This is a genomic window from Pseudothioclava alba, from assembly GCF_033100795.1.
Lineage (GTDB): Bacteria > Pseudomonadota > Alphaproteobacteria > Rhodobacterales > Rhodobacteraceae > Pseudothioclava.
In genome coordinates, this window is the sequence record NZ_JAWLVI010000005.1 from 111,053 (window position 1) to 166,179 (window position 55,127).

Sequence of the window (55,127 nt, forward strand, 5' to 3'; positions counted from 1 at the left end):
CATCCGGAGGTGCTGAAAGCGCGCGTTATTGCGACCCGTCAGGGCGAGATGGACGCGATGACCATCCGTATCGAGACCGAGGCGGCTGATGCCGAGCGTTTCGCAGGCGGGGTAGTCGCCGCGCTCAAGCTCAAGGGGCAGATCGAACTGGTCGCGCCGGGGGCACTGCCCAATGACGGTGTGGTGATCGAGGATCAGCGCAAATACGACTGATCCCGCGCTAACGAATTGAACGCGGCGGGTCGTGGTCTACACGACCCGCCGTTTTTCATTTCTGGAGCACATATTCCCCCGGTGCGGCACAAAGTGCGGGGTAGCGCGCGCCGCCGGTCTTGGGCGCCTTCACCTGCGCGCCCGAGTGCGCGGCCAGCCAGTTGCCCCATTCGGGCCACCACGACCCCTCTTTACGCGGGTGGCTTTCGAACCAGTGGTCCGGGTCCATATAGCGCGCGCCAGCGGGCCGGTGGCCGATGCGGTAATGGCGGTGCCCGTGGCCGGGTTCTGACACGATACCTCCGTTATGGCCGCCCTTGGTCAGCACGAAATGCAGGTCGCCATCGGTGAAGAGCTTGGTCTTATAGACCGAGTGCCACGGCGCAATATGGTCGCTTTCCGTGCCGACAAGGAACATCGGCACCTTGATGTCTTTCATCGCAATCACACGTCCCTCGACCGAGAACCGCCCTGCGGTCAGCCGGTTTTCAAGGAACAACGCGCGCAGGTATTCGGAATGCATCCGTGCGGGCATCCGTGTTGCGTCCGCATTCCACACACCCATATCCGAGGGCATCTCTTCCAGCCCCATCAGATAGCGCCGCACGGCGCGGGTCCAGACAAGGTCTTCGGCGCGGATGGCCCGGAACGCGCCTGCCATCTGGCCTTGCTCCAGATAGCCCTTGTCCCACATCATATCGGTCAGGAAGGCCACCTGGCTTTCATCGACAAAGAGCAAAATCTCGCCTGCTTCGGTGAAATCGGTCTGCGCGGCCAGCAGAGTAACCGAGGCGAGGCGCTCGTCCCCCTCGCGGGCCATCGTGGCGGCGGCGATGGACAGGATCGTGCCGCCAAGGCAATAGCCGACGGTGTGGACCTTCTGATCGGGGATGATGGCGGTGACGGCGTCCAGTGCCTCCATCACGCCGCGTTTGCGGTAATCCTCCAGCGAGGCTTCGGCATGTTCGGCCCCCGGATTACACCACGAAATCGCGAATACCGTATGCCCCTGACCCACGAGCCAGTTAATCAGCGAGTTCCGGGGCGAGAGATCAAGGATGTAATATTTCATGATCCATGCGGGCACGATCAGCACCGGCTCGGGATGGACGGTCTCGGTCTGCGGCGCGTATTGGATCAGCTCGAACAGATCGTTGCGATAGACAACCTTGCCCGGAGTGCAGGCGATGTCCTTGCCGACCTCGAACCCTTCGGGCGCGGGGGGCGGCTCTTGCGCGGCAATTTCCAGAATGTCGTGGAACATCAACGCCGTGCCATCCGCCAGCGCTTGCCCGTTGGTGGCCTTCAGACGCTCCATGATTTCGGGGTTGGTGGTGGGGAAGTTCGACGGCGAGATCGTATCCAGCGCCTGACGCGCCATGAAATGCACCCGCGCGGCGTTGTGCTGATCGACGCCGGGCAGATCTGTCGTCGCGGCCTCCCACCAGTCGAGCGTTGCCAGAAACGCCTGTGACCAAAGGTTGAACGGTGCTTTCGCCCAATCGGGATGAGTGAAGCGGTGGTCATAAGCCGGAGCCTTGAAGGGCGGGGGCGCATCTTGCTGCATCGCATAGGACCAGACCTTCGCCGTGTTCCCCGCCGCCCGTTCGGCCAGTTCAAGCTGACGCCCCGGGGCGCGCATCAGGTGCAGCGCCCAATCCGCCATCGCCGCCGATGTCGCATGAGGAGAAATGCCGCCGGTCAGCCGCCCCAAGGCGGCGCGCAGGGCGCGATCAATGTTGTGGTGCGGGTGTTCGTTCGTCATGCGGAGCCTCGCATCTGTTTCCTGCGCGCAGTCTATTCCACGCAGTATAACAAGGCTTTGACGCAGGTCAGAATTTTTCTGCAATGCAGAAAAAAGAAAGGCCGCCGGAGGGAACCCTCGGCGGCCTGTTCATCTGCGGCTCTGTCGCCTCAGCCCTGACGGGCTTTGAAGCGCTTCTGCGTCTTGTTGATCACGTAGACGCGGCCTTTACGGCGCACGATCTGGCAATCGCGGTGACGCTGCTTGAGCGAGCGGAGCGAGTTACGGACCTTCATCGGTCTTCTCCTATTCGCGGCGCGCGTGCGCCTTGAAAAACAATGCCCCCGGCCAATATCGGGGGCGGTGAACGAATGGTGGGCGGTACTGGGATCGAACCAGTGGCCACTACGATGTCAACGTAGTGCTCTACCGCTGAGCTAACCGCCCACGCTGCCGTCTGATTCTGCTTGGAACCCTGGAGTTTGCCGCAAAATCGTTTCGGTCCGGCGGTCTATAAAAGGAACCGGCGCGGCTTTCAAGAGGGTTTTGGCGGGAAAAATAATGTGTAAGCTCAAGATCGGAGAATGGAACCGACGATGCCTGCAAAACTAGCCGCCCAATTGCCGTATACGCTGCGTTTGCCCCACCGGCAAAGCACTTCGGCGGTGTTTGCCTCGCCGCATTCTGGAGACTTTTATCCAGCCGACTTTGTCGCACAGGCGGTTTTGCCGCTGGACGTGCTGCGGTCCTCGGAAGATGCCTTTGTCGACCGATTCCTTGCGGTGGAGGGGGCGCCGGTCCTGACAGCGCGCTACCCGCGTGCTTTTGTCGATCTGAACCGGTCTGCCGATGATCTTGACCCGGCGGTGATCGCGGGGGCGGTGGGGCGAGCGAATGCGCGGATTGCGGCGGGGCTCGGGGTGATTCCGCGTGTGGTGTCGGGCGGGCGGGCGATCTATCGCGGAAAGCTATCGCAGGCCGAGGCGGCGGGGCGTCTGGCGACGGTCTGGCACCCCTATCACGCCTGCCTGCGTGCGCTGCTCGACGAAACCCGCGCGGCCTTCGGCGAGGCGATTCTGTTTGATTTCCATTCGATGCCAAGCGAAGCGATCGAGATAACAGGGCCGCTGCGCCCGGAGATCGTGATCGGTGACAGATATGGCGCCTCTGCCTCGGCCCGTGTGATTGGTGCGGCGTTGGCTGCTTTCGAGGCCGAGGGCTTTCGCGTCGCGCGCAATGCGCCCTTCGCGGGCGCCTATATCGCGCAGACCTACGGGCAGCCCGATCAGGGGGTCCATGTGCTCCAGATCGAGATCGACCGCGCACTTTATATGGACCAGCGCACGATCCGGCCCTTGCCGGAGTTCGATGCCTTTGCGCAACGGATCGCGGCGGTGATTGCCGGCCTTGCAGATATTGGCCGCAAACCTGCGCGGCTTGCGGCCGAATAGGGGCGATCAGGCCGCCTCGCTTACCCATTTGTTCAGGCCGCGAACCAGATGTTCGGACTGCGGGGTGAATTCGGCGTCGATAAGTTGTGCCGCTTTGGCGACATTCCCGCCTTCGACCTGCTGCATGATGCTTCCGGCGCATTGATGGAATTCCCGGTGCAGGCGGGTGATGACACGGTATTGCACCGTTTGCCCGTAGTTGGCTTTCTGCTCGGGCGCGTGCAGCCAGCGACCGAAGTCACAGCAATCGTCGCGCATGGCTTCGGCCGCAGGAATGATCGCCTTGCCAAGCGTGACCGAGGTCTTCAGCTTGAGCTTCCAGGCTCCGTGTTTGCCGATTGCGTCACGCAAGGCGCGGGCGAGTAAAGGGTCCGACATAAGAATCTCCAACGTTTAAAACGCGGCGGTGTTACGCCCGAAAATCTGAAGAAAGTCCTAACGCCGATGCTTGCCGGAGACATCAAATCCGCGCCCGCTTCGAATGGCCGTATCCCCGAATTTTGCGCGAATTTTGTCCACCGCGCGTTCGGCGCTCGCGCGTTGGGCTGCGTGCGGGTCCAGAAGATCGCCTGTCGGATCATGTCCGTCTGCAAGCGAGAGATCGGAAAAGCCGATCCCGATCAGCCGGTAGGGGCCATCCTCGTTCAGCCGCTCAAACAGCGCCTCGCCCGTGCGAAACAGCGTGTCGGCCAGTTGGCTTGGCTCATCAAGGCGGGTTTGCCGCGTCAGCGCTGAAAAATCCTTGCGTCGTAGCTTAAGCGTAACCGTTCGCCCCGCCAGCCCCTTGGCCTTCATCCGCGTTGCGGTCTTCTCGGCCATGTGCCACAGATGCGCCATCAGCACCGCGCGGTCAGAAATATCGGTGTCAAAGGTGGTTTCGTTCGACACCGATTTCATCGGCTCGTTCGGGATGACGCGGCGCTGGTCGGTGCCATGGGCAAGCTGCCACAGGCGTAGCCCCGAGGCGCCAAAGCGGCGCATCATTTCATCCTGACCCGCGCGGCGGATGTCGGCCAAGGTGCGCAGCCCCGCGCGACCAAGGCTGGCGCGCGTCGCCGCGCCCACGCCCCATAAAATCGAGACCGGTTTGTCGCGCAGGAAGTCGTCGGTATCGCCGCGCCCGATCACCGAAAACCCGCGCGGCTTATCAAGGTCTGACGCGATCTTGGCCAGAAACTTGTTATGCGACAACCCGACCGAGGCGGTGACGCCGATCTCTTGCTCGATCTCGCGCGCAAGCCGGGCCATCAGAACCGCAGGCGGGGCATGATGCAGCCGCGCGGTCCCGCCCAGATCAAGAAACGCCTCGTCCAGCGAGAGAGGCTCGATCAACGGTGTCAGCGCCTCCATCTTCGCGCGGATCTGGCGCGATACCTCGGCGTAATAGGGCAGGCGCGGCGGGATCACGACGGCATCGGGGCAGAGTTTCATCGCCTGATACATCGGCATCGCCGAGCGCACGCCGGAAATCCGCGCGATATAGCAACACGTCGTCACAACCCCGCGTTTGCCGCCACCGACGATCAGGGGCTTTGAGGCCAAAGTCGGATCGTCGCGCTTCTCGACCGAGGCATAGAAGCTGTCGCAGTCGATATGGGCGATGGGCAGATCAAACAGTTCGGGATGCGCCAGAATACGGGTGCGCCCGCAGCGCGGGCAGCGCGCGGGGGCGGTGTCGAACTGGGTCAGGCAATCGCGGCAAAGGGCTGGCATGTTTGGCTCCGCCAGTAACTTACGCGCAATTCGCGCCACTGGCGAGAGGGGCGGGGCTTTCCAATCGGTCGTCATGCGGGCATTATCCGAGGCAACAAAAGGAGCAGGGCGATGGGTGTCATTCCGTTAATTATCATCGGTATCGCGGCGGGGTTTATGGCAACGCGGCTGATGCGGGTCGATGCGGATATTCCCACGACACTGGCGATTGGGATTGCGGGCGCGCTGATCGGCGGGTTCACCTTGCGCGCGCTGATCGCGATGGCGGGGATATTCGCGGGGCTGGTCGGCGCGGTCCTTGGCGCAATGGCGCTGATCTGGCTGTGGCAGACCTACGGGCCGAAAAGGTAATCCCCGATGCTGCCGATTTTCAGCTTTGCCACGATGGCGACCACGCGGCTTGTGACCTATGCGTTTATGCTCTCGCTCTGGCTGATTTCGCGCCCCGGTGGATGGGCCGTTCTGGCGGTTCTGGTGCTTTTGGGGGTGAAACTGCTGCACTGGACCCCTGCCTGATCTGTTTTGTGGGCAGGTTTGCCCCTATATTGGACGCGGTAATTATCAAGGATATTGCGTATGATCGGTGACTTTATTGGCGGAAACGCCATTCTTCTGGCGCTTGCAGGGTTCATTATCCTGTCGATCTTTCTGGGCGTGCGGATCGTTCCGCAGTCCGAAAAGCATGTGGTCGAGCGGTTTGGCCGCCTGCGTGCCGTGCTTGGGCCGGGGATCAACTTTATCGTGCCGTTTCTCGATGTGGTGCGGCACAAAATCTCGATCCTGGAGCGCCAGCTTCCCAATGCGCTGCAAGATGCGATCACCGCCGACAACGTGTTGGTGAAGGTCGAAACCTCGGTTTTCTATCGCATCATCGAGCCGGAAAAGACGGTCTATCGTATCCGCGATGTGGATGCTGCGATCGCAACGACCGTTGCGGGGATCGTGCGTTCGGAAATCGGCGTGATGGAGCTGGACGAGGTGCAGTCGAACCGCGCGCAGCTTATCTCGAAGGTGCGCGAGCAGGTTGCCGCGATGGTGGACGACTGGGGGATCGAAGTCACGCGGGCCGAGATTTTGGACGTTAACCTTGATGAGGCGACGCGGGCCGCAATGCTGCAGCAGTTGAATGCGGAACGGGCGCGCCGTGCGCAGGTGACCGAGGCCGAGGGCAAGAAGCGCGCGGTCGAGCTTGCGGCGGATGCCGAACTTTACGCAGCCGAACAGCAGGCCAAGGCGAAGCGCATCATGGCCGAGGCCGAGGCTTTCTCGACCAATGTCATTGCCGAGGCGATTGCGAAGAACGGGCTTGAGGCGGCGCAATACCAGATCGCGCTGCGTCAGGTAGAGGCGCTCTCCGAGGTCGGAAAAGGCGACGGCAAGCAGACGATCCTTCTGCCCGCTTCCGCGCTTGAGGCGTTCTCGGATGCGTTTGCGATGCTGCGGGGGATCGGCAAATGACGGCGCTTTGGCAAGAGGCCTGGGCCTGGGTTGTCGCGGGGCTGGTTCTTGGTGCGCTTGAGATGTTCGCGCCCGGTTTCATCCTGCTTGGCTTTGCCATCGGCGCGGGTGTTGTCGGTGTGCTGATCTGGGCGGGCGTTCTGGGGGCTTCGTTGCCGCCGATGCTGCTCTGTCTGGCGGTCGTTGCGCTGGTCGCGTGGCTGGTGATGCGCAAGGTCTCGGGTGTCCGGCAGGGTCAGGCAAAGATCTGGGACACCGACATCAACGAGAACTGAAAAAGGCGCGGGACCACCCCCGCGCCTTTTCATTCAGATGTCGCGGATTTCGCGCAAGATGGCCTGCGCGGCTGCGCGCGGGTCATCGGCCTGCCAGATCGGGCGGCCAACGACCAGATGGTCGGCGCCAGCGGTCAGCGCCGAGGCGGGCGTTTCGACCCGCTTCTGGTCGCCAAGCGCGGCCCCCGTGGGGCGCACGCCGGGCGTCACGATCAGCTTACCTGCGGATTCTGGAAGCGCGCGGATCATCGCGGCCTCACGCGGGCTGGCGATCACGCCGTCGGCGCCAGCGGCAAAGGCGCGGCCTGCGCGTTCCTGCACGAGGTCCGCAATGTCGCCCTCTTTGATCAGCGCGCCATTCAGGTCTTCGCGGTCCAGCGAGGTCAGGATCGTCACCGCCAGAATTTTCAGGTCTTTGCCCGCCGCACCCTCTTTTGCGGCTTTCACCACATAGGGGTCGCCGTGGACGGTCAGGAAATCGAGGTCGAACTGCGCAATCCCGCGCACGGCCTTTTCAACGGTCGCGCCGATGTCAAAGAACTTCATATCCAGAAAGATGCGCTTGCCGTGCTCTTGCTTGAGCTCGTTCGCCAGCGCCAGCCCGCCGCCGGTCAGCATCCCAAGGCCGATCTTGTAGAACGAGACCGCATCGCCCAGCTTTTCCGTCAGCTCCAGCGCGGCCAGCGCATTGGGGACATCAAGGGCAACAATCAGGCGGTCGTCGGCGGTAAGAACTTCGCTCATCGGGGGCTCCTTTCGCGTTTTCCCCCGTTTGCGCGCGCATCGCCCGCGCGTCAAGGGGCGGGCGGTTTACCTTGTGGCGAAAATCCGGTGCGGCGCGCGTCGCAGCCCCTTGAAGGGGCGGGGGCTGTCTCCCATCTTGGTATCGAGACCCGGCCAGAGGCGTGCCTAATCAGGGCGCTTCGATTTTCCGGGGGCTTTGGAAAAGGAGTATGCCGATGAACATGGAAAAGTTCACGGAGCGGTCGCGCGGGTTCATTCAGGCGGCGCAGACCATCGCGATGCGCGAAGGCCACCAGCAGGTTGTGCCCGAGCATCTTTTGAAAGCATTGATGGATGACGATCAGGGGCTTGCGTCCAATCTGATCCAGCGCGCGGGCGGCGAGGCCAAGCGCGTGACCGAGGCAGTCGATCTGGCGGTCAACAAACTGCCCAAAGTCTCGGGCGGAGCGGGGCAGGTCTATGTCGATCAAAGCCTCGTGCGTGTGCTCGACGAGGCCGAGAAGATCGCCAAGAAAGCAGGCGACAGCTTTGTGCCGGTCGAGCGTATTTTGATGGCGCTGACGGTGGTGAACACGCGCGCCAAGGATGCCTTGGATGCGGGCGCGGTGACGGCGCAAAAGCTCAATACCGCGATCAATGATCTGCGCAAGGGCCGCACGGCGGATAGTGCCTCGGCCGAAGAGGGCTATGAGGCGCTCAAGAAATATGCGCGCGACCTGACCGAGGCTGCCGAAGAGGGCAAGATTGACCCGATCATCGGGCGGGACGACGAAATTCGCCGCACGATGCAGGTGCTGTCGCGCCGGACCAAGAACAACCCCGTTCTGATCGGGGAGCCGGGTGTCGGTAAGACTGCAATCGCCGAAGGGTTGGCGCTGCGCATCATCAACGGCGATGTGCCCGAGAGCCTGCGGAACAAAAAACTCCTCGCGCTGGATATGGGCGCGCTGATCGCTGGTGCGAAATACCGCGGCGAGTTTGAAGAACGCCTGAAGTCGATCCTCAAGGAGATCGAGGCGGCAGCGGGAGAGATCATCCTGTTCATCGACGAGATGCACACGCTGGTCGGCGCGGGAAAATCCGATGGCGCGATGGACGCGGCCAACCTGATCAAACCTGCCTTGGCGCGGGGCGAATTGCACTGCGTCGGCGCCACGACGCTGGATGAATACCGCAAATATGTCGAGAAAGATGCGGCCCTTGCGCGGCGCTTCCAGCCCGTGATGGTCGAAGAGCCGACGGTCGAGGATACGATCTCGATCCTGCGCGGCATCAAGGAGAAATACGAGCTTCACCACGGGGTTCGCATTTCCGATAGCGCGCTGGTGGCGGCGGCGACCCTGTCGCACCGCTATATCACCGACCGTTTCCTGCCCGACAAGGCGATCGACCTTGTCGACGAGGCGGCGTCGCGTCTGCGGATGGAAGTGGACAGCAAACCCGAAGAGCTGGATGCGCTGGATCGCCAGATCCTGCAAATGCAGATCGAGGCAGAGGCGCTGAAGAAAGAGGACGATGCGGCCTCGGTCGACCGGCTTGAGAAGCTGGAGAAAGAGCTGTCGGATCTGCAAGAGCGTGCCTCTGAGCTGACCGCGAAATGGGAAGCTGAGCGCGACAAGCTGAACTCGGCGCGTGACCTGAAAGAGAAGCTCGACAAGGCGCGGGCGGAACTGGAACAGGCCAAACGCGAAGGCAACCTCGCCCGTGCGGGGGAGCTGAGCTATGGCATCATCCCGCAGATCGAAAAGCAGCTCTCAACGGCGGAAACAGCCGAAGAGGATGTGCTGGTCGAAGAGGCCGTCCGCCCCGAGCAGATCGCAGAAGTTGTCGAACGCTGGACCGGCATCCCGACCTCGAAGATGCTTGAAGGCGAGCGCGAAAAACTGCTGCGGATGGAGGATGAGCTCCACAAGCGGGTGATCGGGCAGGACGATGCGATCCATGCGGTTGCGAATGCCGTGCGCCGTGCGCGTGCGGGCCTGAACGACGAAAATCGTCCGCTTGGGTCGTTCCTGTTCCTCGGGCCGACGGGTGTGGGGAAAACCGAACTGACCAAGGCCGTTGCGAACTACCTGTTCGACGACGATCAGGCGATGGTGCGCATTGATATGTCCGAGTTCATGGAGAAGCATTCGGTCTCGCGTTTGATTGGCGCGCCGCCCGGATATGTGGGCTATGACGAGGGCGGTGTCCTGACAGAGGCCGTGCGTCGGCGCCCCTATCAGGTGGTGCTGTTCGACGAGGTCGAAAAGGCGCACCCGGATGTGTTCAACGTGCTGTTGCAGGTGCTGGATGATGGTGTTCTGACCGACGGTCAGGGGCGCACGGTCGATTTCAAGCAAACGCTGATCGTGCTGACCTCGAACCTCGGGTCTCAGGCGCTGAGCCAGTTGCCCGAAGGCGCGGATGGATCTGAGGCGCGAGCCGAGGTGGAAGAGGCCGTGCGACATCACTTCCGCCCCGAGTTCCTGAACCGTCTGGATGACCGGATTATCTTCCACCGGCTCAAGCGCGATGACATGGACGGGATCGTCTCGATCCAGTTGGCGCGGCTCGAGAAACGTCTGGCGGCGCGCAAGATCACGCTGGAACTGGATGAGGCGGCGCGGATGTGGCTGGCCGATGAGGGCTATGACCCTGTGTTCGGCGCGCGGCCCCTCAAACGCGTGATCCAGCGCCATCTGCAAGACCCGCTGGCCGAGTTGATCCTTGGCGGCGAGGTCAAGGATGGCGACACGGTGAGCGTCACCGCAAGCGACGCGGGGCTGGTTGTGGGGGGTAAGGTTTCGGCCTCGACCCGCGAGAAGCCTGCGGCGGCGCCTGTCCACTAAGGGCGGGTCCGATTTAAGAAATGACGGCGCGGGCCAGATAGGTCTGCGCCGGTTTCATTCAGACGCTGGGGATGGCGCCCCCGTCCACGCGCACCATGCTGCCCGTTACATACGAGGCCCGCGCGCTGGCAAGGAAAGTCACGACATCGGCGTATTCCTGCGGGTCGCCCATGCGGCCCATCGGAATCGCGGCAAGGCTGTCGGCCTGCACCTCTTCGAGGCTGCGGCCCTCGCGTTCGGCCCGTTTGCTGTCAAGGAACCCGATCCGCGCTGTCTCGATCCGGCCGGGGATGACGATATTCACGGTGATCCCGTCCTTGGCGACCTCGCTGGCCAGCGTTTTCGACCAGCCCACCAGCGCGCCGCGCAGCGCGTTCGACAGGCCAAGGTTCGGGATCGGCGCGACAACGCCTGACGAGGTCGAGGTCACGATCCGGCCCCAGCCTTTGCGGCGCATTGCGGGCAAGACCCGATCCGCGATGGCATAGACCGAAAGCACCATGCTTTCGAACTGGCTGCGCCACAGGTCTGGCTCGCGTCCGGCGGCGGTGCCAGGCGGCGGGCCTCCGGTGTTTGCGATCAGGATGTCGATCTCGCCAAGGGTTTCCTCGACCCTGACGATGTTTGGCTCGATCTGGTCGGGATGGCCCAGATCCCATGCCAGCGCAATTGCGGTCCCTCCGGCGGCGGTAATCTCGGCGGCCACGCGATCTGCGGCCTCTGCGCCACGGTTGGCAACGGCGACCTTCACCCCTTCAGCCGCCAGCGCGCGGGCGATCGCGCTGCCCAATCCGCCGCCTGCGCCAAGCACCAGCGCGGTCTTTCCCTGTATCCCAAGATCCATGTCGTCCCCCTTTTCTCCGGTCCCGATGCTTGGCAAGAGGCACCGGACTGTCCAGCCCTGTCCGTTGTAACGGCGCAAGCGCCCTTCTCGCAATGCGCCTTGTTTTTATGGTGGCTGGCGGAACTCTGCCATGGCGCTGGCGGAAGCTTGCGACGAAACTGGGTCGCCGCCGCCAAAAGCAATTGATCGAAAGGGCCAGATCTTCACCCTAGCGCCAGTCCCGCGAGGAGCGGGAGAACACAAGGGAGGAAACGATGTTCCACAACATCAAGCTCGGCGCGGTCGTCGCCGGGGCCATCGCGCTTTCGGCACCCGTCGCGCAGGCCAGCGAATTCATCAACGTGCTCACCGGCGGCACTTCGGGCGTGTATTATCCGCTTGGCGTGGCTTTGTCGGATATATACGCCAAGGGTATCGACGGCGCGCGTACGCAGGTGCAATCGACCAAGGCGTCGGTGGAAAACCTGAACCTGCTACAGCAGGGCAAGGGCGAGCTGGCCTTTGCGCTGGGCGATTCCGTGAAATACGCATGGGAAGGCAATGCCGAGGTCGGCTTCAAGGCGCCTCTGGGCAAGCTGCGCGCGATTGCGGCAATCTATCCGAACGTGATCCAGATCGCGGCCTTGGAAGAGACCGGCGCGAAGACCATCACGGACCTGAAGGGCAAGAGCCTCTCGGTCGGTGCGGCGAAATCCGGCACCGAGCTGAACGCCCGCGCGATCTTTGGCGCGGCGGGGATGAGCTATGACGATCTGGGCAAGCTCGAATACCTGCCGTTTGCGGAATCGGTCGAGCTTATGAAAAACCGCCAGCTTGATGCGACGCTGCAATCGTCGGGTCTGGGGAATGCGGCGCTGAAGGATCTGTCCTCGTCGCAGGCGATCAACTTTGTCTCGGTTCCCGCCGAGGTCGCGGACTCGCTTGGCGCGCCCTATATCGCCAGCGCCATTCCGGCAGGCACCTATGAGGGGCAGACCGAGGACGTTCCGACCGTCGCCGTGGTGAACTTCCTTGTCACGCATGAGGATGTGTCGGACGAGGTGGCCTATCAGATGACCAAACTCCTGTTTGAAAATCTCGATACGCTGAAAGCGGCCCATTCGGCGGCTGGCGCGATTTCGCTGGAGAATGCGGTCAAGGGCTCGCCCATCCCGCTGCATCCGGGTGCCGAGCGTTACTACAAAGAGCAAGGCCTGCTCTAAGCACGCTTGCAAATCAGATGGCGGTCCGGTGCGCCGGGCCGTCTTGCGTATCAGGGAGGGATAGATGGAACAGGACAAGCACGTTCTGCCCGACGAGGAACTGGGTCTGCACGATCCGCTGGCAGAGAATTTTCCGCATAACACCGAAGGGCGCCTGCTGTTCTGGCTGGCTGTGGCTTTCGCGCTGTTCCAGATCGCGATCGCGGCGCATGTGATCGACCTTGCAAGCCAGATCGTGCGCGCGGTCCATGTGGGCTTCCTGATGGCGCTGGGCTTTCCGCTTTTGGCGATCGCCAAGCATAAGGGCACGGTGCTGCGCGGGCTGGCCTATGTGCTGGCGGCGGCGGGCATTGCGGTCGCGGCCTATCAGACCGTTGAATACACTGATCTGTTGATGCGCGCGGGCGACCCGCTGGCGCGCGATATTGTCATGGGTGTCGTGGCGCTGGTCACGATCTTTACGGCTGCGTGGATGCTGATGGGGCCGGCACTGCCGATCATTTCGGGGGTGTTTTTGTCCTATGCACTGTGGGGCGAGCATCTGCCCGCGCCGCTGGACCATCGCGGCTATGACCTGTCGCAGGTGATCGAGCACCTGACCTATGGCACCGAGGGGATTTACGGCATCCCGACCTATGTCTCGGCGTCCTATATTTTTCTGTTCATCCTGTTCGGCGCATTCCTTGAAAAGGCCGGGATGATCAAGCTGTTCACCGATGTTTCGCTTGGCCTTGTCGGGCATAAGATGGGCGGCGCGGCAAAGGTGTCGGTGCTGTCCTCGGGGCTGATGGGCACGATCTCGGGGTCGGGGGTTGCGAACGTCGTGACCACGGGGCAGTTCACCATTCCCCTGATGAAAAGCTTTGGATACCGTTCGGCATTCGCGGGCGGGGTCGAGGCGACGGCCTCGATGGGCGGGCAGATCATGCCGCCCGTCATGGGCGCGGTGGCCTTCGTCATGGCCGAGACCCTGGGCGTGGAATATGTCGAGGTGGTCAAGGCCGCGCTGATCCCGGCGATCCTGTATTTTCTGGGCGTCTTCTGGATGGTCCACCTTGAGGCTGGCAAGCGCAACCTGCGTGGCTTGTCGCGCGACGAACTGCCCTCGGCCAAGGCGGCGCTGAAAGAGGGCTGGTATCTGATCCTGCCTCTGGCCGTTCTGGTCTACCTCTTGTTCTCGGGCTACACGCCCTTGTTCGCGGGGACGGTTGGGTTGGCGCTGACGGGGCTTTTGATCCTTGGCGGATCGGTCGCGCTTGGCCTGCCGCAAGGTGTTCTGCGGGTGATCTTCTGGGTGTTCCTTGGGTTGATTGCGGCGGCGTTTTTCAAGTTCGGGCTGAATATCGTGCTGATCGCGCTTGCGGCGCTGATTGCGGTGAATGTGTTTTCCAAAGGCGGGCGCGAGACCCTGGCGCTGTGCCGTGACAGCCTTGCCGAAGGGGCGAAAACCGCGCTGCCCGTGGGCATCGCCTGCGCGCTGGTGGGCGTGATTATCGGCGTGATGACGCTTACGGGGGCGGCAAATACATTCGGGCAATATATCGTCGGTGTGGGCGAAAGCAGCCTGTTCCTGTCGCTGGTTCTGACGATGATTACCTGCATCGTGCTGGGGATGGGGATACCGACGATCCCGAACTACATCATCACCTCGTCGATTGCGGGGCCGGCGCTGCTGGCGCTTGGGGTGCCGCTGCTCGTCAGCCATATGTTCGTGTTCTACTTCGGCATTCTGGCAGATCTGACGCCGCCCGTGGCGCTGGCCTGTTTTGCCGCCGCGCCGATTGCACGCGAGTCCGGCCTTCGGATCAGTTTCGAGGCGGTGAAGGTGGCGGCTGCGGGCTTTGTGGTGCCCTTCATGGCCGTCTATACGCCCGCGCTGATGCTGCAAGACGGGGGCGCGCTGGCAGAGAGCATCGGTTATGCCCCGGCCGTGGCCTATGTTGTGCTGAAGGCGGTGCTGGCGCTTGCCCTTTGGGGGGCGGCGGTGATCGGCTGGCTGGGCCGTCCGCTGGCGCTGTGGGAACGGGGCGTAGCGATGGTTGGCGCGTTCTCGCTGGTGGCAGCCTATGCCGTGACCGACGAGATCGGCTTTGCGCTGGCGGCGGTCTTTGGCGCGCTGTTGTGGCTGCGTCGCGCGCAAGGGGCCACAGCATGAGCGCCTGCCTTCTGGCGGGGGCGCTGGCCGTGGCGCTTGGGACGGACGGGGCGTTTTCGCTGGAGTGGACGCATTCGGTCGAAAAAGAGGGTTGGCACGAAGATTGGCAGCTGCGCGACGGGCAGTTCCATCTGACGCGCGCGGCGGTCAAAGGCTCGGGCGCGGGGATGGAGCCGGGGCCGGATGGCTGGTTCGAGGATGGCTGGTGGGTCTGGTCCCCCGACGCGCCGCCTGTGCCGCAACTGGTGCTGGCCGCCTCGGGGGAGACGCCCTCGGGTTGGGAGCTTTGTGCCGATGGGCGCTGCATCCCCCTTGGCGTCGAGGCCGAAGAGCCGATAGTCTTGCGCCCATGCGGTGACTAAGGGGCAGGGGAGGGCCGTCATGATCTGGCCACGGCGATGGGTCAAAAGCCCGCCTGCGCTGGCAACCGTTGCAGCGGTGTGCCTTGTGGCCATGCTGGCGGGTGCCTTGGCATGGCGTGCCTCGCTGCGCGAGATCGACGCGCGGATTGACCAGACGCTGATCCTGACGCTGCGCGCCCTTGAAACCGAGATCGACCGCTTCCGCTACCTGCCCCGCGTGGCGGGCGAGGATGCGCGTATTCGGGCGGCGATCCTGCGCCCCGATGACGGGGCGGTTGTCGATGCGGCGAACCGCTATCTCCGGACGGTCACGGCACATGCGGGCGCCAGCCACCTCTATCTGATGGATGCCGACGGGCGCACGCTGGCCGCGTCGAACTGGGATCTGCCCGAAAGCTTTGTCGGCAATAATTACGCCTTCCGCCCCTATTTCCGGCAAGCGCTCGCAGATGGGGAGGGCGCCTTCTATGCGATTGGCGTGACCACGAAAACGCCGGGCTATTTTCTGTCCGCGCGGATTGATCTGCCCGGCGGTGAAAAGGGGGTCGTCGTGGTCAAGGTCGATCTGGTGCCGCTGCAGCAGGCGTGGGTCGCGGCGGGACAGGCGACGGCGCTGGCCGATGTGGACGGGGTCGTGTTCCTGTCGGGCGTGTCGGACTGGATGTATCGCCCGCTGCGCGTGCTTGGGGCCGACGCCTTGCAACGGCTGGCCGCGCAGCGCACCTATCTGAACGAGGATATGGCGCGCGCCGAGCCGGTGTTTTCAGGTGCGGGCGCGTGGATGTTCGATGGCGCGGGGCAGCGGATGCGCTCGGGTCTCGTGCCGTTTGAAAAGGAATGGCACCTCATCGCCGCCGCCCCCGTGCAGCCCGCGATCTATGCCGCGCTTGGCTGGGGCGCGGGCGCGGCTTTGGCCTGGGCGCTTGGGATCGGGTTGATCAAGATCCAGCGCCAGCGCCGCCAGCTGGTGCAATTGCGCCTGCGTCAGTCCGAAACGCTTGAGCGCAAGGTGGCCGAGCGGACGGTGCGGCTTGCGCGCGAGATCGAGGCGCGCCGCCAGACCGAAAAAGAACTGCGCGCGGCGCAGGAAACCCTGATCCATTCGGAAAAAATGGCGGCGCTTGGCCGGATGTCGGCGGCAATTGTGCACGAGATCAGCCAGCCGCTGGCTGCGATGGAGGCAACACTGGCAGCGGCGGGCATGTCTTTGCCCTCAGCGCCTGCGAAAACCGCCAGCCGGATCGAGACTGCGCGCAACCTGATCCGGCGGATGCAGCGCACGACCAAGCACCTGAAAACCTTTTCGCGCAAGGAAAGCGCGGTGATGGCTCCAATCGCGGTTGAGCCGGTCATTGAAAGCGCACTGGAACTGGTCGGGCCACGAGCCAAGGCCGTCGGGGTCACGCCCGAGTTTGCGCGGGCCGATGGGCTGCCGATGGTGCGCGCGGGGCAGGTTCGTCTTGAACAGGTGCTGGTCAATCTGCTGCTCAATGCGCTCGATGCGGTAGAGGGGCGCGCAGGGGCGGCCATACGCGTCGTCGTGGCTCATGGTGCAGGTGATCTGCGGATCGAGGTTCATGACACCGGCCCCGGCATCGCTCCCGAAGATATTGACCGTGTGACCGAGCCGTTCTTTTCGACCAAGACCAACAGCGAAGGGTTGGGGCTGGGGCTTGCGATTTCACAGGCGATCCTGTCTGAATTCGGCGGGCGGCTCGAGATCGCCTCGGAGCCGGAACGCGGCACGATAATGACGGCGATCCTGCCTGCGGTTGCCGAAAGCGAGGGCATGGAATGACGGCGCTGATCCATATTGCCGAAGATGATGCCGACCACCGCGCGGCTCTGTGTGACCTCTTGGATGCGGGTGGCTATCAGGTCGAGGGGTTTGCGCTGGCCGAGGCCGCGCTTGCCGCGCAAACCGTGCCGGACCTGCTGATTACCGATCTGCGGATGCCCGGCATGGACGGGTTCGCGCTTTTGGCGGCGCTCAAAGAGCGCGCGCCGGATCTGCCGGTGATCCTGATTACGGGGCATGGCGATGTGCCCCATGCGGTGCGCGCGATGCGCCTTGGGGCCGAGGATTTTCTGGAGAAACCCTATGATGCCGCGCATCTTCTGGCGGTGGTCGAACGGGCCATGCGCGCGGGTGCCACGCGCCGGGAGGTCGGGCGTCTGCAAGCCGAGATCCAGCGGCGTGACGGGGGGCAGATACTGGGCCGCTCGGCCGCGATCGAGGCTTTGCGGGGCCGGATTTCCGCACTTGGGCCGCTGGACCTTGACCTGATCGTGACGGGCGAGACCGGCACGGGCAAAGAGCTTGTCGCCCGCGCACTCCATGCCGCCAGCCCGCGCGCAGGCGGGCCGTTTATCGCGATCAACTGCGCGGCCCTGCCCGAGGCGATGTTCGAGATCGAGGTCTTCGGCCATGTCGCGGGCGCGTTTCCGGGGGCGCTGGACAAGCCGGGCAAACTTGAGACCGCCTCGGGTGGCACGTTGGTTCTGGATGAGGTCGAGGCGATGCCGAAGTCGATCCAGCCGAAACTCCTGCGCGCGCTGCAAGAGCGTCAGGTCGAACGGCTGGGCGAGAACCGTTTGCGCCCTCTGGACCTGCGGGTCATCGCGTTGGCCAAGACCGATCTGCGCCCGCTGACGCTGGACGCGAGCTTTCGCCCCGATCTGTTCTATCGCCTTGCGGGCGCCGAGATCACGCTCGATCCGCTGCGCACCTTGGGCGAGGACATCCCGCTTCTGTTCAGCCATTTCGCCGAACTTGCCGCGCGCCGCTACGGGCGCCAGCTTGCGCCTGTCAGCTATGGCTTCCGGCAGCAGTTGATGCGCCGCCCTTGGGCCGGAAATGTGCGCGAGTTGCAGGCTCTGGCCGAGAGATTCGCGCTTGGCTTGGAGCTGCCCGAGACCGAAACCCAGCCGGTCAGCGAGCCGCAGGATCTGGCCGATAAGGTCGCTGCCTATGAGGCGCGTGAAATCCGGGCGACGCTGGAGCGCTGCAAGGGGAACACCGAACGCGCGGCGCGGATGCTGGGTGTTGCGCGGCGCACGCTGAACGACAAGATGCGCCGCTACGGGCTGTAGCGTTAAGGCTTGCCAGAGCGATGGCGCAGCGCTAGCCTTCGAAATGAACGGTCGTTCAGTTGCAAGGGAGGCGGCATGTTGAACCGACACGCGGGCTATGCGCAAACCTATGACCGATTTGTCTGGGAGATCCCGCAATTCTACAATATCGGCGCAGATATTTGCGACCGGCCCGCCGCGCAAAATGGCGCTGCGCTGGCGATCATCGACATCGCCGAGGATGGCTCGGCGCGCGAGTATAGCTTTGCGGATCTGCGGCGGGGGTCGAACCGGCTGGCGAACGCGCTGGCGCGGATTTCGCAGGCGGGCGACAGGATCGGAGTTCTTTTGCCCCAGTCGGTCGAGACGGCGCTTTCCCATATCGCAATCACCAAATCGGGGCGGATTGCATTACCGTTGTTCACTCTGTTCGGTCCCGAGGCGCTGCTGCACCGCCTGCGCGATTCCGGCGCTTCGGTGGTGATTACGAACGCGGACGGGGTGCGCAAGCTGGCGGAAATTCGGGCGGAATTGCCCGAACTGCGACAGGTGGTTTGTGTTGGCGCGGGGGCTGATGGCGCGCTTGGCTTCGATGCGATTTGCGATGCGGAAAGCGAGGATTTTACGCCAGTGAACAGCCGCGCCGAGGATCCGGCGGTGCTGATCTATACCTCGGGCACGACGGGAAATCCGAAGGGCGCGCTTCATGCGCATCGGGTGCTTTTGGGGCATTTGCCCGGTGTCGAGATGAGCCATGACTTCTTTCCGCAACCCGGCGACCGTATCTGGACGCCGGCGGACTGGGCCTGGATCGGCGGCCTGCTGGATGTGCTGATGCCCGCGCTTCATCACGGGGTGACGGTTGTCGCCTGCCGGTTTCGCAAATTCACTGCCGAGGCCGCGTTCGACCTGATGCGGCGCTACCAGGTGCGCAACGCGTTTCTGCCGCCGACCGCGCTTAAGATGATGCGGCTCTGGCCCGAGGCGGAGGCACAGAACCTGAAGCTGCGCTCGGTTGCCAGTGGCGGCGAGACCCTTGGCAAAGAGTTGATCGACTGGGGGCAACGCGTTTTCGGGGTGACGATCAACGAGTTCTACGGCCAGACCGAGTGCAATATGATTGTTTCGTCCTGCGGCGTGCTGGAACCTGCCGAACCGGGCGTGATGGGCTTTGCCGTGCCCGGCCACCGGGTCGAGGTTCTGGATGAAGATACGGGCGCAATTTGCCCCGTGGGCGAGGAAGGCAGCATTGCCGTTCTTGCGCCCGATCCGGTGATGTTTCTGGGCTACTGGAACCGCCCCGAGGCGACGGAGGAGAAATTTCTGACAGTCGGTGGCGCGAAATGGCTGCTGACGGGCGACAAGGGGCGGCGCACGACCTCGGGGCGGATCGCCTTTGTCGGGCGCGACGACGATGTCATCAGCTCGGCCGGTTATCGCATTGGCCCCGCCGAGATTGAGGATTGCCTGCTGACCCATCCGGCAGTTCTGCTGGCGGGCGTGGTGGGCAAACCCGACCCGCTGCGGGGCTCGGTCGTGGCGGCCTATATCAAGCTGGCAGAGGGCTATGTGGAAAGCGCCGATTTGGCCGAGGCGATTGCGCTGCACGTCAAGGATCGGCTGGCAGCTTATGAATTTCCGCGCGTTGTGCGGTTTGTCGAAGACATGCCGATGACCACGACGGGTAAGATCATCCGCGCCCAGTTGCGCGCACTGGCAGAGAAGGAAGCGGCAGATGAGCAGCCCTGAATGTGTCACGGTAGAGGTGGAAAACGGGGTCGCGCGGGTCACGCTGAACCGCCCCGAAAGCCGTAACGCCATCGACCCCGAGATGACGGCGGCCCTGCGTGCGGCCTTTGACCGGATCGAGGCGGACCCCGAGGTGCGCGTCTCGGTGCTGGCGGGGGCGGGGCCGGTGTTCTGCGCGGGGATGAACCTCAAAAGTTTTCTGGGCGGAGAGGCCGAAGCGATCCTCTATGGCGAGGGGGGCTTTGCGGGCTTTGTTCGCCGCGCGCGTCGAAAGCCGGTGATCGCCGCCGTAACCGGGGCGGCCCTTGCGGGCGGGTTCGAGATTATGCTCTCCTGCGATATGGTCATTGCGGGCGAAGGGGCGGTCTTTGGCCTGCCCGAGGCCAGGCTGGGCCTGGTTGCGGGCGGAGGCGGTGCGATCCGCCTGTCGCAGCGGGTGCCGCGGGTGCTGGCAAACGAGATGCTGCTGACCGCGAAAACCTATAGTGCCGCCGAAATGGAGCGTTGGGGTTTGTTGAACCGCGTGGTGCCGGACACCGAGGTGCACGCAATGGCACTTGATCTGGCGCTGACGGTAGCGGCGAATGCGCCGCTCAGCGTTTCGGAAAGCCTTGCGCTGTCGGATCTTGCGGTTTCGGAGCAGGAAAAGGCGCTCTGGCAGGCCAATGACGCGAGCCTCAAACGCCTGTCGGACAGCGCCGATGTGACCGAAGGCGTGCGCGCGTTCTTTGAAAAGCGCGTGCCGCGCTGGACGGGGCAGTAACGCGCTACTGCGGCAGGCCGGTAATCCGCGCGATACATTCGGCGGTGTTGCGGGCGTCCAGCTTTTGCTGGAGGCGTGCGCGGTGGGCCTCGACCGTGCGGTGCGAAATGTCCAGCAGGCGCGCGATTTCTTTGCTGGTCAGCCCCTCGGTCATATACATCGCGATCTGCCGTTCGCGCGTGGTGAGCGCCACGATCGGGCGCAGGCCGGAAATATCGGCAAAGCTCCAGATTGCGCGCTCGAACGGGTTGTCAGGCGTCAGCGACTGGCCCCGGACGCGGCACCAGAAATGCGCGCCGTTGCGGCGCTTCATGATCCGCTCGTCGACGTAGAAATTCTCGCGCCGCATTCGTTCCTGACCGATCACGCCGATCCGGTCGAATTCCTCGTGGCTGGGATACAACAGCAGGAGTGATTGCCCCTCCAGCTTGTCGCGGGGATAGCCGAAGATCTGGCTCATCTGAGCATTCGCACGCCGGACCACCCGCCGATGCGTCAGCACAAGGCCAACGGGCGAAAACTCGAATGCGGTCAGGGCGTCTTTGTCTTCGGCCATAGCGTAGTTCCACGAATAGAGGGGTGCGCGGCGCGATCCTATAACGGGACCGAAGCTGGAGGGAAGCATCGTGCTTCCTTCCGCGCGCGTAACGAGGATACCCACAGATGAACCCTGCTGAATGGCTTTTGCGCACGGCGCGTCTTTCGCCGGATCGACCGGCGCTGTTTTCGGGCGAAACGGTTGTCGCCAGCTACGGCGCCTTTGCCGAGCGGGCAGGCGCGCTGGCCGCGCGACTGGCCGAGGCCGGTGTCGCGCCCGGCGACCGGGTCGCGGTTTTTGCCAGGAACTGCCCTGAATACCTGATCGCGCTTTATGGCATCTGGCATCTGGGCGCGGTGGCTGTGCCGATCAACGCCAAACTTCACCCGCGCGAGGCTGCGTGGATCATCGGGGATTCAGACGCGCATGTCTGTTTTATCTCCGCTGATATGGCCGGGGAAATGGCTTCGGCGCTGGAGGGGGCGCCCTGCGCGCTGTGGCCGCTTGGCGACCTGCCGCAAACGGGCGCGGCCGCGCGGCCCTATCCGACCCTTCCGAGCGACGAGATATGGCTGTTCTACACCTCGGGCACCACGGGTCGGCCCAAGGGCGTGATGCTGACCGCGCTGAACCTGACCCTGATGACGCTTGGCTATCTGGCCGATGTGGACGAGGTCTCGGCCGAGGATGCTATCCTTTATGCCGCGCCGATGTCGCACGGGGCGGGGCTGTATAATTTTGTCCATGTGATGCGTGGCGCGCGCCATGTCGTGCCGCTATCCGGAGGCTTCGAGGCGGAGGAGGTGCTCGATCTGGGCGAGAGCGTCGGGAATATCTCGATGTTTGCGGCGCCGACGATGGTGCGCAGGCTGGTGGATGCCGCGCGCGGGCGCGCCGCTTTTGAGGGCATCAAGACGGTGATTTATGGCGGCGGCCCGATGTATCTGGCCGATATTGTCGAGGCAGTCGAGGTGATGGGGCCGCGCTTTGTGCAGATCTACGGGCAGGGCGAATGCCCGATGGCGATTACGTCGCTCAGTCGGGCCGAGGTGGCGGATCGCGCCTCGCCCAACTGGAAGGCGCGGCTTGGGTCTGTTGGCAGGGCGCAATCGGGGGTGCGGCTGCGGATCGCACGGGCCGATGGCAGCGAGGCTGCGGTGGGCGAGATCGGCGAAGTTCTGGTGCAGGGCGCACCGGTGATGGCGGGCTATTGGACGGGCCATTCAAACGGTGCCGAAAGCACCGCCAAGGCGATCCGTGAAGGATGGCTGTGGACCGGTGATATGGGGGCGCTGGATGCGGATGGCTATCTGACGCTGCATGACCGGTCAAAGGATGTGATTATCTCGGGCGGGTCGAACATCTACCCGCGCGAGGTCGAAGAGGTTCTGCTGACCCATCCGGCGGTGCATGAGGTGTCGGTCATCGGCAGGCCCGATGCGGAATGGGGCGAGGATGTCGTGGCCTTCATCTGCCTGCGCGCCGGAGCAGACGTGACCGAGGCCGAGCTGGATGCGCTGTGTCTGGCCAATATTGCCCGCTTCAAGCGGCCGAAAGGCTATTACTTCGTGCCCGATCTGCCCAAGAATAATTACGGCAAGGTGCTGAAAGGCGCGCTGCGCGAGCAACTCAGGGAGATGACAAAATGACCATGCTGGCAGGAAAATGCGCTCTTGTGACGGGATCGGTTCAGGGAATCGGTCTGGAGATCGCGCGGGCTTTGGCGCAAGAGGGGGCGGCGATCGCGGTGCATGGGCTGGCGGATGCGGATCAGGCCAAGGCCGCCTGTGCAGAGCTTGTCGCCGCAGGCGCGCCAGATGCGCGGTATTTCGACCATGATCTGTCCGATCCCGAAGCCGCAGGGGCGCTTGTCCGCGATGCGCTGGCATGGCGAGAGATTGATATTCTGGTAAACAACGCGGGCATCCAGCAAACCGCCCCGATCAAGGATATGCCGCTCGAAACCTTCCAGCGCATTCTGACGATCAACCTGACGGCGGCCTTCGCGACGATGCAGGCGGCGCTTCCGGCGATGGCGGCGCGCGGATACGGGCGGGTCATCAATATCGCCTCGGTTCACGGGCTGGTGGCCTCGGCCAACAAGGCGCCCTATGTCGCGTCGAAATTCGGCCTCGTGGGGATGTCGCGGGTGGCGGCGCTGGAATATGCGGCTGCGGGCAGCCGTGAAAGCGGAGGCGTGACGGTGAACTGCATTTGTCCGGGCTGGACCGAAACCGCGATCATTGAACCGCAAATCCTTGAACGCGCGGCCCTGCATGGCGGTGATCGCGCGGCGGGTGTGGCCGATCTTTTATCAGAAAAGCAGCCATCTCGGCGGACGTCGGTCGCGGCAGAAATTGGCGCGCTGGCGCTTTGGCTGTGCAATCCGATTGCGCATAACCTGACGGGCGTGGCTATTCCTGTTGATGGCGGCTGGACGGCGCAATAGTCCTCCCTGCGTCATGTCGCCCGAGGCAGGGGACGATTTGGCGCGGATTTATGTCGTTTCCGGCCCGTCAGGCAAATTCTGGATGGTTAGGGTCTGTGCAGGAGGACCTTAGATGCTCACTGATATCGAAATCGCCCGCGCCGCCCACAAACGGCCTATCCCTGAAATCGGCGCCAAGCTTGGCATTCCCGAAGATGCGCTGATTCCCTATGGCCGCGACAAGGCCAAGCTTGACAGCGCATTCATCAAGACGCTGTCGGACCGCGAAGACGGCAAGCTGATCCTGGTGACCGCGATCAACCCGACGCCCGCGGGCGAGGGCAAGACGACCACGACGGTTGGCCTTGGCGACGCGCTGCAGCGCATCGGCAAGAAAACCGCGATCTGTATCCGTGAAGCGAGCCTTGGTCCGAACTTCGGCATGAAGGGTGGCGCTGCTGGCGGTGGCTATGCCCAGATCGTGCCGATGGAAGAAATGAACCTCCACTTCACCGGCGATTTCCACGCGATCACCGCTGCGCACAACCTGCTGTCCGCGATGATCGACAACCACATCTACTGGGGCAACACGCTCCAGATCGACGAGCGTCGTGTGGTGTGGAAGCGCGTGATGGACATGAACGACCGCGCGCTGCGTGACATCGTTGTCTCGCTTGGGGGTGTGTCGAACGGCTTCCCGCGCCAGACCGGCTTTGACATCACCGTCGCCTCCGAAGTCATGGCGTGCCTGTGCCTTGCGAACGACCTGAAAGACCTTGAAGAGCGTCTGGGTCGCATCGTTGTGGCCTATCGCCGTGACAAGACCCCGATCACCTGCCGCGAAATCGGTGCCGATGGCGCAATGGTCGTGCTGCTGAAAGATGCGATGCAGCCGAACCTCGTGCAGACGCTCGAACACACGCCCGCATTCGTCCACGGCGGTCCGTTCGCGAACATCGCACACGGCTGTAACTCGGTCGTGGCGACGCAAAGCGCGCTGAAACTGGCTGATTACGTTGTGACCGAAGCAGGTTTCGGGGCTGATCTTGGCGCCGAGAAGTTCTTTGACATCAAGTGTCGCAAGGCTGGCCTCAAGCCCGCCGCAGCCGTCATCGTTGCCACCGTGCGCGCGATGAAGATGAACGGCGGTCTGACCAAAGACCAGCTTGGCTCGGAGAACATCGAAGCGGTCAAGAAGGGCTGCTCGAACCTTGGTCGCCACATCGCGAACACCAAGTCGTTCGGCGTTCCGGTCGTGGTCGCGCTGAACCACTTCGTCACCGATACCGAGGCAGAGATTGCAGCGGTGCGCGCCTATGCCGCAGAGCAGGGCGTCGAGGTGATCGTCGCGAAGCACTGGGCCGATGGTGGCGCAGGGGCCGAAGATCTGGCGAAGAAGGTTGTCGCACTGGCCGAGGGTGGCTCGATGTTCGCGCCGCTTTATGCCGACGAAATGAGCCTCTTCGACAAGATCGACACGGTTGCCCGCCGCATCTACCACGCAGGCGAAGTGATCGCGGACAAGAAAATCCGTGACCAACTGCGCGAGTGGGAAGAGGCCGGCTATGGCAACCTGCCGGTTTGCATGGCGAAAACGCAGTATTCGTTCTCGACCGACCCGCTTCTGCGCGGTGCGCCCACGGGCCACACCCTGCCGATCCGTGAAGTTCGCCTTTCGGCGGGCGCCGGATTCATCGTGGTTATCTGCGGTGAGATCATGACCATGCCGGGGCTTCCGCGGGTTCCGGCTGCGGCCTCGATCCGTCTGAACGACGCGGGCGAGGTCCAGGGTCTGTTCTAAGCTCCATGCCTTGTTCCCAGAGCGATAAACTGCGATACGGTCGCGGACCAAGCTTTGGGGACGGGCAATGAAAGAGCCGAAAAACTTTGCGTCGATGGCCGAACTCCGGGTGGGCATCGACGCCTTGGATGAACAGCTTGTGGAACTGCTTGCCTACCGCACGCAACTGATCGCGCGTGCGGCAGAGCTGAAGCAGGTTGAGCATATGCCCGCGCGTATCCATTGGCGTGTGGAGGATGTCGTTTCAAAGGTGAAGGCCAAGGCCGAGATCTCCGGTATGGATGTGGATCTGGCCGAACGCCTCTGGCGCGAGATGATTGACCATTTCATCGCGCAAGAAGAACAGGTTCTGGGAAAAGAGGACTAAGCATGAGTGCGAAGATCATCGACGGGAAAGCCTTTGCCGCCACGGTGCGCGAGAAAGTCGCGGGCCATGTCGCGAAGCTGAAGGAAGAGCACAACATCACCCCCGGTCTGGCCGTGGTGCTGGTGGGCGAAGATCCGGCCTCCGAGGTCTATGTCCGCAACAAGGGCAAGCAGACCGTAGAGGCAGGGATGAACTCGTTCGAGCACAAGCTGCCCGCCGAGACGTCCGAGGCCGACCTGCTGGCGCTGATCGACCGGCTGAACAACGATCCGGCGGTGCATGGTATTCTGGTCCAGCTTCCGCTGCCGGGGCATCTGGACTCGGATCTGGTGATCAATTCGATCGAACCGTCGAAGGACGTGGACGGGTTCCATATCTCGAACGTGGGCCTTCTGGGCACTGGCCAGAAGTCGATGGTTCCCTGCACGCCGCTTGGCTGCCTGATGATGCTGCGCGACCACCTTGGCAACCTGTCCGGCCTGAACGCGGTCGTCGTCGGGCGCTCGAACATCGTGGGTAAGCCGATGGCGCAGCTTCTGCTGGGCGATAGCTGCACGGTGACAATTGCACATTCGCGCACCAAGGATCTGCCCGAGGTCTGCCGCCGCGCCGATATTCTGGTGGCTGCCGTTGGCCGTCCCGAGATGATCCCGGGTGACTGGGTGAAGCCGGGCGCAACCGTGATCGACGTCGGCATCAACCGCATCGAACGCGATGGCAAGAACAAGCTGGTAGGCGATGTCGAGTTTGCCTCTGCCGCTGAAGTCGCTGGCGCGATTACCCCTGTGCCCGGTGGCGTTGGCCCGATGACGATCGCTTGCCTTCTGGCGAATACCGTCACCGCCTGCTGCCGCGCGCATGGCCTGAGCGAGCCGGACGGCCTGACCGCCTGACTATTGAAATGAATAGGAATTCTGGATACCTGTTGCTCGTGTGAGTAGCAGGTATCTGAATGTCTCGTTTTTTTCGGCTCTATGTCGATGCAGTGTTTGTCTGGCCAGTCTGGATCGTTTGGGGCCTGACCTCAACACTGGCGGTGATCGCTGACCCGTTCGACAAGCCCATCCAGTTTACATCTTCCGAGCGTCTGGTGTTTTGGCCGACGGTCGTTACGCTTGCCATCATCGTTGGAATCGCGGGGCGCGTTATCGTGCGCGAATACGTCTACCCGCGCGCCTCCATCACGCAGGTGGTATTGATCGCGATCTATGCCTGCTCAACCCTGACGCCGCTTATCGTGCTTGTGCTGGCGGTTCTGATGCCGGGGTTCATGCCCACAAACCATGATGTGGCAAAGCTCGTGTTCTATGTGTTCGCGGTTTCTATCGTGACCTCGATCCTCAGGCGTATGGCAACCGGAGAGGCGTTTTGGCGGCGGCAAGTGTCCAGCCGGGAACCGCCACGGATTTTCGATCGGCTCGACCCGCCTGAGCGCGGATCGTTGTTCCGGATGCAGGTGCGCGATCACTATGTGGATGTGATCACCTGTCAGGGCCGTAAAAGCGTTTTGATCCGGTTTTCGGATGCGATTGCAGAGGTCGAAACGGTGCCGGGGTGCCGTGTTCATCGCTCGCATTGGGTTGCTGCGCATGCCGTGACAGGCTCGCGCAGCGAGAAAAACAAATGCTGGGTGATCACCGCAGACGGGGCCGAAATTCCGGTATCCCGGACCTATCGGGCCGAGGCAGAGGCCGCAGGGATTTTGTCGGCCACCGGTGCCTAGTGTTCGATGTGCTCTTCGCGCACGAACATATTGGCCCATGCCCGATCAACCAGTTCCGGGGTCATCTGATAGGGGATACCTTCGAAATCGCAGATCGACATCATCTGGTCGATCAGGAAGACCGGCTGATAGTTGGCGTAGATGTTGTCGATGGTGGGGTATTTCACCTTCAGCAGATGGATCAGCGCCTTCTCGTTCAGCGGCATGCCCTTCTTCTTCGCGACCATCGAGAAGATCTTCAAGAAGTCCTTCTGGTCCGGCCCGTCGATCTTGATCTTGAAGAAGATACGGCGCAGAGCCGCTTTGTCGAAAATTTCGTTCGGGTGGAAGTTGGTCGAGAAGATAACCAGCGTGTCGAAGGGCACCTCGAATTTCTCGCCCGATTGCAGCGACAGAATATCGCGGCTTTCCTCGAGCGGAACGATCCAGCGGTTCACAAGCTTTTGCGGCGGTTCGGCCTGACGGCCAAGGTCGTCCACGATGAACACCCCGCCCGAAGATTTCAGCTGTAACGGCGCAGTATAGGTGCGCGCGGTCGCGTTATATTTCAGGTCCAGCATGTCGAGCGAGAGTTCGCCGCCCGTGATTACCGTCGGGCGCTCGCAATAGACATAGCGGGTGTCAAAGCGGGTGCCGGTCTTGCGCAGGCTCGTAGGGTCTTCGTCCGGCACAGGCACGGCAGTGTGCACGATCGGGTCGAAGACGGTAATCACCTGCCCCGAATATTCGATCGCGCGCGGAATATAGATCGTGTCGCCAAGGGCGTCGCGGATACCATTCGAGATCGAGGATTTCCCGTTGCCGGGCGGGCCATACATCAGGATCGAGCGCCCCGACGAGACCGCCGGACCAAGCTGGTCGATCAGCGTGGGCGGCAGGATCAGATGCCCCATCGCGCCCAGAAGTTGCTGACGCGTCAGTTGGATATTGCGGATCGACTGGCGTTTGATCTGTTCACGATAAACAATCAGCGGCACCGGCATCGCGCCATAATATTCCGATTGCGACAGCGCATCGAGGGCGCGTGCCTTGCCCGCATCTGACAGGCGGTATCCCAGCTCGCCCGAGGCATTGGCGTGCATCGTGCCCATCACCTCGATCAGTTGCAGGCCGCGCGCCTCGTCCACCAGTTCCTGAATAAGCGTGACCGGAAGGCAGATGATCTTTGCCAGTTGCGAGAGCTTTTCCTGATTGGTGCGGAACATCGTCTTCAGAAGGATGTCGCGCATCGTCACATGCGTGAGGCCAACCTCTTCCAGCGTGCGCGGCTGGGGCGGTGCAATGACGCTGGGTGTCATCATATTCATCGGGCTGTCCTATCTGCTCTGTGCCGTTTCCCCGGCATTTCCTTTGATGTGCCATGCCTCTGGCGTATTTCCGGAATATCCGGTTCCATAGCCGCACACTGCAGGGCTATTGTGGCCAAAAGTTGGAATTTTCACGGGAACAGTTTGATGGCGGGTATGAGTGGGGCAGGGCCGGAGCCGAAGCGGTTGATCGCAGGTATGATGATCTGGCTCGGCGTTCTGGCGATTTTGCCGCTGATGGGCGGGGCGTTCATCGTTGAAAAACACGAGGGCGACACGCTGCATCTGGCCGATCTGGTGCTGCGGATGGCCGAGCAGGGGCAGATGCCGCACTCCGACTTTATGACGCCGCTCGGGATTTTGTCGATCTGGCCGATTGTGCTGATGGTCAAGGCTGGGATGGGGCTTGGCACGGCCTTTCTTGCGGCGCAGACCCTTCTTGCGGTTTTGCTGTTCGCGCCTGTTGTCTATGTAGCCAGCACGCGGTTTCGCGCGACCCTTGGCTGGGTCTATGCCGCCTATACGCTGGCGCTCTGTCTGGCGCTTGTGCATGGCGAGGGGAATGCCGCGCTGTCGATGTCGATGCATTATAACCGGTGGGCATGGGCGCTGGCCTATCTGGTGATCCCGCTGGCGATGCTGGAACCTAAAAACGGCCGCCAACCGGTGCTGGACGGGGTGATCCTCGGGGTAGCGCTGGCGGTGCTGGGGCTGGTGAAGGCAACCTATGTCGCGGCTTTCCTGCCGGTGGTCGTGGTGGCGCTGATGGCGCGGCGCGACTGGGTGGCGCTTGGCGTCGGGCTATTGTCGGGGCTGGCGGTTGTCGGAGCGGTGACTGCGGTTCTGGGGGTGGGCTTCTGGCTTGCCTATCTGGGGGACCTGCTGGCCGTGGCAAGCTCGGAAACGCGCGCGGCGCCGGGGCTGCCGCTGGTGGGTATTCTGGTCGCGCCCGATCATATTCTGGGAACTTTCGTTCTGATTATGACAGTGATCTTGCTGCGCCAGTCTGGGCGGATGGTCGAGGGGCTCGTGCTTCTGGTGCTGGTTCCGGGCTTTATCTATGTGACCTATCAGAACTACGGAAACGATCCGCAATGGCTGGTGCTGCTGGCGCTTCTGGCGCTTGATCTGCGTCCCGATAACGCCAGCACCAATGTGTTCGGATGGCGGCTGAACTCGGCGCTTCTGGTGTCCGGCGCGCTGGCGTTTGCTCTGGCTGCGGCCTCGGCGATCAATGTCGTCTGGAGCCCCTTGCGCATGTATCTGGCAGATAGTGCGGAGTTACGCCCGATGCTGGCCTCGCGCCCTGCGCATAGCGATCTGCTGGTCACTCCGGCACGGGTGGCGCGCGTGGTGATCCGTGAGGCCGGAGAGGAGCGGTTCCCTGTCTATGCGGGTAAATATGTAGACGACGCTCAGGAGCCACAGTTTTTGAATGGCGAGGCTCTGCCCGAATGTGAAATGTCGACGGGGCATAACACATGGTTCGAAACCACCGCCTCCGCGTTGACCGAGGCGGGCTATGCGGGCTCGGGCGTGCTGATAGCGGACCTGTCTACCGCGCTCTGGCTCTATGGGGATTTCAAGCCGATCAAAGGGGCCGCGCCGTGGTATTATGGCGGCACACCGGGGCTTGAGGCCGCCGATCATGTGCTGGTGCCGCTCTGCCCCGCGAACATGGCGCAACGCCGCGTGATGCTGGCGGCGATTGAAAAAGCGGGTTGGAAGCTTGAGGAAGAGATGCGCACCGGAACATTCGTGCTGCTCCGGCCCTCAAAATGACAAAGGGGCCAGTGGCCCCCTTGCTCAATCCGCCATCGCGATAATCAGCAGATAGGTCCAAAGCGTTCCGACGAGGGCAAGGCCCATCGGGAAATCGGCGCGTGTCCACGAGACCCAGTCAGGCGCCATCGTGCGCACCGCCGGAATGCGGCGCAATATCCGGTGGGCGGCAAACGCCCCCAGCAGGAATGCCGATAGCAGCATAATCATCAACTGGATATGGCCGGGGCCGGTAGCAAAGAAGGGCGCGGCAGCGGCGGCGAATTTTGCGTCGCCCGCCCCGAAATGCGCGATCAGGTTCAGCACAAAACCGATTGCCAGAACCACCGCGAAGTGGCTCCAGCGCCAGGCGTAAACATCAAGCGGCAAGAGGAACGGACCGGCAACCGCAAAGACCACCAGCAGCGCCACCACCGCCGAGTTGCGGATCTTCATGTATTTCAGGTCGGTGAAAACCACCCAAGCACAGATCGGCGTGATCAGAACCAGAAATACAAGCGCCGAAACCGGCATTGTCAAACCAAGCAACTTACCTACCCTTTGGCTACATTCGCATCCAGCGCGGCCAGGGCGCGCGCGGCTTCCTCGAAGTGCTGCGGATGCGTATCGACCGCTTCCTGCAACAGCCCCTTGCCGATCGCAACATCGCCCTGCTTGATCGCCGAAAGAGCTGCCGTATACAGCAGTTGCGCTTTCTCGGTCTGGGTCATGTCGACGACAGGCAGGTCATATTTGCGCTGGCTCGCACGCGCCAGAACAAGGTTGTTCTTGGTGGTGAAACGCGTCGGATCATAGGTCAGGGCTTCAGCAAACATCCGTTCCGCCGCTTTGGCGTCGCCGCGGGTCAGCTTGGAGTAGCCCCAGTTGTTATAAACCGGTCCGGGCTGCGTCGTCAGGCCAACGGCTGTTTCATAGAAGCTGTCGGATTTCTTCCACTGCTTCTTGGAATCCGCGACCATTGCTTCAAGCTTGTAACGCTCGAAGGTTTCGTAGGTGGGGGGCACGGTTGCAAGGGTCGCTTGTGCATCATCCCATTTGTTCGCACGGATCTGCGCTTGCGCCAGAAGCACCTTGTCCTCGTCGGTCGCGCCTTCCATCGTCACGACGTGCTGCCAGACCTTGATCGCCGCATCGGGATGGTTGGCCCGCACCAGAGACTTGGCCAGCCCGCGCTGCAGGTCGATCCGGTCGGGGTTTTCTTTCGTGCTGCGCTTGAAATAGGCGACGGCTTCGTTCGGGTCGCTCGCGGTGAGCATGATGTCCGAAAGGTTGCTTTCATCAATTGCGTTCACGCTTTTGAGGGCGCGCGACACATCCGCATCCTTGTTGCCCATGCAGCCCGACAGGGCGAGGGCGCAGCCTGCAAGGGCCGCAATCATTACTGGGTGGCGCATTTTGCGTCCTTTTTGCTCTGCCTCATTGCTTGGTCAGAAGGAGGTATTCACCTTGCCCCCGCCTGACCAGCGAGAAAGTCTTGTCTGCTGGCTCAACATAACCCGGATCGGCCTTTTTTGATAGCGCAATCCGCAGGTTTTCACGGATCGAGTCCGATTGGCCACTGTCAAGCGCATAGGCGGTCTGGAAAACGCGTGACGCTTCGGCGGCATTACCCTTTTCCATCAGCACAACGCCAAGGTTGTTCCATGCGGGGACAAACTTCGGATCGGCCTCGATCGCGCGGCGAAGGATGTGTTCTGCCTGCCCGAGACGCCCTAGCTTCAGATTGGCCGAACCAATGGCAGAAAGCACGTCGACAGTCGCGCCTTGTTCCGAGGCCGCACGGTAATAGGCCTTCAGGGCCAGCTCGTATTCACTTGCCGCCATAAGCCTGTGCCCGACAGTCAACCCGTCGACCGCATCGCCCTCGGCAGCCATGCCGGGCGCATAGGGACTGCCATCCGATGCGGAAAGGCTGCCTGTGGTGCAGGCAGCCTGAAGGCTTAACGCAAGGGCGGCCACGACTGGCACGCAATACCGATACATCATCAGAACCTGTCCGGTCGGTTTGGGTCGTTAGCGACCGATCGACTTGAAGTTCTCCATCATATCATAGACCGAAGGTCCGACAAGGATGATGAGGAGCGGCGGAACCGTGAACATCATCGTCCCCAGCGTCATCTTCGTCGGGATCTTGTTGGCGGCCTCTTCCGCGCGCAGCACGCGCTTGTCGCGCATATCGGCGGCATAAAGGCGCAGCGCCTCGGCGATCGAGGTGCCGAACTGCTGCGACTGGATCATCACGGTGACAAAGCTCTGCACATCCTGCACGCCCGAGCGTTCGCCAAAGGCGCGCAGAACCGTGGGCTTGTCCAGACCGGCCTTGATTTCGTGCGAGACGGTCTCGAATTCCTCGGCGAGCGCGGGATATGAGCGCACCAGTTCTTTCGAGACGCGGATAATCCCCTGATCGAGCGACTGCCCCGCCTCCACGCAGACCAGCAGCATATCCAGCGCGTCGGGGAAGCCTTGCTGGATTTCGAGCTTGCGGGCCTCGATGCGTTTGTTGACCCAGCGTTTGGGGGCGTAATACCCGAAGGCGCCAGGCAAAAGCACCGACATGATCATCTGGGTCGAGCTGATCCCGACCTCGCTTTTGGCGTTCGAGAGCATGGCATAGATCACGCCAAGCGCCAGAAACCCAAGCCCCATGCCGAACTGGATCGCGTGGAAAGTCCGCACGGCAGTGGGCGATTTGTAGCCCGCCGATTGTAGCCATTTGCGCGAGGTCGTCATTTCCTCGGCGCTTTTCGGCTCAAGGAAGTTGGCGTATTTCTCAAGTTTCTTTGAGCCGCTCTGACGCAGTTGCGGACTGTTCGACCCCTGCGATGCCTGCCCCTTCTCGGCAATGCTGGCGCGCAGTTTGTCCAAAGGATCGACGCGCTTTTTCATCATCGAAGGGATGGTCGCCAGGATCATCATCGCGCCCAGAAAGCCCAGGACAATGACCGGCCCCATAGGCCCAAGTTTGTCGGTGATGAGGGTGAGTATCTGGTCCATGGCTATCTCCTCATACCTTGATGGTGGTCATGATCTTCATGAAGATCACGTTGCACGCGAGCAGGGCGAAAACGACAATCGCGGTGGGCATGAAGGCGGGGGTTTCCTTGACGTCGTCGTAGTAATCCGGCGCGATCACCTGGATCACGACCAGAATGACCAGCGGGAACCCCGAAAGGAACATGCCCGACCATTTCGGTTCGGCGGTAATGGCGCGCACGCGGCGGAACAGGCGAAAGCGCGAGCGGATCACCTTGGCCAGGCCTTCCAGCACTTCGGCGAGGTTGCCCCCCGAGGTCTGCTGGATCGACACGGCCACGGCAAGAAAGCGCAAATCCTGCATGTCCAGACGCTCGGCCAGATCCTTCAGGGAGTCCGCCATATTGCGCCCGTAGGCCGCCTCGTCCGAAATGATGCCGAACTCGGAGCCGAGCGGATCGGGGATTTCATTGGCCACCGCCTGCACCGCCGACGAGAACGGGTGCCCGACGCGGAGCGCCCGCACCATCAGTTCAACCGCGTCAGGCAGTTGTTCCTCAGCCATCGCGAGGCGTTTCTTCGCCTTCGACGAGACCCAGAAATAGACCCCGCCAAAGCCCATCAGCACGGCCAGCCCGAAGCGGGTCGCGATGTCGGCCTGCGTCGCAAGCGAAAGGCCCGCAAAGGCAAAGATGCTCAGCCCGACCATCAGCGCGATCAGAACAAGCGGCGAGAAGGCAATATTCGCCATCTGCGCCTGTTTCGCGAGGATCGAGTAAAGCGGAATACCCTTGCTTTTGAGGTGCTGCGTCGCTTCCTTGCGGAGCTGTTCCAGCACCTGCTCGCGCCGCCCGCCCTTTTCCAGAAGGTCAAGGCGGCGGTTCACCTTGGCGTTCAGCGAGATCGACTTGCCGAAAACCAGAATGTAGATGCCTTCAACCAGCAACAGAACCGCGACGAAGATCAGGCCGTAGATGATCGGTGTGGGCGAAAGGATCATGGCGTCTCTCCGTTAGTCCTGAACCGGTTCGTAGATCGAGGCCGGCAGGTCATAGCCCCACTGGCGGAAGCGATCCGAGTAATGCGAGCGAACGCCCGTCGCGGTGAAGCGGCCGATGATCTTGCCGTCGGGCGCAAGCCCCAGACGCTCGTAGCGGAAAATCTCCTGCATTGAGATAACATCGCCTTCCATACCGGTAATTTCGGTGATCGAGGTCATCCGGCGCGAGCCGTCCTGCAGACGCGATGCCTGCACGATCAGGTTCACAGCCGAGGCAATCTGCGAGCGCACGGCCTTGATCGGCATTTCGATACCGGCCATCGCGACCATGTTTTCCAGACGTGAAATACCGTCGCGGGCCGAGTTCGCGTGGATCGTGGTCATCGACCCGTCGTGGCCGGTGTTCATCGCCTGAAGCATGTCGATGACCTCTTCGCCGCGGGTTTCGCCCACGATGATCCGGTCCGGGCGCATCCGCAGCGCGTTGCGCAGACAGTCGCGCTGGCTGACCTCGCCCTTGCCTTCGACGTTCGGCGGGCGGCTTTCCATCCGGCCGACGTGGATCTGCTGGAGCTGGAGTTCCGCCGTATCTTCGATTGTCAGGATGCGTTCAGAGTTGTCGATAAAGGACGACAGGGCGTTCAGCGTCGTGGTTTTACCCGAACCCGTCCCGCCCGAAACGATCACATTCAGACGCGTCGCGACAGCGGCTTGCAGATAGGCGGCCATTTCCTCGGTGAAGGCGCCGAACCGCACGAGGTCGTCGATGCCCAGCTTGTCCTTTTTGAACTTACGGATCGAGACCAGCGAGCCATCCACCGCAACCGGCGGCACCATCGCGTTAAAGCGCGAGCCATCGCGCAGACGGGCGTCAACATAGGGGTTCGATTCATCGACACGGCGCCCCACAGCGGAGACGATCTTGTCGATGATCCGCAGAAGGTGGCGTTCGTCCTTGAAGGTGGTGTCGGTCAGTTCGAGTTTACCGGCGCGTTCCACGAACACCTGTTGCGGACCGTTTACCAGAATATCGTTGACGGTTTCGTCTTTGAGCAACGGCTCCAGCGGACCAAGGCCCATCACCTCGTCGTAAAGCTCGTTGTTCAGCGCCTGCCGGTCTGCCGAGGTCAGCGCCATCGCGAGATCGGACAAAGCCTCGTTGGTGATCGCCGCGATTTCGTGGCGCAGGTCGGCCTCGCGCGCGCCTTCAAGGGCAGCGAGGTTAAGATTTTCCAGAAGGCGTTTGTGAAGCTCGACCTTGACCTCGCTCATGCGCTCCTTGCGCTTCTTGTCCTTATCCGCCGCAGGGGCGGTGGCGGGCGCACGGGCCACCAGCGGTTTGCGCTGGATCGCGGAGCGCGCGACGTCAGATGCCGCGGGCGCCTCGGGCTTTGGCACCGCCTGAAGCGGAGCGGCACCCTTCGGAATGGCGGCGGTCGGAGCGGTTTTTTTGTAACGCGAGAACATCTGGGAACCTTTATCGCAATCAGGCCGAGCCAGCGGCTTCGGCAGCCTGGCTCAACTCGGCAACAGAATAGGCAAGCTTCTGAATTTCCTTACGCAGCGGTGCTTTGGCTGCGGTTTCGGCCAGCGGCATTCCGTGGTCATTCGCCTGCGTGATCGGCTTGCCACCATCCGAAAGCAAAACCTCGATCGAGATACCAAGGCTTTCGGCCATCCGCTTGATCCGCGATTTACCGGTCAGGTCGGTGAACTTCGGTGCACGGTTGAGCAGATAGCGCATCTTTTCGGTCGGCAGACCTTCGGCTTGCAGGGCGCGCACCATCCGCAGCGTATTCTGCGCCGAGCGCATATCCAGTTCGAGCAGCGCCATATAGAGGTGCGACTGGCGCAGGACGGCCTCGGTCCAGGACACGATGGTCGAGGGCATGTCGATGATGACAAAGTCGAAATTGGCGCGTGCCATGTCGATCAGGCGGTCCACATCTTCTGTCGAAATCAGGTCGAGCGGCAGCATGTCTTGCGGCGCGGTCAGCACATGGAGCTTGTCGTTGAAGGTCAGCAATGCCTGCTTGAAGACCTCGGCGTCCATATGCGCCGTGTCGGACAAGAGATCAAAGATCACCTCGCGGCGCGGCAGGTCCAGATAGGTCGCAACCGACCCGAACTGCAGATCGAGATCCAGCAAGCAGACGCGCGGGCTATAGCCTTGCGACTTTTTGTTGCCCGAGTTCATAGATGCCAGTTCCCAGGCAAGGTTCACCGCGACGGTCGTGGCGCCAACGCCCCCCGACAGACCGTGAACGGCCAGAACGACGCCGTCCTTGCCGCCCGAGGCCTCGAAGGTCGGCGGGGTGGCATTGGTGGGGTAGGCCGCAGGTATATCGGATTGCCCAAGGCGTTCGACCGCGTCGTGCAGTGCTCCTTCGGGAAGCGGGTAGGGCACGAAATCATCGGCGCCAAGACGCAGCAACTGATGCAGGGCGATCGGGCTGACCTCGTCCGCGATCAGGATCACGCGGACCCCCTTTTCCTTGGCCGAGGTGATAATGCCGGAGATCTTGTTCAGATCGCCCTCATCTTCGCCATCGACCGCGATCGCGATAAACTCGAGCGCTTCGGAATCCGGTTGGTTCAGAAATGCCACCGCATCGTCAAATCCCAGATCGCCCCAGCTTTCGCCAAGCTCGGTTTCCATATCCTCGATCAGAAGATCGAAGTTCGATACATCCCGCGAGACCGTGCACGCCAGAATGGGTGCGGGTTCGGGAGTCAGAACAGCAGCTGCAGTCATCGCCTCAGGTCCTTTTCTCTTGGCCCGGAGATGTCTCGGAGGGGGTGTGCTTTCGGCCCCGCGACAGTTTCCGAACCCGATGCGACTCGTTGGACGCACCTTGTCTTCAGGTTCGAAAATCGCGGCCAATCTTGGCGAGATTGGGGCCGAAATGTTCCAATTGTGGGGATTTGCGCGACGATCAATAAAAAAAGCGGGCTTTGTTTTCACAAGCCCGCTTCATTCGGAAACAATCGTGTCGTTGCTGCGATTATTCGCCGCGAGTATCTGTCGCTGTGGTGAGCGGCAAGGCCGATGCCGACTGCACATATTCGCGGAACACGACGGTTGCGTATTTGCCGTTCAAAATCAATGGATTGGTCTTGACGAAGCCAGAAACCTCGGTGACGGTGCGGCGGTTGGCCTCGTTCGGGGACTGGGTGTAAACTAGGGGCTGCGTCTCGCCGTAGCTGACCACGGCCTCCAGCCGCGACTTCGAAATCCCCTGTGCGGCAAGGAAATTCACCACCGCGCGGGCGCGGCGCATACCAAGCGCCTTGTTGTAGCTGTTCGATCCGACGAGATCAGTGTGCCCGTAAACGCGGAAACGCACCTCGGGGAACTGCTTGATCCAGTCCGCCTGCTGACGCAGCGCGGCCTGAGCTCCCGCCTCAAGCACCGACGAGTTGAAGGCGAAATTGACCGTATTCGGCACATCGCTTGCGAACCGCCGGGTCAGCGAGATCGCATAATCGCGCGCCCCCGTCTGGATCAGCGTGTTGTTCATCGTGGCATTGCCGAAGCTCCCGACGTCAAGGCTGCTGCCTGCCTCGGAGTAGAAGTTCCGCATCATGCCGGAGCTGCACCCGGAAAGTGCGAATGCTGTGGCCAGACAGGCCAGCGTCAGTGATGTCTTTCTCATTTTCTGCCCCCGCTGTGCCATGGCCTATTCCATCACATATCCATAAGACCCCGAGAAGTCCTGTTTCGCCACTTCGGCCGCAGCTCCGGATTTCGGGGCTTTCTCTGTCTTTCCGAAGAGGAACAGTTCCGCTTCGCTCGGCGGGCGGACACGGTCGGTCGGCAGCGCCAGCGCTTCGCCGCGCGTCGGCGTTACAAGATGCGGCGTGACAATGATGACCAGTTCGGATTGCTGGCGCTCGTAATCGGCCGAACGGAACAGTGCCCCCAGAACCGGGATGTCGCCCAGCCACGGCACTTGCGAACTCAGGTCGGTGAAATCGTCCTGCAAGAGGCCCGCAATCGCGAAGCTGTCACCGTCGCGCATTTCGACCGTGGTCGAGGTGCGACGGGTGCGGAAGGCGTTCAACTCGAACCCGTTGGCGGTCAACGAAACGGACGGGTCGATGCCGGAAACCTCGGCCGAGATTTCAAGATTCATGATGTCGCCATCGACGACACGCGGCGTGAATGCCAGCGACACGCCGAAGGGCTTATACTCTACCGTGACAGTGTTGTTGTCTTGCGAAACCGGGATCGGATATTCGCCGCCGGCAAGGAAATCGGCCTTTTGGCCGGAAAGCGCGGTCAGGTTCGGTTCGGCCAAAGTGCGCACGGCGCCTTTGGATTCAAGCGCTTCCAGAAGAACAGCCATTTCCAGGCCGCCGATGGACGCACCGATTTTCAAGGCGCCGACCGTTTCACCTTTGGGTGTGATGGATGTGCCGGTCGGAGAGTTGTCGCTCGAGAGGAAGGTGCCGGTTTCCGCGCCGCTCCAGTTTGAGGCGGAGTTCACGAAACCCACCGAGCCGGACAGGTTTTTCGCGACCGAGCGCGACATTTCGGCGAAACGGACCTTCAGCATGACCTGCTGGGTGCCGCCGACGCTCATCAGGTTAGAAACCCGGCCCGGGGCATAGCGTTCTGCCAGATCGAGTGCGCGATCAAGCCTTGCCAAAGAGGTAACCGTGCCCGACAGGACGATGCCGTCATTTGCGGTCCGCACCTCGATGCTCTCACCCGGCAGGATCTGCTTGAGGCGTTCTTTGAATTCAGCAACGTCGGGGGTGACCTGCACTTCGACGTTCGAGATCAGTTTACCGTCGCCGCCGAGTATGGTCATCGTTGTGCGGCCGGGAACCTTGCCCAGAACATAGATCGTGCGATCCGAAAGGGTTGTGATGTCTGCAATGCCGGGGTTGGCGATGGAAAGCTCGGCGAAGGGAGCATCGCTCTCTACAACGACCGCGCGGTTCATCGGCACGCTCAAAGGGCTTGCGCTCGTGCCAGACATCACGCGCAGGGTTTCGGCATGTGCCGGTGCCAGGGTGGTCATGCCAAGGGTAAGCCCCAGCAAACAAGCCTGAAAAATCGTCTTCATCATCATGGTGATCCTGCCTCTCTGATCACGCCAATCCACAGGTCTGACGCCCGCTTATTTGGTATTCCTGCCCAATATCTTTTGAACAATGCCGGAAAAGCCGAATCTTTGCAAGAATCAAACCTTTGCAGCGTCAAATTCACGCAAAACCTGTTGCAAAAAGCCTAAAAGCCCGCCGTGGGGCGGGCTTTTAGTGGCGTTTGTGGCCTAGTTCGTGCAGGGAATTTCGACTTCGATCATCTCGCCGCCCTTGCGGTTGCGGATGGTGCAGACTTTTTTCTGCTCGAGCACTGCCTCGGTTGTTTCTTCGATACCGAACAGCGTGTTCCGGTCGATTTCGATGGCGCCGACATTCGTGGTGTCGCCCATCCCGAGCAGCGAAAGCGTCAGGCGACCGGTCGACTGAGCCAGCGTAAGCGCGGCAACATCTTCGGGCGAGACTTCAGCGGTGACGGTGCGGGCGATCTTGGTTTCCTCGGAGCGGTCCGCATCAGCCGACTGGTCGATTGCGATCAGCTTCAGGTTGTTTTGAATCAGGCGCGAGACGGGACGGCCCTCAAGCGAGCCAGACCAGTAGACATCGACATGGTTGCCCGGGCGCAGGAAGCCGGAAACGCCCGAGTTGACGTCTACGCTGATGGTAAAGGCGCGCATCCCCGGCGCGAGGTTCGCCGTAATTCCCGCATCGACACCCGGCTCTGTCATCTTCGAGCGCAGCACCGGCTCCAGCGGCTCATAAGAGCGCAGAGCCGCGCGCGGGCGGGTTTCGCCGTCGAAAAATACGGCCGTTTGCGCCTCTTTTGAGCCTTGTGGCGCGGTCACGCGGGTAAATGCCCCCGGAGGCATCTTGTTCGCCTGGACCTTGACCAGCTCAAGATCGGCCATCGTAAAACGCTCGCCGTATTTGAGTGGCCTTTTCAGAACGACTATGTCGGTCAACAACGGAGCATTCTGTTGAGCGGACAACAGATAATCCCGCTCTTGCTGGAAGCGGGCGATCTGGTTTTGCGCCATGTAGACGGCCACGCCGGCAAGGGCGATCCCGAGCACAAGAAACAAAGCAAAAACCATACGCATTACACTATCCTTCTTTATATCCCCGATTCATACCGTTTACCTGACGAATGGGGCATTTTCTGGGCCAGCGGAGCAGTCCGTCAGAAGCTGCTGTTAATCGACTGGGTATCGAGGAAGCTTGCAATGTCGATGGCGGCATTATCCGATTCAGACCAGATCAGCCCACCAACCAGCATTCCGAGCGAAACAACCGAAGCCGTGAGCACGACCCAGTCTACGGTCACGGCACCGGCTTCGTCACGAAGACGCCGCGTGAAGAAATCAATAAGCGTGCTCATGGCAAACCTTTCTTATATCGCATCGGGCTTTCGGGGCCCATTCACCGTGATTTGCCGGTTGTTGGTGGCGGAAATTGGGCGAATTCAGGAATAGTTTGAGGAGATTACCGCTGCGTAAACGGCAACGGAAAAGGGCCGCTCTTTCGAGCGGCCCCTTGATCACGCGATTGCGCGGTCTCTTAGTTGAACGAGGTCTGCACCGAAGCGGACGAGAGGTAGTTCGCGATGTCGGTGGTCAGGTCCTGGGTGCTGGTGCGGACGAGGGCGAGAGCAGCAGCGCCGAGGCCGACGACAGCAGCGGTCAGCACAACCCAGTCAACGGTCACAGCGCCGTCTTCTTCGTTGCGGAACTTGCGGGTCAGTTTGAACAGTTTCATCGGATCTCTCCAGTCTAGGGTTTGGGTTCATCCGCTTCGCCCCGGGAATTCCTGCCCCTGAATTGCTTGGCGGTATGGGTATGTTATCGGGGTGAAAGGTGGCGCGAATTGGGCGCATTCGGTTCATCTTCGGGGAATTTAAACGGTTTCGTCATGGCCAGCGGGGGCACGCAACGGAAAAGGGCCGCTCTTTCGAGCGGCCCCTTGATCACGCGATTGCGCGGTCTCTTAGTTGAACGAGGTCTGCACCGAAGCGGACGAGAGGTAGTTCGCGATGTCGGTGGTCAGGTCCTGGGTGCTGGTGCGGACGAGGGCGAGAGCAGCAGCGCCGAGGCCGACGACAGCAGCGGTCAGCACAACCCAGTCAACGGTCACAGCGCCGTCTTCTTCGTTGCGGAATTTGCGGGTCAGTTTGAACAGTTTCATCGGATCTCTCCTTGGGTCTGGTATGCGTTTAAGAGCTCCGCGACCCTGTTTCGACCGTCTTCGTTCTCGGCCTTGCGTCGCGGTATGGGGCTATATGGCCCCCTGACCGTGGCAAGATTTGGGCAGGTGCGGGGCGTTTTTACGAAGCGTTAATAAACTTGCGAGAATTTATGTAATAGATTGAAAAATAACGATTTAATATCATGAAAAATTTTCCAAAAGGCGCGGCGCGGTGCTGTTCTGATGCCGCATACTGACGGGAATCGCTGTTTTTCTGGATTTTTTCCCGCTGATTAGGGATAAAGGAGCCAATGGGGAAAACCCCGAATTGGGCAGGATAGCGCAGATGCAGCGCATACAGGGTATCGCAACTTTGGTTGTCGCGGCCTCTCTGGCCGTAACTTCGTGGGCGGAGACGCCTGCGCAGGCGCCTCTTGCGCCAGTCGCGGTGAGCCCTAAACGCGTGACGCCTCCGAAACCGGGGACGAAGCGTTTTCTTACCATCCAGATCGACCCCGAAGAGCAGGCCCGTGCGCTGGCAGTCGCGGCGGCGAAGCCCTTCGTGCCGGTGACGCGCCTGCCGGATGCGCCTGCGCCTCCAAAGGCCAGCCCGCTTGACTGGTATTGGGAGCAGGTCTCGCCCGCGCTGGATGACAGGGCGGGGCGGTTTGACAAGGCGGTTGCGGTCCTCTCGCAGGGGCCGGGTGGGGAAATGGTCCCCGCTCCTCGCCTTGCGGCACTTCAGGATCTGGCGAAAGCGCATGGCTCCGACATTCTCGCGGCCACCATCGGCACCGAGGTCTCTCCGGCGCTGGTGATGGCGGTGATCTCGGTTGAATCGAACGGGCGCGCGGACGCGGTCTCGAAAGCGGGGGCCGTTGGCTTGATGCAGCTGATCCCGGCGACGGCCGAACGCTTTAGCGTGTCGGATCGCACGGACCCTGTCCAGAACATCAAGGGCGGCGTGGCCTATCTGGACTGGCTGATGAAAGAGTTTGACCGCGATCCATTAATGGTGATCGCGGCCTATAACGCGGGTGAAAATGCCGTGAAGTCGAATGGTGGCGTGCCGCCTTACGCCGAGACCCGTGGCTATGTGCCCAAGGTTCTGGCGGCATGGAATGTGGCGCGAGGGTTGTGCCTGACGCGACCGGAGCTTGTGACGGACGGCTGTGTTTTTGCGGTGAAAGGGTAGGTTATGGGAACGGATCAAGGCGCGCCGCGTCCGCTGGTGCTGGATGTGGACGGGACGCTTCTGCGCACGGATCTTCTGTTCGAAGGCTTCTGGGCGGCGCTGGCCAAAGATCCGGTGTCCACGCTCAGGCATAGCCTGTCACATCTGACCGCGCGAGCGGCCCTGAAGGCGGGGCTGGCCGGCATTGCGGGGCTTCGGCTTGATCTGATGCCGGTGACGCCCTCGGTCCAGCGTCTGATTGACGAGGCGCACGGCGAGGGGCGCGAAGTGCTTCTGGCGTCGGCCTCGGATCAGGCGCAGGTTACGGCGCTCGCCCGCCAGCACGGGCTGTCCGAGCGGGTCTTTGCCTCTGACGGGGAGGCAAACCTGAAAGGAGCCGCCAAGGCTGAGGCCTTGGTTGCGGCTTTTGGCGAGGGCGGGTTCGATTATGCGGGTGATTCACGCGCGGATCTTGAGGTCTGGCCTCATGCCGCCACTGCCTATGTTGTGGGTGCCCCCGCGCTGGCGCGACAGGTTTCGGGGCCGCATGTGGTCGAGCTGGAGGGTGGCTGGTCTCCCCGCCGCCTGTTCAAGGCAATCCGCCCGCATCAGTGGGTAAAGAACGTGCTGCTTTTGCTGCCGCTGATTGCCGCGCACCGTTTCGATCTGGCGACATTGCTGCCGATCCTTCTGGGGATCGTGGCGTTCTCGGCTGCGGCGTCTTCGATCTATATCATCAACGACCTTCTCGACCTTGAGGCGGACCGCCTGCACCCGACGAAATACCGCCGCCCCTTTGCGAGCGGGGAGGTGCCGATTGCCGTGGGGATGATGGCCTTTGTCGGGCTGGTGTTGGTGGCGCTTGGTGTGGGCGCGGCGCTGAACGCCGGTTTTCTGACCGTTGTCGTTATATATATGATGCTGTCGCTGGCCTATTCGCTCAAGCTCAAGCGGATGCGGTGGGTCGATATTACGACGCTTGCCGCGCTTTATACGATCCGCGTTGTGGCGGGGGCGGCGGCAGGGCAGGTCGATGTGTCGATCTATATGCTGATCTTCATCTTCCCGGTGTTCCTGGCGCTTGGATGCGTAAAACGCCTGACCGAGCTGACCCTGGCGAAAGGGGACGAACGCCTGCCCGGTCGCGGCTACGGGCGCGCGGATCGGGGCGATTTGCTGAATGTCGCGGGTATCGGGGTCGTCGGTGCGCTGGTGATCTTTTTCCTTTACTCGGTGTCCGAGCAGGGGCACGCGCTTTACCCCGATACATGGCTGATGTGGCTTGCGATGGGGCCGATGGCGTGGTGGCTGGTGCGGATGGTTGCGCTTGGCTGGTTCGGCAAGCAGGATTACGACCCGATCGTTTTTGCGCTGCGTGACAAGCTGGGGCTGGGTATCCTGATGATTACACTCAGCCTGATGTTCTGGTCGGCAGGGCTTTGGGCGCAGTGGTTCGGGGGCTGAACGCCCCCGCCTCAGAACGACATTTTCTTGAAAACCGGCTCGGGGATCAGACGGATCACGGTCATGATGACACGCCAGATCGGCGCGGTGTAAAGGGTGTTGCGGCGTTTGCGCACGGCCTTGAGGATGTCGTTTGCCACCGCCTCGGGCGAGGTCATGAAGGGCATCTTCATGCCATAGGTCATCGGTGTATCCACGGGGCCGGGCTTGACGGTCAGAACATGCACGCCCTTACGCCCCGCGCGGTTGCGCAGCCCCGACAGATAGGTCGCAAAGGCCGCTTTGGCTGCGCCGTAGCAATAGTTGCCCAAGCGCCCCCTGTCGCCCGCGACCGAGCCGATACCGACGATTGTGCCCGTCCCGCGCGCCTCCATATGGGGCAGCAATTGCTGCAAGAAGGTCGCGGGGCCGGTGTAGCTGTCGGCCATGACCCCTTCGATCAGCGCGGGGTCCGCGTCGATCTGCGATTGCTCGGGCATAGTGCCGGTAAAGACGGCGGCATTCAGCGTGCCATCCTCTTGCGTAAACTGCGCGATCAGCGCGGGATAATTGCTGTGGTCGCGCGTATCGAAGGGCAGCGCATGGACCGCGCGGGCGCCCCGCAGGCGGCAATCCTCGGCCAGTTCGGCCAGCGCGGTGGCATTGCGCCCCGCCAGATACAGCGCCGCGCCATTGGCGGCGAGCTGGCGCAGCAACGGCCGCGCCATGCCCGAGGTGGCCCCCAGAATAATCCAGCTTTCCATGTTCAGGCACTCCTCAGGTTCAGTCGGCGGACAAGATCGGTTGTAAGGGCGGCGTCCGGGTCGGCCTTTGCGACCTCGGCCTGCCATTTCGGTAAATCGGGATACATCGCGCGGATTTGCGCGCCTTCGGCAAGGCTGTCCTTGGCGAAATAAAGGCGCCCTTCGGCGGCGGCAGTCATCGCCTCGAGGCGTTTGATCAGGGCGCGCGCCGGGGCACGGTTCGGGAAGTCGATGGCGAGCGTGTAGCCCTCCATCGGGAAGCTAAGGTAACCCGCGCGGCCCGCGCCCATGCGTTTGAGGACCGCAAGCGGCGAGGCTAGGCCGGAGGCCGCGATCTCTTCCAGCATGGCACGCAGCGCGGGGGCCGAAGCCAGAGGCACGACGCATTGGAACTGATGAAACCCGCGCTTGCCGTAAAGGCGATTCCAGTCGTGGATTTTGTCCAGCGGAAAGAAGAATTCGGCCAGCGGCTTGACGACCGTGCGCCCGCGCGCGGGGACGCGGTGATAATAGGCTTGGTTGAAGGCTTTGACGATGGGCTTGGCAAGCGCGAAATGCGGGGCGTCCATCGGCACCGCGCGCGATTTCGGGCTGACCCTGACGATCCCCGCGCCGGTTTCGCCCTCTTCGACAATGCCGCGCCCAAGCGAGGCGCCGCGCGCCGTCGCGTCGATCCAGCCGACGGTATAGCTCGCGGTGGAGGCATCAAGGAAGGCGAGGTGCTCGTCCCATCCGCGCGCGCGGCGTTCGGTGACGAACATCACGTCCCCCTTGCACGGGATCATGCGGATTTTCGCGCGCGTGATAACGCCGCTTTGCCCCAGCCCGCCAAGTGTCGCCTCGAACAGCGCCGATCCGGGGGTGGTGACGGTCTCTGCACCGTTTTGCAGCAACGTGATCTCGGTCACATGCTGGCCGAAGCTGCCCATATGGTGGTGGTTCTTGCCATGCACATCCTGTGCGATGCAGCCGCCGATGGTGGCGAACCCCGTGCCGGGCATGACCGCAGGCAGCCAGCCACGCGGCGCGAAGGTTGCGGCAATGTCCCCGATACGCGCGCCAGCCTCGGCCTCAAGGATGCCGCTTTCGGCGTCGAACCCGATCAGCCTGTCAAAGCGGCTCATGTCGATCGCGCGGCCACCGTTGTTGAGTGCTGCGTCCCCGTATGAACGACGCATCCCCATCGCGGGGGCGGCATCAAGGGCGGCCAGTGCGTGCAACTGTTCGGGGCGTGCAACCTCGCCCGAGGCGCGAAGGGCGCGGCCCCATCCTGCGTAGTCTGTCGGTGTCCAGCTCATAGCTTGCCCATTTCGCGTGCGATCGAGCATCGCTCGGCCAGAGGAAAGGCCGCCAGCCCGATCAGAATGGCGAACCAGAGTGTTGTCAGGCGGATAATCGCGGTCGCGGGGACGGAAACCTCCAGCGGCACGCCCTCAAGCGACAGTAGCGCGACCATCGCAGCCTCGGCCCCGCCAAGCCCGCCCGGTGCCCCCGTCAGACCACCTGCCAGCGTTGCGAAAATGAAAACCGCAATCGCCTTGGCCAGCCCGACCTCTGTGCCCATCCACCCCAGAAGCAGGTGGAACGCCGCGCCCTCGGCGGCCCATCCGGCCAGCCCCAGAGCCAGCACAAAGGCCAGCGTCGGCCCATGTGTAAAGCGCGAAAGCGAGCGCGCCGCGATGCGCGCACGGCCAAAGAGCCGAGGCATCGTGCCGGTCGCGCGATAGGCGGCGGTGATCAGCGCCGCAAGAAGACGTGGGCGGGTTGCGACAATTGCGGCGCCAAGCGCCAGAGCCGTCACCGGCAGGGCACCCGCAACCCCGCCCGCAGCCAGAGAAACGGCTACGCCAAGGATCAAGGCCATCGCCATCAAGTCGCCCGCGCGGTCCATCAGCACAAGGGGGGCGGAGCGCTCGACCGGCCAACCAGTCTCGCGACGGATCCAGCGCATCCGGACCAGCTCGCCCACGCGACCGGGTGTGACCGACATGGCGAACCCGCCCAAAAAGTGAAGGAACGATTGCCCGATGCCGACGGGCAGCCCAAGGCGGCGCGCCAAAAGGTGCCAGCGCAGCGCGCGCAGGACGTAATTGCCAAGTGAAAGCGCCAGAAGCACCCCTATCTGCACCGCGCCAAGGCGCGCAATTTGGGCCCGGCTTTCGGCCCATCCGGTGTTCGCGGCCAACCCGCCAAGACCCGCCAAGACCAGCAACAAAAGCCCACCCAAAAGCGCGCCATCACGCAAACGGCGGCGTCGAGGGGCAGAGGAGGGGGTGTTCATGGTCATCATTGGCAACTGTCTAGAGACAGAATTGGGCAAGATTATGAACTTGTTTCGGCTTGAGCGACAATTTTTGGGCAAAGAGGCGCACCATCCGCAAACAAAAGACCCCGCCACAGGGGCGGGGTCCATCTGTTATTGATTGCGGCTTAGTTGACGAGCGTTGCGTCGGTCGCGGCGCGGAACTCTTCTTCCGAGACGCCATCGGCCAGTTCGACCAGCTTCAGCCCGCCTTCGACCACGTCCATCACGCCGAGGTTGGTGATGATGCGGTTGACGACCGACTTGCCGGTCAGCGGCAAGGTGCATTCCTTCAGAACCTTCGACTCGCCGTGCTTGTTGGTGTGGTCCATCACCACCACCACGCGGCCGACGCCCGCCACAAGGTCCATCGCGCCGCCCATGCCCTTGACCAGCTTGCCGGGGATCATCCAGTTCGCCAGATCGCCGTTCTCGGCCACTTCCATCGCGCCCAGAATCGCCATTGCGATCTTGCCGCCACGGATCATGCCAAAGCTTTGCGCGCTGTCGAAATACGAGGTGACGGGAAGCTCGGTGATCGTCTGCTTGCCTGCGTTGATCAGGTCCGGGTCTTCGTCGCCCTCATAGGGGAACGGACCCATGCCAAGCATACCGTTTTCCGATTGCAGCACGACCTCGACCCCCTCGGGGATGAAGTTCGGAACCAGCGTCGGGATGCCGATACCGAGGTTCACATAGGTGCCGTTTTGCAGTTCCTTGGCAGCGCGCGCCGCCATCTGGTTGCGGTCCCAGGCCATTATGCTTCCTCCCGCTTGCGCAAGGTGCGCTGTTCGATGCGTTTTTCGTGGGCGCCTTGGATCAGGCGGTGCACATAGATGCCCGGCAGGTGGATGTGGTCGGGGTCGAGGCTGCCCACGGGGACGATCTCTTCGACTTCCATCACGCAGACCTTGCCGCACATCGCGGCCGGCGGGTTGAAGTTGCGCGCGGTCTTGCGGAAAATCGCGTTGCCGGTGGCGTCGGCCTTCCATGCTTTCACGATCGAGACATCGGCAAAGATGCCCTCTTCCATGATGTATTCTTCGCCGTTGAAAATTTTGGTGTCCTTGCCCTCGGCGATGACGGTGCCCACACCGGTCTTGGTGTAGAAGCCGGGAATGCCTGCGCCACCTGCGCGCATCCGTTCGGCCAGCGTGCCCTGCGGGTTGAACTCCAGCTCAAGCTCGCCCGAGAGATACTGGCGCATGAACTCGGCGTTCTCGCCCACATAGGACGACATCATCTTCTTGATCTGGCGGGTGTCCAGCAGTTTGCCAAGGCCGAACCCGTCAACGCCCGCGTTATTCGAGGCTACGGTCAGATCCTTGACACCGCTTTTCACAACCGCGTCGATCAAAAGCTCGGGGATGCCGCACAGGCCGAACCCCCCAGCCGCGATCAGCATGCCGTCGCGAAGCAGGCCATCAAGGGCGGCTTCGGCGGACGGATAAACCTTGTTCATGTCTCTCCTCCGTAAAATTTCCTGCGCCAGACCGGAACGGTCATTCGGGGCTGACTTTATCCGAGACTTGCAAATTCGCCAGCGGTCCTTCTATTCGTAGGAATACGTATATGGATACGTAGTATGGGGATGGGCGATGAATCAGGGCGAGGCCGCGTATTTCGAGCAACTGGCGTTCCAGAACGCCCCCGATGCGACGCTGGTTTTGAAAGAGCGCAAGATTCTGGCGGCGAATATCCGTGTGAAAGCGGTGTTCGGCTGGGCGCCGCAAGACTTGGTGGGGCAGTCGATCCGCATTCTCTATCCGGGCCAGACCGACTACGAGGTGATCGGTGCCCGCGCGCGGCGCGCGATGCACGAGTCGCCGGTCTACCGGGACGAGCGTTTCATGCGGCGCAAGAACGGGCAGGTGGTCTGGATGGAGGGGCGCGGCACCGCACTGGACCGCAACGATCCGCAAAAGCTTGCGATCTGGACCTATCGGCCCATCGACACCGACGAAAGCGACAGTAGCCCGCTGACACCGGCCGAAAAACGCGTGGCGCGTTATCTGGTCAACGGGTTTACCAGCAAGGAGATCGCGCTCACAATCGGGTGCTCGCCCCGAACGGTCGAGGTGCATCGCGCGAACATGATCCGCAAGATGAAGGTGCGAAACAGCTTTGAACTGGTCAGCAGGCTCTTGGCCGCGTCCGAGAAATAAGAGTGAGCGGTTCGCGGTAAGACGGAAGGGCCGCAAAAAAGCCCCGCGTCTGAGGCGGGGCTTTCGGGGTTATTCCTTGGCTTTTTGGGCTGGCGCCTTTTTGGCCGCCGCTTTTTTCGGCGCGGCTTTCTTGGGGGCCGCCTTTTTGGTGGTTTTCTTGCCGCCCTTCGACGCCTTCGCCGCGATCAGCTCAAGCGCCTCTTCAAGCGTGATCGTCTCGGGGTCGCTGTCTTTCGGCAGGGTTGCATTGACCTTGGCCCATTTCACATAGGGTCCGTAGCGCCCTTCCATAACGGCAATCGGGCCGCCGTCCGGGTGCTCTCCGAGTTCCTTCAGCGCCTTTGCGGTGCTCCCGCGCGCGCCTTTCGCAGCCTTTTGCGCCAGCACTTCGACCGCGCGGTTCATGCCGATGGTAAAGACCTCTTCGACATCGGGCAGGTTGGCATAGGTGCGCCCGTGTTTGACATAAGGCCCATAGCGCCCGATCGCCGCCTCGACGATCTCGCCATCGTCGGGGTGGGGGCCGATCTCGCGCGGCAGGTTCAGCAGTTGCATTGCGCGATCAAGGTCGATGCTGTCGGGCGCCCATGTCTTCGGCAGCGAGGCGCGCGGCGGTTTTGGCATATCGGCGGTGGCCTCGCCCTTTTGCACATAGGGACCAAAGCGTCCGATGCGCAGCGTAATATCCTGCCCCTCGTCCTGACCCAGAACCGTGCCATCCAGCATCGCCGTGTCCGAATCCGCGTCGGGTGCGGACAGCGGGCGGGTAAAGCGGCACTCAGGGTAGTTGGTGCAGCCGATGAAGGCGCCACCCGAGCGCGCGGTTTTCAGGTTCAGGCGTCCTTCGCCGCAGACGGGGCAGGACTTGGGGTCGCTGCCATCGGCGCGGGGGGGGTAAAGATGCGGTGCCAAAACCTCGTCGATCTTTTCCAGCACCTCACCGATGCGCAGGTCCGAGGTCTCGCCCAAAGCGGCCGAGAAATCCTTCCAGAAGCGCGCCAGCACCTCTTTGTAGTCGCGATCCCCCGCCGAAATGTCGTCAAGCTGGTCTTCCAGCGCGGCGGTGAAATCATATTCCACATAGCGGCGGAAATAGTTGCTCAGGAAAGCCGTGACCAGACGTCCGGTATCCTCGGGGAGGAGGCGGTTCTTGTCTTTGCGGACATAGCCGCGATCCTGAATCGTCGTGACGATCGAGGCATAGGTCGAGGGGCGGCCGATGCCCAGTTCTTCCATGCGCTTCACCAGCGTCGCCTCGGTATAACGCGGCGGCGGTTGGGTGAAGTGCTGGTCGGGGGTGACGTCCTGCTTCTTGGTCGCCTCGCCTTGCATCAGTTGCGGCAAGCGTGCGCCATCATCGCCCTCGTCATCATCGCGACCCTGGTCATAGACCTTGAGGAAGCCGTCAAAGGTAATGACCTGACCATTGGCGCGCAGCACGACCTCGCCGTCTTTCGAGGCAATATCGACAGTGGTGCGTTCCATCCGTGCGGCGGCCATCTGGCTGGCGATAGTGCGCTTCCAGATCAGGTCGTAAAGCTTCCACTGGTCATCGGCCAGCTTCAGCTTTTCTGGCCCGCGCGACATATCGGTCGGGCGGATACATTCGTGGGCTTCCTGCGCGTTCTTGGCCTTGTTCTTATACATGCGCGGGCTGTCGGGGACATAGTTCGCGCCAAAGCGCGATTTGATCTCGTCGCGCGCGGCCATCACTGCCTCGGGGGCCATGTCGATGCCGTCGGTCCGCATATAGGTGATGTGACCGGCCTCATACAGACGTTGCGCCGCCGACATGCAGGCCTTTGCGCCCATGCCGAATTTGCGGCTGGCCTCTTGCTGCAGGGTCGAGGTCATGAAGGGCGCCCACGGGTTGCGCGTTGCGGGCTTCGCCTCGACCGATTGCACGAACAGATCGCGCGAGTTGACCGCGTGCACCGCCAGTTCCGCAGCGGTCGCGTTCGGCAGATCGAATTTCTCCAGCTTCTTGCCGCCCAGAACCGTCAGGCGCGCCTCGAACTCTTGACCGCGGGGCGTTTGCAGCTTGGCGATGACGGTCCAGTATTCCTGCGCCTTGAACGCTTCGATTTCCATCTCGCGCTCGACGATCAGGCGCAGGCAGACCGACTGCACGCGACCGGCGGATTTCGCGCCCGGCAGTTTGCGCCAAAGCACCGGCGACAGGTTGAAGCCGACCAGATAATCCAGCGCGCGGCGTGCAAGATAGGCTTCGACCAGCGGCGCATCGACCTGACGGGGATGTTTCATCGCCTCGGTGATCGCGGATTTGGTGATCGCGTTGAAGGTCACGCGCGAGACATTCTTGCCCTTGAGCTTTTTCTCCAGCGCCTCTTGCAGGTGCCACGAGATTGCCTCGCCCTCGCGATCAGGGTCGGTTGCGAGGATCAGCGTATCGTCGTCTTTCAGCGCATCCGTGATCGCCTTGATGTGCTTTTTCGAGTCGCTCGCGACTTCCCATTTCATCGCAAACTCGTTCTCGGGATCGACCGAGCCATCCTTCGGCGGCAGATCGCGCACATGCCCGAACGAGGCCAGAACCGTATAGTCGGACCCGAGATATTTGTTGATTGTCTTGGCCTTAGCCGGAGATTCGACAACAACAACAGCCATGGGGACCTCGTGAAATGCGCTTTACGTTCTGGGCGCGGACCTTGTGACTGTTCGGTGCGGATTGTCAATCCACGCATTGCTGGCGGGGGCGTCAGGCCGTAGGGAGCCGGCTGATTTTGCCGCCCGGATGGCGCAGCACCAGCCCGTCCAGCTCCAGCGGCAAAAGCGCGACCGCGAACTCGGAGGCTGTTATCTCAAGATCGCGGATGACCTGATCTTCGGCGGTGGGGCTTGGCCCGAGCAGGTCCAGAAGGCGGGCGGCTATATCCGTTGCGGGGGGCTTTGGTGGCGCGGCGTCTGGCGGTGCGGGGGGCGTTTCGGGGGGGTGTTCCAGAACTAACGCCTCCAATACATCGCGCCCGCCGCGCACCAAAAGCGCGCCGTCGCGTAACAGTTGGTTGCACCCGCCCGCGCGCCCGTCGAACGGATGGCCCGGAACTGCCATGACCTCGCGCCCTTGGTCCAGTGCGCAGCGCGCGGTAATCAGGCTGCCCGATTGCGGTGCAGCCTCGATCACGACGACAGCCTGCGACAGGCCGGAAATGATGCGATTGCGCTGCGGAAAGTGGCGCGCCTGCGGTTGAAGACCGGGCGGGCCTTCGGACAGGCGCAGGCCGGTTTCGGCGATTTTGCCCGCCAGATCTTTGTTCTCTTGCGGGTAAATAACGTCAATGCCACCCGCCTGCACCGCGATGGTGCCGGTGTCCAGCGTGGTCTCATGGGCGATTGTGTCGATCCCGCGCGCCAGCCCCGAGACGGTGGTAACGCCCGCCTGTCCCAACTCTTGCGCGATGGCCTGCGTCATCCGCCGCCCCAGAGACGAGGCATTGCGCGCGCCCACCAGTGCGACGAGTGACGTGGTTAGTAGTTCGATCCGCCCGAGCGCCCAAAGCACCGCCGGAGGGTCGTCAAGCTCCATCAGTTGCGCCGGATAATCGGTGCCACCATAGCACAAAAGCCGCGCGCCCGCGCGGGTGCCTGCGCGCAGTTCAGCCTCGGCCTCGGTGATGGAAAACGCGGAATAGTCCTTAACGCCAGCGATGCGCGCAACCTCGGGCAGGGCGTCAAGCGCGGCCTGCGCCGAGCCGTGTTCGTGCAGCAGGCGTTTGAAGGTCGTCGGCCCCACGCGACGCGAACGAATAAGGCGGAGAACCGACAGATTATCTTCTTCCGTGGTGGGTGGGGTGAAGGGGGTGGGAATAGAAAACAGATCTGCTTTCATCCGATCCTCCGCCTCATTCGTAGGTTAATTTACACAGCTCTAGGTTAATAAAGTGTTACCAGAATCGGCCCATCCCGCATTTGTTTCAAATTTTTCAGGCTCCCGCTCCGCCGACCGTCAGCCCGCCGATCATCAACGTCGGCTGGCCCACGCCGACGGGCACCCATTGCCCCGCCTTGCCGCAGTTGCCGACACCCGGATCAAGTGCCATGTCGTTGCCGATCGCCTTGATCTGGCGCATCGCGGTGGGGCCGTCGCCGATCAGGGTGGCACCTCGGATCGGAGCGCCGACGACGCCGTTTTTCACGCGATAGGCCTCGGTGCAGTTAAAGACGAACTTGCCGTTGGTGATGTCCACCTGACCGCCGCCAAAGCCGACTGCATAGATCCCGTCTTTCAGGTCGCGCAGGATGGCCTCGGGGGCGGCATCGCCACCCAGCATATAGGTGTTGGTCATGCGCGGCATCGGGATATGAGCATAGCTTTCACGCCGCCCGTTGCCGGTGGGCGAAACCCCCATCAGGCGGGCGTTCTGGCGGTCTTGCATATAGCCGACCAGCACGCCGTCCTCGATCAGCACATTGCGTCCCGACGGTGTGCCCTCGTCGTCAACGGTGATCGAGCCACGCCGGTCGGGGATCGTGCCGTCATCCAGAACGGTTACGCCTTTGGAGGCCACCTGCTGCCCCATCAGCCCCGCAAAGGCCGAGGATTTCTTGCGGTTGAAGTCGCCCTCCAGCCCGTGCCCGACCGCCTCGTGCAAAAGCACACCGGGCCAGCCCGGCCCCAGCACCACGTCCATCTGTCCGGCGGGCGCGGGTTCTGCCGCAAGATTGACGCAGGCGATCCGCAACGCCTCGCGCGCGGCGCCCTGCCAATGCGCTGGCTCCATCAGCCCCGCCAGACCATAGCGCCCGCCGCCGCCATGGCTGCCGCTTTCGCGCCGCCCGTTCTCTTCGACGATGACCGAGACATTGATCCGCGCCATCGGGCGGATGTCCGAGACCAGATCGCCTTCGGGGCGCAGGATGAACACCTCTTGCAGGCTGGCCGCGACCGAAGCCGAAACCTGCACGACGCGCGGATCGAGCGCGCGGGTGAAGGCGTCGATCTCGCGCAGGAGGTCGATCTTGGCGGCAAAAGGCGCGTCACCCATCGGATTCACATCGCCATAAAGGTGCCGGTTGGTGCGCGCGGGCGGGGGCGCCATCACGCCGCCGCCATCACCCACGGCCAGACGCGCTGTTTCGACCGCGCGCCGCAGGGCGGATTCGGAGACCTCTGTCGAATGGGCATAACCCGCGACCTCGCCCTTGACCGCGCGCAGCCCGAATCCCTCGGAGGCATCATAGCTGGCGGTCTTGACCCGCCCGTCATCAAACACCAGCGCTTCCGAGCGGCGACGTTCGAGAAACAGCTCGCCATCCTCGGCCCCGACGGTCGCTTCGCGCAGCAGACGCAGGGCGCTTTCTTGATCGAGCATCGTTTCGAACGGCTGGAAATGTTCGTCGCTCATGGCTGTCTCCTTCGGTCTAACATGCAGAAAAGTGACACAATGTCGCACCTTTCTCTTGCCCGACCATTCCTAATGTGTTTTCAAAATGAATATAGACGACCGGATCGGACGAAGGGAAGCGTCCGTGCCCCGGTCGGGCGGTAGGGAGAACCGCCTTCAGGGAACGGGAATATGAGAATGCG

53 protein-coding genes and 1 tRNA gene (1 of these 54 cut by a window edge) are annotated in these 55,127 nt (G+C 62.3%); 24 read left to right on the top strand and 30 right to left on the bottom strand.

Translation table 11 applies throughout. The features are described 5' to 3' along the window. On the top strand, positions 1–213 hold the 3' end of the coding sequence (locus RYZ20_RS12285; protein WP_317673899.1) for a phenylacetate--CoA ligase family protein. Its footprint begins 1,008 nt before the window's first position; the window shows 213 of its 1,221 coding nt (coding positions 1,009–1,221); the start codon falls outside the window, past its left edge; the stop codon is at positions 211–213. 55 nt (positions 214–268) lie between these two features. Here the strand turns inward: RYZ20_RS12285 and RYZ20_RS12290 are convergent, their stop codons facing one another. From RYZ20_RS12290 to RYZ20_RS12300, 3 genes are all read right to left on the bottom strand, one after another. After that, positions 269–1,978: a PHA/PHB synthase family protein gene (locus RYZ20_RS12290; protein WP_317673901.1), complete on the bottom strand. Its 1,710-nt coding sequence runs from the start codon at positions 1,976–1,978 to the stop codon at positions 269–271. Positions 1,979–2,127: 149 nt separating this feature from the next. Next, on the bottom strand, positions 2,128–2,253 hold the full coding sequence (ykgO, locus tag RYZ20_RS12295; protein ID WP_013069105.1) for a type B 50S ribosomal protein L36: 126 nt from the start codon (positions 2,251–2,253) through the stop codon (positions 2,128–2,130). Positions 2,254–2,329: 76 nt separating this feature from the next. Beyond that, positions 2,330–2,404 (bottom strand) — tRNA-Val (locus RYZ20_RS12300). A 149-nt stretch (positions 2,405–2,553) separates the two neighbouring features. On the opposite strand from RYZ20_RS12300, the gene RYZ20_RS12305 reads away from it, so the two are divergent. Then, complete coding sequence (locus RYZ20_RS12305; protein ID WP_317673909.1) at positions 2,554–3,408, top strand: N-formylglutamate amidohydrolase; 855 nt, start codon at positions 2,554–2,556, stop codon at positions 3,406–3,408. Between the two features lie 6 nt (positions 3,409–3,414). Here the strand turns inward: RYZ20_RS12305 and RYZ20_RS12310 are convergent, their stop codons facing one another. Together RYZ20_RS12310 and RYZ20_RS12315 are read right to left on the bottom strand one after the other, a co-directional pair. After that, positions 3,415–3,786, bottom strand: coding sequence for a CZB domain-containing protein (locus RYZ20_RS12310; protein ID WP_317673911.1), 372 nt, complete (start codon positions 3,784–3,786; stop codon positions 3,415–3,417). 57 nt (positions 3,787–3,843) lie between these two features. Then, positions 3,844–5,121, bottom strand: a complete 1,278-nt coding sequence (locus tag RYZ20_RS12315) for a DNA polymerase IV (protein ID WP_317673913.1) — start codon at positions 5,119–5,121, stop codon at positions 3,844–3,846. A gap of 111 nt (positions 5,122–5,232) precedes the next feature. On the opposite strand from RYZ20_RS12315, the gene RYZ20_RS12320 reads away from it, so the two are divergent. From RYZ20_RS12320 to RYZ20_RS12335, 4 genes are read left to right on the top strand one after another with little or no spacing between them, the layout of a single operon-like run. Then, positions 5,233–5,472, top strand: coding sequence for a GlsB/YeaQ/YmgE family stress response membrane protein (locus tag RYZ20_RS12320; protein WP_317673915.1), 240 nt, complete (start codon positions 5,233–5,235; stop codon positions 5,470–5,472). Between the two features lie 6 nt (positions 5,473–5,478). Continuing rightward, positions 5,479–5,637: a hypothetical protein gene (locus tag RYZ20_RS12325; RefSeq protein ID WP_317673917.1), complete on the top strand. Its 159-nt coding sequence runs from the start codon at positions 5,479–5,481 to the stop codon at positions 5,635–5,637. A 60-nt stretch (positions 5,638–5,697) separates the two neighbouring features. Next, complete coding sequence (locus RYZ20_RS12330) at positions 5,698–6,579, top strand: SPFH domain-containing protein (RefSeq protein WP_317673919.1); 882 nt, start codon at positions 5,698–5,700, stop codon at positions 6,577–6,579. Further along, the gene (locus tag RYZ20_RS12335; protein ID WP_317673921.1) at positions 6,576–6,854 is read left to right on the top strand and encodes an NfeD family protein; all 279 of its coding nucleotides are present in this window, start codon (positions 6,576–6,578) and stop codon (positions 6,852–6,854) included. The genes RYZ20_RS12330 and RYZ20_RS12335 overlap by 4 nt, the downstream gene beginning before the upstream one ends. 33 nt (positions 6,855–6,887) lie before the next feature. Here RYZ20_RS12335 and pyrF read toward each other — a convergent pair whose 3' ends face one another. Further along, positions 6,888–7,598 carry an orotidine-5'-phosphate decarboxylase gene (gene pyrF / locus RYZ20_RS12340; RefSeq protein ID WP_317673923.1) on the bottom strand — a complete coding sequence of 237 codons (711 nt, stop codon included), beginning with the start codon at positions 7,596–7,598 and terminating at the stop codon, positions 6,888–6,890. Positions 7,599–7,813: 215 nt separating this feature from the next. Between pyrF and clpB the strand changes: the two genes are divergently transcribed. Continuing rightward, a complete protein-coding gene (gene clpB, locus RYZ20_RS12345; protein WP_317673925.1) occupies positions 7,814–10,429 on the top strand; it encodes an ATP-dependent chaperone ClpB in 2,616 nt (871 codons plus the stop codon). 58 nt (positions 10,430–10,487) lie between these two features. Here the strand turns inward: clpB and RYZ20_RS12350 are convergent, their stop codons facing one another. After that, a complete protein-coding gene (locus RYZ20_RS12350) occupies positions 10,488–11,273 on the bottom strand; it encodes an SDR family oxidoreductase (RefSeq protein WP_317673927.1) in 786 nt (261 codons plus the stop codon). A 254-nt stretch (positions 11,274–11,527) separates the two neighbouring features. Here RYZ20_RS12350 and RYZ20_RS12355 point away from each other — a divergent pair, with 254 nt between their 5' ends. From RYZ20_RS12355 to RYZ20_RS12385, 7 genes are all read left to right on the top strand, one after another. Then, a complete protein-coding gene (locus RYZ20_RS12355; RefSeq protein ID WP_317673929.1) occupies positions 11,528–12,475 on the top strand; it encodes a TAXI family TRAP transporter solute-binding subunit in 948 nt (315 codons plus the stop codon). A gap of 64 nt (positions 12,476–12,539) precedes the next feature. Then, entirely contained in the window at positions 12,540–14,630 is a 2,091-nt protein-coding gene (locus tag RYZ20_RS12360) for a TRAP transporter permease (RefSeq protein WP_317673931.1), read from the top strand. Further along, positions 14,627–14,992: a DUF1850 domain-containing protein gene (locus RYZ20_RS12365; protein ID WP_317673933.1), complete on the top strand. Its 366-nt coding sequence runs from the start codon at positions 14,627–14,629 to the stop codon at positions 14,990–14,992. Before RYZ20_RS12360 ends, RYZ20_RS12365 begins: the two co-directional genes overlap by 4 nt. Before the next feature lie 19 nt (positions 14,993–15,011). Continuing rightward, positions 15,012–16,790: an ATP-binding protein gene (locus RYZ20_RS12370; protein ID WP_317673935.1), complete on the top strand. Its 1,779-nt coding sequence runs from the start codon at positions 15,012–15,014 to the stop codon at positions 16,788–16,790. Next, positions 16,787–18,085 carry a sigma-54-dependent transcriptional regulator gene (locus RYZ20_RS12375; protein ID WP_317673937.1) on the top strand — a complete coding sequence of 433 codons (1,299 nt, stop codon included), beginning with the start codon at positions 16,787–16,789 and terminating at the stop codon, positions 18,083–18,085. The genes RYZ20_RS12370 and RYZ20_RS12375 overlap by 4 nt, the downstream gene beginning before the upstream one ends. A 75-nt stretch (positions 18,086–18,160) precedes the next feature. Next, positions 18,161–19,813 carry an AMP-binding protein gene (locus RYZ20_RS12380; RefSeq protein ID WP_317673939.1) on the top strand — a complete coding sequence of 551 codons (1,653 nt, stop codon included), beginning with the start codon at positions 18,161–18,163 and terminating at the stop codon, positions 19,811–19,813. Beyond that, a complete protein-coding gene (locus RYZ20_RS12385; RefSeq protein WP_317673941.1) occupies positions 19,800–20,576 on the top strand; it encodes an enoyl-CoA hydratase/isomerase family protein in 777 nt (258 codons plus the stop codon). The genes RYZ20_RS12380 and RYZ20_RS12385 overlap by 14 nt, the downstream gene beginning before the upstream one ends. Positions 20,577–20,580: 4 nt before the next feature. Here RYZ20_RS12385 and RYZ20_RS12390 read toward each other — a convergent pair whose 3' ends face one another. Beyond that, complete coding sequence (locus RYZ20_RS12390; RefSeq protein WP_317673943.1) at positions 20,581–21,132, bottom strand: LuxR C-terminal-related transcriptional regulator; 552 nt, start codon at positions 21,130–21,132, stop codon at positions 20,581–20,583. 107 nt (positions 21,133–21,239) lie between these two features. Between RYZ20_RS12390 and RYZ20_RS12395 the strand changes: the two genes are divergently transcribed. The 6 genes from RYZ20_RS12395 (at position 21,240) to RYZ20_RS12420 (ending at position 27,433) form a co-directional block, all read left to right on the top strand. Continuing rightward, entirely contained in the window at positions 21,240–22,763 is a 1,524-nt protein-coding gene (locus RYZ20_RS12395; RefSeq protein ID WP_317673945.1) for an AMP-binding protein, read from the top strand. Further along, complete coding sequence (locus RYZ20_RS12400; protein WP_317673947.1) at positions 22,760–23,563, top strand: 3-hydroxybutyrate dehydrogenase; 804 nt, start codon at positions 22,760–22,762, stop codon at positions 23,561–23,563. Before RYZ20_RS12395 ends, RYZ20_RS12400 begins: the two co-directional genes overlap by 4 nt. Before the next feature lie 112 nt (positions 23,564–23,675). Then, a complete protein-coding gene (locus RYZ20_RS12405) occupies positions 23,676–25,343 on the top strand; it encodes a formate--tetrahydrofolate ligase (RefSeq protein ID WP_317673949.1) in 1,668 nt (555 codons plus the stop codon). A 67-nt stretch (positions 25,344–25,410) separates the two neighbouring features. Continuing rightward, positions 25,411–25,710, top strand: a complete 300-nt coding sequence (locus tag RYZ20_RS12410; protein WP_317673951.1) for a chorismate mutase — start codon at positions 25,411–25,413, stop codon at positions 25,708–25,710. A gap of 2 nt (positions 25,711–25,712) precedes the next feature. Then, on the top strand, positions 25,713–26,603 hold the full coding sequence (gene folD, locus RYZ20_RS12415) for a bifunctional methylenetetrahydrofolate dehydrogenase/methenyltetrahydrofolate cyclohydrolase FolD (RefSeq protein ID WP_317673953.1): 891 nt from the start codon (positions 25,713–25,715) through the stop codon (positions 26,601–26,603). A 59-nt stretch (positions 26,604–26,662) separates the two neighbouring features. After that, a complete protein-coding gene (locus RYZ20_RS12420; protein WP_317673955.1) occupies positions 26,663–27,433 on the top strand; it encodes a LytTR family DNA-binding domain-containing protein in 771 nt (256 codons plus the stop codon). Here RYZ20_RS12420 and RYZ20_RS12425 read toward each other — a convergent pair. Then, positions 27,430–28,740 (bottom strand): P-loop NTPase family protein, encoded by a 1,311-nt coding sequence (locus tag RYZ20_RS12425; RefSeq protein WP_317673957.1) that lies wholly within the window; start codon positions 28,738–28,740, stop codon positions 27,430–27,432. The two genes, RYZ20_RS12420 and RYZ20_RS12425, sit on opposite strands and share 4 nt — an antisense overlap. A gap of 147 nt (positions 28,741–28,887) precedes the next feature. Here RYZ20_RS12425 and RYZ20_RS12430 point away from each other — a divergent pair, with 147 nt between their 5' ends. Next, a complete protein-coding gene (locus RYZ20_RS12430; RefSeq protein ID WP_317673959.1) occupies positions 28,888–30,522 on the top strand; it encodes a hypothetical protein in 1,635 nt (544 codons plus the stop codon). Positions 30,523–30,546: 24 nt separating this feature from the next. Here the strand turns inward: RYZ20_RS12430 and RYZ20_RS12435 are convergent, their stop codons facing one another. The 13 genes from RYZ20_RS12435 to RYZ20_RS12495 form a co-directional block, all read right to left on the bottom strand. Further along, complete coding sequence (locus RYZ20_RS12435; protein ID WP_317674146.1) at positions 30,547–31,035, bottom strand: prepilin peptidase; 489 nt, start codon at positions 31,033–31,035, stop codon at positions 30,547–30,549. A 20-nt stretch (positions 31,036–31,055) separates the two neighbouring features. After that, positions 31,056–31,916 (bottom strand): tetratricopeptide repeat protein, encoded by an 861-nt coding sequence (locus RYZ20_RS12440; RefSeq protein ID WP_317673961.1) that lies wholly within the window; start codon positions 31,914–31,916, stop codon positions 31,056–31,058. A gap of 22 nt (positions 31,917–31,938) precedes the next feature. Next, a complete protein-coding gene (locus RYZ20_RS12445) occupies positions 31,939–32,508 on the bottom strand; it encodes a tetratricopeptide repeat protein (protein ID WP_317673963.1) in 570 nt (189 codons plus the stop codon). A gap of 27 nt (positions 32,509–32,535) precedes the next feature. Continuing rightward, the gene (locus RYZ20_RS12450) at positions 32,536–33,519 is read right to left on the bottom strand and encodes a type II secretion system F family protein (RefSeq protein WP_317673965.1); all 984 of its coding nucleotides are present in this window, start codon (positions 33,517–33,519) and stop codon (positions 32,536–32,538) included. Positions 33,520–33,529: 10 nt separating this feature from the next. Further along, the gene (locus tag RYZ20_RS12455; RefSeq protein ID WP_317673967.1) at positions 33,530–34,498 is read right to left on the bottom strand and encodes a type II secretion system F family protein; all 969 of its coding nucleotides are present in this window, start codon (positions 34,496–34,498) and stop codon (positions 33,530–33,532) included. Positions 34,499–34,510: 12 nt separating this feature from the next. After that, entirely contained in the window at positions 34,511–35,965 is a 1,455-nt protein-coding gene (locus RYZ20_RS12460) for a TadA family conjugal transfer-associated ATPase (protein WP_317673969.1), read from the bottom strand. Between the two features lie 19 nt (positions 35,966–35,984). Next, positions 35,985–37,253, bottom strand: coding sequence for a CpaE/TadZ family protein (locus tag RYZ20_RS12465; RefSeq protein WP_317673971.1), 1,269 nt, complete (start codon positions 37,251–37,253; stop codon positions 35,985–35,987). A gap of 250 nt (positions 37,254–37,503) precedes the next feature. Beyond that, positions 37,504–38,154 (bottom strand): OmpA family protein, encoded by a 651-nt coding sequence (locus RYZ20_RS12470; RefSeq protein WP_411572350.1) that lies wholly within the window; start codon positions 38,152–38,154, stop codon positions 37,504–37,506. 24 nt (positions 38,155–38,178) lie between these two features. Next, positions 38,179–39,579 (bottom strand): type II and III secretion system protein family protein, encoded by a 1,401-nt coding sequence (locus RYZ20_RS12475; RefSeq protein ID WP_317673973.1) that lies wholly within the window; start codon positions 39,577–39,579, stop codon positions 38,179–38,181. Positions 39,580–39,780: 201 nt separating this feature from the next. Then, positions 39,781–40,650, bottom strand: a complete 870-nt coding sequence (gene cpaB, locus RYZ20_RS12480; protein WP_317673975.1) for a Flp pilus assembly protein CpaB — start codon at positions 40,648–40,650, stop codon at positions 39,781–39,783. A gap of 80 nt (positions 40,651–40,730) precedes the next feature. Further along, entirely contained in the window at positions 40,731–40,928 is a 198-nt protein-coding gene (locus tag RYZ20_RS12485; protein ID WP_317673977.1) for a hypothetical protein, read from the bottom strand. Positions 40,929–41,107: 179 nt separating this feature from the next. Then, on the bottom strand, positions 41,108–41,305 hold the full coding sequence (locus RYZ20_RS12490) for a hypothetical protein (protein ID WP_317673979.1): 198 nt from the start codon (positions 41,303–41,305) through the stop codon (positions 41,108–41,110). Positions 41,306–41,533: 228 nt separating this feature from the next. Then, positions 41,534–41,731: a hypothetical protein gene (locus RYZ20_RS12495; RefSeq protein WP_317673979.1), complete on the bottom strand. Its 198-nt coding sequence runs from the start codon at positions 41,729–41,731 to the stop codon at positions 41,534–41,536. A 346-nt stretch (positions 41,732–42,077) separates the two neighbouring features. Here RYZ20_RS12495 and RYZ20_RS12500 point away from each other — a divergent pair, with 346 nt between their 5' ends. Together RYZ20_RS12500 and RYZ20_RS12505 are read left to right on the top strand one after the other, a co-directional pair. Continuing rightward, positions 42,078–42,926, top strand: coding sequence for a lytic transglycosylase domain-containing protein (locus RYZ20_RS12500; protein WP_317673981.1), 849 nt, complete (start codon positions 42,078–42,080; stop codon positions 42,924–42,926). 3 nt (positions 42,927–42,929) lie between these two features. After that, positions 42,930–44,369, top strand: a complete 1,440-nt coding sequence (locus RYZ20_RS12505; protein ID WP_317673983.1) for a UbiA family prenyltransferase — start codon at positions 42,930–42,932, stop codon at positions 44,367–44,369. Between the two features lie 11 nt (positions 44,370–44,380). Here the strand turns inward: RYZ20_RS12505 and RYZ20_RS12510 are convergent, their stop codons facing one another. From RYZ20_RS12510 to RYZ20_RS12530, 5 genes are all read right to left on the bottom strand, one after another. Then, the gene (locus tag RYZ20_RS12510) at positions 44,381–45,112 is read right to left on the bottom strand and encodes an SDR family NAD(P)-dependent oxidoreductase (protein ID WP_317673985.1); all 732 of its coding nucleotides are present in this window, start codon (positions 45,110–45,112) and stop codon (positions 44,381–44,383) included. A gap of 2 nt (positions 45,113–45,114) precedes the next feature. Next, positions 45,115–46,410 carry an FAD-binding protein gene (locus tag RYZ20_RS12515; protein ID WP_317673987.1) on the bottom strand — a complete coding sequence of 432 codons (1,296 nt, stop codon included), beginning with the start codon at positions 46,408–46,410 and terminating at the stop codon, positions 45,115–45,117. Then, positions 46,407–47,399 (bottom strand): lysylphosphatidylglycerol synthase transmembrane domain-containing protein, encoded by a 993-nt coding sequence (locus RYZ20_RS12520; protein WP_317673989.1) that lies wholly within the window; start codon positions 47,397–47,399, stop codon positions 46,407–46,409. Before RYZ20_RS12520 ends, RYZ20_RS12515 begins: the two co-directional genes overlap by 4 nt. Positions 47,400–47,542: 143 nt before the next feature. After that, positions 47,543–48,172, bottom strand: coding sequence for a CoA transferase subunit B (locus RYZ20_RS12525; protein ID WP_317673991.1), 630 nt, complete (start codon positions 48,170–48,172; stop codon positions 47,543–47,545). Beyond that, positions 48,172–48,876, bottom strand: a complete 705-nt coding sequence (locus tag RYZ20_RS12530; RefSeq protein ID WP_317673993.1) for a CoA transferase subunit A — start codon at positions 48,874–48,876, stop codon at positions 48,172–48,174. The genes RYZ20_RS12525 and RYZ20_RS12530 overlap by 1 nt, the downstream gene beginning before the upstream one ends. A 136-nt stretch (positions 48,877–49,012) precedes the next feature. On the opposite strand from RYZ20_RS12530, the gene RYZ20_RS12535 reads away from it, so the two are divergent. Next, positions 49,013–49,579, top strand: a complete 567-nt coding sequence (locus RYZ20_RS12535) for a LuxR C-terminal-related transcriptional regulator (RefSeq protein ID WP_317673995.1) — start codon at positions 49,013–49,015, stop codon at positions 49,577–49,579. A gap of 69 nt (positions 49,580–49,648) precedes the next feature. Here RYZ20_RS12535 and topA read toward each other — a convergent pair whose 3' ends face one another. The 3 genes from topA to tldD form a co-directional block, all read right to left on the bottom strand. After that, positions 49,649–52,207, bottom strand: a complete 2,559-nt coding sequence (gene topA, locus RYZ20_RS12540; RefSeq protein ID WP_317673997.1) for a type I DNA topoisomerase — start codon at positions 52,205–52,207, stop codon at positions 49,649–49,651. A gap of 91 nt (positions 52,208–52,298) precedes the next feature. Further along, positions 52,299–53,429, bottom strand: coding sequence for a DNA-processing protein DprA (gene dprA, locus RYZ20_RS12545; protein WP_317673999.1), 1,131 nt, complete (start codon positions 53,427–53,429; stop codon positions 52,299–52,301). A gap of 94 nt (positions 53,430–53,523) precedes the next feature. Then, entirely contained in the window at positions 53,524–54,945 is a 1,422-nt protein-coding gene (gene tldD / locus RYZ20_RS12550; protein WP_317674001.1) for a metalloprotease TldD, read from the bottom strand. Positions 54,946–55,127 lie beyond the last annotated feature (182 nt).

What these genes read in the sequence shown, in the direction of transcription:
- RYZ20_RS12290 (WP_317673901.1), bottom strand. Translation starts at nt 1,978, where the DNA reads ATGACGAACGAACACCCGCACCACAACATTGATCGCGCCCTGCGCGCC.
- ykgO (WP_013069105.1), bottom strand. Translation starts at nt 2,253, where the DNA reads ATGAAGGTCCGTAACTCGCTCCGCTCGCTCAAGCAGCGTCACCGCGAT.
- RYZ20_RS12305 (WP_317673909.1), top strand. Translation starts at nt 2,554, where the DNA reads ATGCCTGCAAAACTAGCCGCCCAATTGCCGTATACGCTGCGTTTGCCC.
- RYZ20_RS12310 (WP_317673911.1), bottom strand. Translation starts at nt 3,786, where the DNA reads ATGTCGGACCCTTTACTCGCCCGCGCCTTGCGTGACGCAATCGGCAAA.
- RYZ20_RS12315 (WP_317673913.1), bottom strand. Translation starts at nt 5,121, where the DNA reads ATGCCAGCCCTTTGCCGCGATTGCCTGACCCAGTTCGACACCGCCCCC.
- RYZ20_RS12320 (WP_317673915.1), top strand. Translation starts at nt 5,233, where the DNA reads ATGGGTGTCATTCCGTTAATTATCATCGGTATCGCGGCGGGGTTTATG.
- RYZ20_RS12325 (WP_317673917.1), top strand. Translation starts at nt 5,479, where the DNA reads ATGCTGCCGATTTTCAGCTTTGCCACGATGGCGACCACGCGGCTTGTG.
- RYZ20_RS12330 (WP_317673919.1), top strand. Translation starts at nt 5,698, where the DNA reads ATGATCGGTGACTTTATTGGCGGAAACGCCATTCTTCTGGCGCTTGCA.
- RYZ20_RS12335 (WP_317673921.1), top strand. Translation starts at nt 6,576, where the DNA reads ATGACGGCGCTTTGGCAAGAGGCCTGGGCCTGGGTTGTCGCGGGGCTG.
- pyrF (WP_317673923.1), bottom strand. Translation starts at nt 7,598, where the DNA reads ATGAGCGAAGTTCTTACCGCCGACGACCGCCTGATTGTTGCCCTTGAT.
- clpB (WP_317673925.1), top strand. Translation starts at nt 7,814, where the DNA reads ATGAACATGGAAAAGTTCACGGAGCGGTCGCGCGGGTTCATTCAGGCG.
- RYZ20_RS12350 (WP_317673927.1), bottom strand. Translation starts at nt 11,273, where the DNA reads ATGGATCTTGGGATACAGGGAAAGACCGCGCTGGTGCTTGGCGCAGGC.
- RYZ20_RS12355 (WP_317673929.1), top strand. Translation starts at nt 11,528, where the DNA reads ATGTTCCACAACATCAAGCTCGGCGCGGTCGTCGCCGGGGCCATCGCG.
- RYZ20_RS12360 (WP_317673931.1), top strand. Translation starts at nt 12,540, where the DNA reads ATGGAACAGGACAAGCACGTTCTGCCCGACGAGGAACTGGGTCTGCAC.
- RYZ20_RS12365 (WP_317673933.1), top strand. Translation starts at nt 14,627, where the DNA reads ATGAGCGCCTGCCTTCTGGCGGGGGCGCTGGCCGTGGCGCTTGGGACG.
- RYZ20_RS12370 (WP_317673935.1), top strand. Translation starts at nt 15,012, where the DNA reads ATGATCTGGCCACGGCGATGGGTCAAAAGCCCGCCTGCGCTGGCAACC.
- RYZ20_RS12375 (WP_317673937.1), top strand. Translation starts at nt 16,787, where the DNA reads ATGACGGCGCTGATCCATATTGCCGAAGATGATGCCGACCACCGCGCG.
- RYZ20_RS12380 (WP_317673939.1), top strand. Translation starts at nt 18,161, where the DNA reads ATGTTGAACCGACACGCGGGCTATGCGCAAACCTATGACCGATTTGTC.
- RYZ20_RS12385 (WP_317673941.1), top strand. Translation starts at nt 19,800, where the DNA reads ATGAGCAGCCCTGAATGTGTCACGGTAGAGGTGGAAAACGGGGTCGCG.
- RYZ20_RS12390 (WP_317673943.1), bottom strand. Translation starts at nt 21,132, where the DNA reads ATGGCCGAAGACAAAGACGCCCTGACCGCATTCGAGTTTTCGCCCGTT.
- RYZ20_RS12395 (WP_317673945.1), top strand. Translation starts at nt 21,240, where the DNA reads ATGAACCCTGCTGAATGGCTTTTGCGCACGGCGCGTCTTTCGCCGGAT.
- RYZ20_RS12400 (WP_317673947.1), top strand. Translation starts at nt 22,760, where the DNA reads ATGACCATGCTGGCAGGAAAATGCGCTCTTGTGACGGGATCGGTTCAG.
- RYZ20_RS12405 (WP_317673949.1), top strand. Translation starts at nt 23,676, where the DNA reads ATGCTCACTGATATCGAAATCGCCCGCGCCGCCCACAAACGGCCTATC.
- RYZ20_RS12410 (WP_317673951.1), top strand. Translation starts at nt 25,411, where the DNA reads ATGAAAGAGCCGAAAAACTTTGCGTCGATGGCCGAACTCCGGGTGGGC.
- folD (WP_317673953.1), top strand. Translation starts at nt 25,713, where the DNA reads ATGAGTGCGAAGATCATCGACGGGAAAGCCTTTGCCGCCACGGTGCGC.
- RYZ20_RS12420 (WP_317673955.1), top strand. Translation starts at nt 26,663, where the DNA reads ATGTCTCGTTTTTTTCGGCTCTATGTCGATGCAGTGTTTGTCTGGCCA.
- RYZ20_RS12425 (WP_317673957.1), bottom strand. Translation starts at nt 28,740, where the DNA reads ATGAATATGATGACACCCAGCGTCATTGCACCGCCCCAGCCGCGCACG.
- RYZ20_RS12430 (WP_317673959.1), top strand. Translation starts at nt 28,888, where the DNA reads ATGGCGGGTATGAGTGGGGCAGGGCCGGAGCCGAAGCGGTTGATCGCA.
- RYZ20_RS12435 (WP_317674146.1), bottom strand. Translation starts at nt 31,035, where the DNA reads ATGCCGGTTTCGGCGCTTGTATTTCTGGTTCTGATCACGCCGATCTGT.
- RYZ20_RS12440 (WP_317673961.1), bottom strand. Translation starts at nt 31,916, where the DNA reads ATGCGCCACCCAGTAATGATTGCGGCCCTTGCAGGCTGCGCCCTCGCC.
- RYZ20_RS12445 (WP_317673963.1), bottom strand. Translation starts at nt 32,508, where the DNA reads ATGATGTATCGGTATTGCGTGCCAGTCGTGGCCGCCCTTGCGTTAAGC.
- RYZ20_RS12450 (WP_317673965.1), bottom strand. Translation starts at nt 33,519, where the DNA reads ATGGACCAGATACTCACCCTCATCACCGACAAACTTGGGCCTATGGGG.
- RYZ20_RS12455 (WP_317673967.1), bottom strand. Translation starts at nt 34,498, where the DNA reads ATGATCCTTTCGCCCACACCGATCATCTACGGCCTGATCTTCGTCGCG.
- RYZ20_RS12460 (WP_317673969.1), bottom strand. Translation starts at nt 35,965, where the DNA reads ATGTTCTCGCGTTACAAAAAAACCGCTCCGACCGCCGCCATTCCGAAG.
- RYZ20_RS12465 (WP_317673971.1), bottom strand. Translation starts at nt 37,253, where the DNA reads ATGACTGCAGCTGCTGTTCTGACTCCCGAACCCGCACCCATTCTGGCG.
- RYZ20_RS12470 (WP_411572350.1), bottom strand. Translation starts at nt 38,154, where the DNA reads ATGAGAAAGACATCACTGACGCTGGCCTGTCTGGCCACAGCATTCGCA.
- RYZ20_RS12475 (WP_317673973.1), bottom strand. Translation starts at nt 39,579, where the DNA reads ATGATGATGAAGACGATTTTTCAGGCTTGTTTGCTGGGGCTTACCCTT.
- cpaB (WP_317673975.1), bottom strand. Translation starts at nt 40,650, where the DNA reads ATGCGTATGGTTTTTGCTTTGTTTCTTGTGCTCGGGATCGCCCTTGCC.
- RYZ20_RS12485 (WP_317673977.1), bottom strand. Translation starts at nt 40,928, where the DNA reads ATGAGCACGCTTATTGATTTCTTCACGCGGCGTCTTCGTGACGAAGCC.
- RYZ20_RS12490 (WP_317673979.1), bottom strand. Translation starts at nt 41,305, where the DNA reads ATGAAACTGTTCAAACTGACCCGCAAGTTCCGCAACGAAGAAGACGGC.
- RYZ20_RS12495 (WP_317673979.1), bottom strand. Translation starts at nt 41,731, where the DNA reads ATGAAACTGTTCAAACTGACCCGCAAATTCCGCAACGAAGAAGACGGC.
- RYZ20_RS12500 (WP_317673981.1), top strand. Translation starts at nt 42,078, where the DNA reads ATGCAGCGCATACAGGGTATCGCAACTTTGGTTGTCGCGGCCTCTCTG.
- RYZ20_RS12505 (WP_317673983.1), top strand. Translation starts at nt 42,930, where the DNA reads ATGGGAACGGATCAAGGCGCGCCGCGTCCGCTGGTGCTGGATGTGGAC.
- RYZ20_RS12510 (WP_317673985.1), bottom strand. Translation starts at nt 45,112, where the DNA reads ATGGAAAGCTGGATTATTCTGGGGGCCACCTCGGGCATGGCGCGGCCG.
- RYZ20_RS12515 (WP_317673987.1), bottom strand. Translation starts at nt 46,410, where the DNA reads ATGAGCTGGACACCGACAGACTACGCAGGATGGGGCCGCGCCCTTCGC.
- RYZ20_RS12520 (WP_317673989.1), bottom strand. Translation starts at nt 47,399, where the DNA reads ATGACCATGAACACCCCCTCCTCTGCCCCTCGACGCCGCCGTTTGCGT.
- RYZ20_RS12525 (WP_317673991.1), bottom strand. Translation starts at nt 48,172, where the DNA reads ATGGCCTGGGACCGCAACCAGATGGCGGCGCGCGCTGCCAAGGAACTG.
- RYZ20_RS12530 (WP_317673993.1), bottom strand. Translation starts at nt 48,876, where the DNA reads ATGAACAAGGTTTATCCGTCCGCCGAAGCCGCCCTTGATGGCCTGCTT.
- RYZ20_RS12535 (WP_317673995.1), top strand. Translation starts at nt 49,013, where the DNA reads ATGAATCAGGGCGAGGCCGCGTATTTCGAGCAACTGGCGTTCCAGAAC.
- topA (WP_317673997.1), bottom strand. Translation starts at nt 52,207, where the DNA reads ATGGCTGTTGTTGTTGTCGAATCTCCGGCTAAGGCCAAGACAATCAAC.
- dprA (WP_317673999.1), bottom strand. Translation starts at nt 53,429, where the DNA reads ATGAAAGCAGATCTGTTTTCTATTCCCACCCCCTTCACCCCACCCACC.
- tldD (WP_317674001.1), bottom strand. Translation starts at nt 54,945, where the DNA reads ATGAGCGACGAACATTTCCAGCCGTTCGAAACGATGCTCGATCAAGAA.